This window comes from Streptacidiphilus anmyonensis, from assembly GCF_000787855.1.
Lineage (GTDB): Bacteria > Actinomycetota > Actinomycetes > Streptomycetales > Streptomycetaceae > Streptacidiphilus > Streptacidiphilus anmyonensis.
Map to the genome: position 1 here is coordinate 1 of NZ_BBPQ01000033.1, position 51,661 is coordinate 51,661.

47 protein-coding genes and 1 pseudogene are annotated in these 51,661 nt (G+C 73.1%); 27 read left to right on the forward strand and 21 right to left on the reverse strand.

Features of this window, described 5'->3' with window-relative positions; all coding sequences use genetic code 11:
- Positions 1 to 50 precede the first annotated feature (50 nt).
- On the reverse strand, positions 51 to 1,262 hold the full coding sequence (locus TR50_RS24855) for a helix-turn-helix domain-containing protein (RefSeq protein ID WP_042426114.1): 1,212 nt from the start codon (positions 1,260 to 1,262) through the stop codon (positions 51 to 53).
- 202 nt (positions 1,263 to 1,464) lie between these two features.
- Between TR50_RS24855 and TR50_RS24865 the strand changes: the two genes are divergently transcribed.
- A complete protein-coding gene (locus TR50_RS24865) occupies positions 1,465 to 2,028 on the forward strand; it encodes a DUF4232 domain-containing protein (protein ID WP_052441302.1) in 564 nt (187 codons plus the stop codon).
- Positions 2,029 to 2,117: 89 nt separating this feature from the next.
- Here the strand turns inward: TR50_RS24865 and TR50_RS24870 are convergent, their stop codons facing one another.
- Complete coding sequence (locus TR50_RS24870; RefSeq protein WP_042426120.1) at positions 2,118 to 2,420, reverse strand: hypothetical protein; 303 nt, start codon at positions 2,418 to 2,420, stop codon at positions 2,118 to 2,120.
- Between the two features lie 190 nt (positions 2,421 to 2,610).
- Here TR50_RS24870 and TR50_RS24875 point away from each other — a divergent pair, with 190 nt between their 5' ends.
- Together TR50_RS24875 and TR50_RS24880 are read left to right on the forward strand one after the other, a co-directional pair.
- Positions 2,611 to 3,417: an SAM-dependent methyltransferase gene (locus TR50_RS24875; RefSeq protein WP_042426122.1), complete on the forward strand. Its 807-nt coding sequence runs from the start codon at positions 2,611 to 2,613 to the stop codon at positions 3,415 to 3,417.
- 336 nt (positions 3,418 to 3,753) lie between these two features.
- Entirely contained in the window at positions 3,754 to 5,814 is a 2,061-nt protein-coding gene (locus tag TR50_RS24880; protein WP_052441303.1) for a SpoIIE family protein phosphatase, read from the forward strand.
- A 47-nt stretch (positions 5,815 to 5,861) separates the two neighbouring features.
- Here TR50_RS24880 and TR50_RS24885 read toward each other — a convergent pair whose 3' ends face one another.
- Both TR50_RS24885 and TR50_RS24890 read right to left on the reverse strand, forming a co-directional pair.
- The gene (locus tag TR50_RS24885) at positions 5,862 to 6,449 is read right to left on the reverse strand and encodes a hypothetical protein (RefSeq protein WP_042426127.1); all 588 of its coding nucleotides are present in this window, start codon (positions 6,447 to 6,449) and stop codon (positions 5,862 to 5,864) included.
- Positions 6,450 to 6,577: 128 nt separating this feature from the next.
- Positions 6,578 to 7,234, reverse strand: coding sequence for a DUF1707 SHOCT-like domain-containing protein (locus tag TR50_RS24890; protein WP_084700943.1), 657 nt, complete (start codon positions 7,232 to 7,234; stop codon positions 6,578 to 6,580).
- 437 nt (positions 7,235 to 7,671) lie between these two features.
- Between TR50_RS24890 and TR50_RS24895 the strand changes: the two genes are divergently transcribed.
- Together TR50_RS24895 and TR50_RS50420 are read left to right on the forward strand one after the other, a co-directional pair.
- The gene (locus TR50_RS24895; RefSeq protein ID WP_042426129.1) at positions 7,672 to 8,511 is read left to right on the forward strand and encodes an SDR family NAD(P)-dependent oxidoreductase; all 840 of its coding nucleotides are present in this window, start codon (positions 7,672 to 7,674) and stop codon (positions 8,509 to 8,511) included.
- A 56-nt stretch (positions 8,512 to 8,567) separates the two neighbouring features.
- Positions 8,568 to 8,642 (forward strand): 50S ribosomal protein bL37, encoded by a 75-nt coding sequence (locus tag TR50_RS50420; RefSeq protein ID WP_439654239.1) that lies wholly within the window; start codon positions 8,568 to 8,570, stop codon positions 8,640 to 8,642.
- Positions 8,643 to 8,739: 97 nt separating this feature from the next.
- Here TR50_RS50420 and TR50_RS24900 read toward each other — a convergent pair whose 3' ends face one another.
- Complete coding sequence (locus tag TR50_RS24900; RefSeq protein WP_042426285.1) at positions 8,740 to 9,249, reverse strand: phosphatase domain-containing protein; 510 nt, start codon at positions 9,247 to 9,249, stop codon at positions 8,740 to 8,742.
- Positions 9,250 to 9,290: 41 nt separating this feature from the next.
- Complete coding sequence (locus tag TR50_RS24905) at positions 9,291 to 9,761, reverse strand: nuclear transport factor 2 family protein (protein ID WP_042426132.1); 471 nt, start codon at positions 9,759 to 9,761, stop codon at positions 9,291 to 9,293.
- 99 nt (positions 9,762 to 9,860) lie between these two features.
- Between TR50_RS24905 and TR50_RS24910 the strand changes: the two genes are divergently transcribed.
- Entirely contained in the window at positions 9,861 to 10,457 is a 597-nt protein-coding gene (locus TR50_RS24910; protein WP_042426136.1) for a TetR/AcrR family transcriptional regulator, read from the forward strand.
- 125 nt (positions 10,458 to 10,582) lie between these two features.
- On the forward strand, positions 10,583 to 10,711 hold the full coding sequence (locus tag TR50_RS49820; protein WP_269084811.1) for a hypothetical protein: 129 nt from the start codon (positions 10,583 to 10,585) through the stop codon (positions 10,709 to 10,711).
- 64 nt (positions 10,712 to 10,775) lie between these two features.
- On the opposite strand, the gene TR50_RS45785 is transcribed toward TR50_RS49820, so the two are convergent.
- Together TR50_RS45785 and TR50_RS24920 are read right to left on the reverse strand one after the other, a co-directional pair.
- Positions 10,776 to 11,240, reverse strand: a complete 465-nt coding sequence (locus tag TR50_RS45785; protein ID WP_152648613.1) for a hypothetical protein — start codon at positions 11,238 to 11,240, stop codon at positions 10,776 to 10,778.
- 108 nt (positions 11,241 to 11,348) lie between these two features.
- Positions 11,349 to 11,618, reverse strand: a complete 270-nt coding sequence (locus TR50_RS24920) for a hypothetical protein (RefSeq protein WP_152648614.1) — start codon at positions 11,616 to 11,618, stop codon at positions 11,349 to 11,351.
- A 72-nt stretch (positions 11,619 to 11,690) separates the two neighbouring features.
- Between TR50_RS24920 and TR50_RS24925 the strand changes: the two genes are divergently transcribed.
- The 4 genes from TR50_RS24925 to TR50_RS24940 all read left to right on the forward strand — a co-directional run bounded on the left by TR50_RS24925 (position 11,691) and on the right by TR50_RS24940 (position 17,457).
- Positions 11,691 to 12,146, forward strand: coding sequence for a hypothetical protein (locus TR50_RS24925; protein ID WP_042426288.1), 456 nt, complete (start codon positions 11,691 to 11,693; stop codon positions 12,144 to 12,146).
- A gap of 281 nt (positions 12,147 to 12,427) precedes the next feature.
- A complete protein-coding gene (locus tag TR50_RS24930; RefSeq protein ID WP_052441304.1) occupies positions 12,428 to 14,992 on the forward strand; it encodes an RICIN domain-containing protein in 2,565 nt (854 codons plus the stop codon).
- A gap of 107 nt (positions 14,993 to 15,099) precedes the next feature.
- The gene (locus TR50_RS24935) at positions 15,100 to 16,257 is read left to right on the forward strand and encodes a LacI family DNA-binding transcriptional regulator (protein ID WP_042426143.1); all 1,158 of its coding nucleotides are present in this window, start codon (positions 15,100 to 15,102) and stop codon (positions 16,255 to 16,257) included.
- 117 nt (positions 16,258 to 16,374) lie between these two features.
- Positions 16,375 to 17,457: a LacI family DNA-binding transcriptional regulator gene (locus tag TR50_RS24940; RefSeq protein WP_042426145.1), complete on the forward strand. Its 1,083-nt coding sequence runs from the start codon at positions 16,375 to 16,377 to the stop codon at positions 17,455 to 17,457.
- A gap of 85 nt (positions 17,458 to 17,542) precedes the next feature.
- Here TR50_RS24940 and TR50_RS24945 read toward each other — a convergent pair whose 3' ends face one another.
- Positions 17,543 to 18,646, reverse strand: coding sequence for a LacI family DNA-binding transcriptional regulator (locus tag TR50_RS24945; protein ID WP_042426148.1), 1,104 nt, complete (start codon positions 18,644 to 18,646; stop codon positions 17,543 to 17,545).
- Between the two features lie 177 nt (positions 18,647 to 18,823).
- Between TR50_RS24945 and TR50_RS24950 the strand changes: the two genes are divergently transcribed.
- Complete coding sequence (locus tag TR50_RS24950; protein WP_176572858.1) at positions 18,824 to 21,754, forward strand: polysaccharide lyase family 8 super-sandwich domain-containing protein; 2,931 nt, start codon at positions 18,824 to 18,826, stop codon at positions 21,752 to 21,754.
- A 71-nt stretch (positions 21,755 to 21,825) separates the two neighbouring features.
- Here TR50_RS24950 and TR50_RS24955 read toward each other — a convergent pair whose 3' ends face one another.
- Together TR50_RS24955 and TR50_RS24960 are read right to left on the reverse strand one after the other, a co-directional pair.
- Entirely contained in the window at positions 21,826 to 22,626 is an 801-nt protein-coding gene (locus tag TR50_RS24955; RefSeq protein WP_042426151.1) for a sugar phosphate isomerase/epimerase family protein, read from the reverse strand.
- Positions 22,627 to 22,630: 4 nt separating this feature from the next.
- Positions 22,631 to 24,565 carry a DUF2264 domain-containing protein gene (locus TR50_RS24960; protein WP_042426154.1) on the reverse strand — a complete coding sequence of 645 codons (1,935 nt, stop codon included), beginning with the start codon at positions 24,563 to 24,565 and terminating at the stop codon, positions 22,631 to 22,633.
- A 299-nt stretch (positions 24,566 to 24,864) separates the two neighbouring features.
- Here TR50_RS24960 and TR50_RS24965 point away from each other — a divergent pair, with 299 nt between their 5' ends.
- From TR50_RS24965 to TR50_RS25005, 9 genes are all read left to right on the forward strand, one after another.
- Positions 24,865 to 26,217 (forward strand): ABC transporter substrate-binding protein, encoded by a 1,353-nt coding sequence (locus TR50_RS24965; protein WP_042426156.1) that lies wholly within the window; start codon positions 24,865 to 24,867, stop codon positions 26,215 to 26,217.
- A gap of 2 nt (positions 26,218 to 26,219) precedes the next feature.
- Positions 26,220 to 27,188 (forward strand): carbohydrate ABC transporter permease, encoded by a 969-nt coding sequence (locus TR50_RS24970; protein WP_084700953.1) that lies wholly within the window; start codon positions 26,220 to 26,222, stop codon positions 27,186 to 27,188.
- On the forward strand, positions 27,185 to 28,099 hold the full coding sequence (locus TR50_RS24975; RefSeq protein ID WP_042426158.1) for a carbohydrate ABC transporter permease: 915 nt from the start codon (positions 27,185 to 27,187) through the stop codon (positions 28,097 to 28,099). The genes TR50_RS24970 and TR50_RS24975 overlap by 4 nt, the downstream gene beginning before the upstream one ends.
- Positions 28,100 to 28,308: 209 nt before the next feature.
- On the forward strand, positions 28,309 to 29,289 hold the full coding sequence (locus TR50_RS24980; protein ID WP_042426300.1) for a hydroxyacid dehydrogenase: 981 nt from the start codon (positions 28,309 to 28,311) through the stop codon (positions 29,287 to 29,289).
- 109 nt (positions 29,290 to 29,398) lie between these two features.
- Positions 29,399 to 30,550 carry a Gfo/Idh/MocA family protein gene (locus TR50_RS24985; RefSeq protein WP_042426162.1) on the forward strand — a complete coding sequence of 384 codons (1,152 nt, stop codon included), beginning with the start codon at positions 29,399 to 29,401 and terminating at the stop codon, positions 30,548 to 30,550.
- The gene (locus TR50_RS24990) at positions 30,550 to 31,698 is read left to right on the forward strand and encodes a dihydrodipicolinate synthase family protein (protein WP_042426165.1); all 1,149 of its coding nucleotides are present in this window, start codon (positions 30,550 to 30,552) and stop codon (positions 31,696 to 31,698) included. The genes TR50_RS24985 and TR50_RS24990 overlap by 1 nt, the downstream gene beginning before the upstream one ends.
- Positions 31,695 to 32,546, forward strand: coding sequence for a sugar phosphate isomerase/epimerase family protein (locus TR50_RS24995; RefSeq protein ID WP_042426169.1), 852 nt, complete (start codon positions 31,695 to 31,697; stop codon positions 32,544 to 32,546). The genes TR50_RS24990 and TR50_RS24995 overlap by 4 nt, the downstream gene beginning before the upstream one ends.
- Positions 32,543 to 33,640, forward strand: coding sequence for a glycerate kinase (locus TR50_RS25000; protein WP_042426172.1), 1,098 nt, complete (start codon positions 32,543 to 32,545; stop codon positions 33,638 to 33,640). Before TR50_RS24995 ends, TR50_RS25000 begins: the two co-directional genes overlap by 4 nt.
- Positions 33,641 to 34,037: 397 nt before the next feature.
- A complete protein-coding gene (locus TR50_RS25005; RefSeq protein ID WP_042426302.1) occupies positions 34,038 to 34,547 on the forward strand; it encodes a nuclear transport factor 2 family protein in 510 nt (169 codons plus the stop codon).
- Between the two features lie 83 nt (positions 34,548 to 34,630).
- Here TR50_RS25005 and TR50_RS25010 read toward each other — a convergent pair whose 3' ends face one another.
- Positions 34,631 to 35,146 carry a universal stress protein gene (locus tag TR50_RS25010; protein WP_042426176.1) on the reverse strand — a complete coding sequence of 172 codons (516 nt, stop codon included), beginning with the start codon at positions 35,144 to 35,146 and terminating at the stop codon, positions 34,631 to 34,633.
- A gap of 385 nt (positions 35,147 to 35,531) precedes the next feature.
- Here TR50_RS25010 and TR50_RS25015 point away from each other — a divergent pair, with 385 nt between their 5' ends.
- Positions 35,532 to 36,887 carry a DUF2254 domain-containing protein gene (locus tag TR50_RS25015; RefSeq protein ID WP_042426181.1) on the forward strand — a complete coding sequence of 452 codons (1,356 nt, stop codon included), beginning with the start codon at positions 35,532 to 35,534 and terminating at the stop codon, positions 36,885 to 36,887.
- Positions 36,888 to 37,246: 359 nt separating this feature from the next.
- On the opposite strand, the gene TR50_RS25020 is transcribed toward TR50_RS25015, so the two are convergent.
- Positions 37,247 to 37,729, reverse strand: a complete 483-nt coding sequence (locus TR50_RS25020) for an SRPBCC family protein (protein WP_042426183.1) — start codon at positions 37,727 to 37,729, stop codon at positions 37,247 to 37,249.
- Positions 37,726 to 38,058, reverse strand: a complete 333-nt coding sequence (locus tag TR50_RS25025; protein WP_042426186.1) for an ArsR/SmtB family transcription factor — start codon at positions 38,056 to 38,058, stop codon at positions 37,726 to 37,728. The genes TR50_RS25020 and TR50_RS25025 overlap by 4 nt, the downstream gene beginning before the upstream one ends.
- A 127-nt stretch (positions 38,059 to 38,185) precedes the next feature.
- On the opposite strand from TR50_RS25025, the gene TR50_RS25030 reads away from it, so the two are divergent.
- Both TR50_RS25030 and TR50_RS25035 read left to right on the forward strand, forming a co-directional pair.
- On the forward strand, positions 38,186 to 38,698 hold the full coding sequence (locus TR50_RS25030) for a MarR family winged helix-turn-helix transcriptional regulator (RefSeq protein WP_084700947.1): 513 nt from the start codon (positions 38,186 to 38,188) through the stop codon (positions 38,696 to 38,698).
- Positions 38,699 to 38,778: 80 nt separating this feature from the next.
- Positions 38,779 to 40,464: an MFS transporter gene (locus tag TR50_RS25035; RefSeq protein ID WP_084700955.1), complete on the forward strand. Its 1,686-nt coding sequence runs from the start codon at positions 38,779 to 38,781 to the stop codon at positions 40,462 to 40,464.
- Between the two features lie 384 nt (positions 40,465 to 40,848).
- Here the strand turns inward: TR50_RS25035 and TR50_RS25040 are convergent, their stop codons facing one another.
- Positions 40,849 to 41,802, reverse strand: coding sequence for a helix-turn-helix domain-containing protein (locus TR50_RS25040; protein WP_236654582.1), 954 nt, complete (start codon positions 41,800 to 41,802; stop codon positions 40,849 to 40,851).
- A 253-nt stretch (positions 41,803 to 42,055) separates the two neighbouring features.
- On the opposite strand from TR50_RS25040, the gene TR50_RS25045 reads away from it, so the two are divergent.
- On the forward strand, positions 42,056 to 42,868 hold the full coding sequence (locus tag TR50_RS25045; RefSeq protein ID WP_042426188.1) for a G1 family glutamic endopeptidase: 813 nt from the start codon (positions 42,056 to 42,058) through the stop codon (positions 42,866 to 42,868).
- A gap of 14 nt (positions 42,869 to 42,882) precedes the next feature.
- On the opposite strand, the gene TR50_RS42920 is transcribed toward TR50_RS25045, so the two are convergent.
- The 3 genes from TR50_RS42920 to TR50_RS25055 form a co-directional block, all read right to left on the reverse strand.
- Positions 42,883 to 43,371, reverse strand: coding sequence for a hypothetical protein (locus tag TR50_RS42920; RefSeq protein WP_152648615.1), 489 nt, complete (start codon positions 43,369 to 43,371; stop codon positions 42,883 to 42,885).
- Positions 43,372 to 43,693: 322 nt separating this feature from the next.
- Entirely contained in the window at positions 43,694 to 44,710 is a 1,017-nt protein-coding gene (locus TR50_RS42925; RefSeq protein WP_052441306.1) for a hypothetical protein, read from the reverse strand.
- Between the two features lie 132 nt (positions 44,711 to 44,842).
- Positions 44,843 to 45,403 (reverse strand): dihydrofolate reductase family protein, encoded by a 561-nt coding sequence (locus tag TR50_RS25055; protein ID WP_042426191.1) that lies wholly within the window; start codon positions 45,401 to 45,403, stop codon positions 44,843 to 44,845.
- 210 nt (positions 45,404 to 45,613) lie between these two features.
- On the opposite strand from TR50_RS25055, the gene TR50_RS25060 reads away from it, so the two are divergent.
- Positions 45,614 to 46,531, forward strand: coding sequence for a DUF2797 domain-containing protein (locus TR50_RS25060; RefSeq protein WP_042426194.1), 918 nt, complete (start codon positions 45,614 to 45,616; stop codon positions 46,529 to 46,531).
- A gap of 276 nt (positions 46,532 to 46,807) precedes the next feature.
- Here TR50_RS25060 and TR50_RS25065 read toward each other — a convergent pair whose 3' ends face one another.
- From TR50_RS25065 to TR50_RS25075, 3 genes are all read right to left on the reverse strand, one after another.
- Complete coding sequence (locus TR50_RS25065; protein ID WP_042426316.1) at positions 46,808 to 47,980, reverse strand: MalY/PatB family protein; 1,173 nt, start codon at positions 47,978 to 47,980, stop codon at positions 46,808 to 46,810.
- A gap of 119 nt (positions 47,981 to 48,099) precedes the next feature.
- A complete protein-coding gene (locus TR50_RS25070) occupies positions 48,100 to 48,549 on the reverse strand; it encodes a pyridoxamine 5'-phosphate oxidase family protein (protein WP_042426197.1) in 450 nt (149 codons plus the stop codon).
- 61 nt (positions 48,550 to 48,610) lie between these two features.
- The gene (locus tag TR50_RS25075; RefSeq protein WP_042426200.1) at positions 48,611 to 49,534 is read right to left on the reverse strand and encodes an alpha/beta fold hydrolase; all 924 of its coding nucleotides are present in this window, start codon (positions 49,532 to 49,534) and stop codon (positions 48,611 to 48,613) included.
- Positions 49,535 to 49,905: 371 nt separating this feature from the next.
- On the opposite strand from TR50_RS25075, the pseudogene TR50_RS25080 reads away from it, so the two are divergent.
- Positions 49,906 to 51,487 (forward strand): annotated as a pseudogene (locus TR50_RS25080) (TROVE domain-containing protein).
- Positions 51,488 to 51,661 lie beyond the last annotated feature (174 nt).

A 51,661-nucleotide genomic window follows, 5' to 3' on the forward strand; every position in this document is an offset into this window, starting at 1 on the left:
GTGAGACATGAACAGAGCCACGGGAGTTCGCGCCGACAGGGATCGCCGACTTACCGGGGCAGGTCCTCGGCGTCTTGGGGGTGACGGTCAGGCGTCCAGGTGTTCGTGCCGCCCAGGTCGTAGACGTAGCGCGGTGCTCCGGTGGTGCCTGCGGTGCGGAACGGGTGGCCGTGGTCGTCGACGAGGAGGGTGCCCTGCCTGCTTCCCTGGCTCCACAGGAGTTCCAGGGTCCAGCTGACGTCGTGGTTCTTGGCGCCGGCGTCGATGTCGAGGACCTGCGGCTGGTTGTGGGACGCCTGCAGGGGGAACGCGAGGGCGGGGACCGTCGTGTCGCCCTGGATGCCCGGGGTCGGCCTGGCTGTGGGGGCCGTGGCGTCGAGGTCGATCGCGAAGGAGGCGGGGGTGACGCCCCCGCCGCAGCCTGTGCCCATGTTGAACGCGGACCAGTGCGGAGCAGGCCCCGCATGGCGGGCGTGGACGTAGAGGGCGTGCAGCACGACCGGCTCGTCGCCGGTGGCCTGAACGGTGAGTTCGAGTCGGAGGCGTCCGGCGGGCACGGCGCCGAGCCGAGCCGCCCAGGCCGCGGTCGCGTTCGGGTCCGGCGGCGCGGGCACGGAGCCGGGGGCGCGATCGGACAGGTACCAGCGGTCGCAGGGGTCGTCCCAGTTGTCGTCCAGCACGCTCACCTGAAGCGGGCTCGCGGCGGACGCATCCGGAGTCGGCGGCGCGGCGGAGCGCTGTGCGGCGGCGGCATGGCCGGAGACGGTGCGGGAGTTGGACGGTCCGGTGGGGACGGCAACCGCAGTCACGGCGACCACGGCGACCACGGCGGCGGTCGCGCCGATCACCGTCCAGGGCCGTCGCCACCACAGTGTGGTGCCGCTCGCTGCGGCGGGCTCCGCAGCGGCACGTCCGTCTGCTGCGGATGCGGTGGCTGTGCCGACCTCCTCACGGGTGGTCAGGTCCGACCCGGGCTCCGCGGGAACGGGAGCGGGAGCGGTGGGGGCCGGCTTCTGCTCACGGGCGGCATCAGCGACCAGCCACAGCCGGTGCAGCTCGACCAGCTCATCCGGTGTCGCCCCGCAGAGCCGGGCCAGGCGCTCGGCAAGAGCGAAGGACGGAGGCACGGTCGTGCCATGGCAATAGCGGTGCAGCGTGGAGTTGCTGACGCGCAGCCGCGTGGACAGCTGGCCGTAGCTCTTGCCCGAGCGGTCCTTCAGCGTCCGCAGCCGTGCGGCGAACTCCTGCGCTTCAACGGCCATTCCCGTCCCCCGATCCGCGAGCCGTTCCACGGCTCCAGCGTTTCCCCAGGTCAGAGTACCTGGAACGTTCCACTGTTCCACGACGGGGGGCGAACGGGGCTACGGCCGTGAAATCGACTGCAAGGTGGTGGCACCTCAGCCCACGGCGGACCGCCGGGCTGGGGACTGCACTTCGTTCCTTCGCTCTTCCTGGAGAACCACCATGCGCCCGTCCCACCTGCGAAGCCGCGGCGTCGTCCGTACGACCGCCATGACCGCCGCCGCCCTCGTGGCGTCCCTCGGCGCCGCGGTCGCCCTGGCCGTCCCGTCCGACGCCACCGCCGTCCACGCGGCCAAGTCGCCGACCGCACCGATCACGACCTGCACCGGCGGCGACATGAAGGTCACCGCCAAGACCGAGCCGGGACAGCGCCTGCTGCTCACGGCCACCAACACCGGCAAGCACACCTGCTACGCGTACGGCTATCCGTACCTGCGGTTCGGCGACGCCCAGGCCGCGCCGGGCGTCATCGCCGGCAGCATCCCGCAGGCGGTCGTCACCCTGACCGCGGGCGAGTCGGCCTACGCGCTGGTCCACACCGCGAGCCGCGGAGCCGGGCACAACCACGCCGTGCACACCTTGGAGGTGTACTTCGCAGGGCGCGACCAGCGCGGCTCGGTCGGCCCGGCGGCCCACGTCGCCCTCCCCAAGGCCGGCGTCCGGGTGGACGACTCGGTCCGCACCACCTACTGGCAGTCCACCGCGCGGCTCGCGCTGCGCTGGTAGCAGCGAAGCCGCCCGACTGCCCCGGCTGGGCCAGGAGACTGGTCCGGCCGGGGCAGGCGTCCGTCTCCCGCCGGACGGGGGTGGCGGGTTCAGTCCTGGAAGGTCCGCTCGTCCAGCAGATCCAGGTTGCGGAACACCGGGGGGCCGTCGCACAGCGCCGCGAGCTGTGTCGCGAACTCCGCCGTCTCCGGGCGGCCGGAGTTCTCCATCGCCTTCTCGTAGGAGGGGAACTCGACGATGTTCAGGTACACGTTCTCCTGGTCGCGGTCCCGGGCCTGAAAGGCCCGGGTCGCCAGGCGGTGGCCTGCGTTCTTCTCCACCCAGCCGTCGAGCAGGGCGTTGAACTCGTCGATGCGACTGGTCTTGTACTCGATGATCTGAACGAACCTCATGGCGGGACTCCTCGACTCGGAGGCGCGACGTACGCGCCTCCTCCAGCCTCCGCCCCGCCACGTTCACTGACGGGCAGCCTCGCCGCGTCCGTGCTCCCGCCCCACACATTCGGTGCATCCCCTGGACGGCGGCCGCACGGGCCGGGCTACGCTCGGGTCCCCAGGGGGAAGTCGACGGGCGGAGGACGACGTGCCGGAACCGGAGCCGCTGGACCGCGACCTGATCGACCCGACCGTGGCCACGCCGGCGCGCATCTACGCGTACCTGCTGGGCGGCGAGGATCACTTCCCGGTCGATCGCGCGGCCGCCGAGAAGGCCCTGGAGGCCATGCCGGTCCGGGATTTCGCCCGAGTCAACCGCGCGTTCCTGACCCGCGCCGTACGGCATCTGGCCGAGACCGGCCTGGACCAGTTCCTGGATCTCGGCATCGGCCTGCCCGCTCCCGGCAGCACGGCCGAGACCGCGCTGTCGGTGCGGCCAAGCGCACGGATCGTCGGGGTGGACAACGATCCGATCGTCCTGGCGCACGCCCTCGCCCGCCGCGGGGAGCCCGCGCCGTCCGGCGCGACGATCGTCGCCGGGGACGTCCGCCGTCCGGCGGAGATCCTGCAGCACCCCGAGGTGCGCGGCCGCCTGGACTTCGACCGGCCCGTCGCGGTGCTGCTGGTCGCCGTCATGCACTTCGTCACCGACGCGGACGACCCGTACGGCGCGGTGCGCACCCTGATGGACGCCGTCGCCCCGGGCAGCGTGCTGGTGCTGTCGCAGGTGACCTCCGACCTGGACCCGGAAGGCATGCGCGCGACCGCGAAGGCCTACGCCCGGTCGTCGGTGAAGACCGCCGTGCGGAGCAGCAAGGAGATCGCCGCGTTCTTCGACGGCCTGGAGCCGGTCGACCCCGGTCTGGTGATGCTGTCGCAGTGGCGGCCGGACGAGCACGTCCTCGCCGGGGACGACCGGATCGGGATGTACGGCGGCGTGGCGCTCAAGCGCTGACGCGCCGTGATGGCCTCGACGTGGTGATCCAGGGCTCCGCCGCCCAGGCCGGCACGGCTGCGTGACCTGCGGCAGCCTCCGCCGGAGGCGAGACCTCCGCCGGAAGCGGGACCTCCGCCCGGAGCGGGGAACGGAAGCCGAACCGTGAGCCGCACCGGAAGCCGAACCGGGAGCCCGCTCGGTGATCGTCCGTCGGCTCCGACTGTCACACGGATACCGCACTGCGGTGGCGTGGCCGGTCCCCACACGCGACGTTGGAGGGGTCTCGCTGCTCCATGAGGACTCGTCGATGGGCATCGTATGGGAACCGGTGGGCGTCGCGGGGAGGCAGGCCCCTTGGGCGAGGGCCTGGGGGACGCGCTCCTGGGCGCCCTGTTCACCCAGTCGCCCCTGGGGTTGCAGCTGTACGACCCGGAGTTGCGGCTGGTCCGGGTGAACTCGGCCGCACGGCTGGTGCGGGAGGTCCCCGACGACCGGATACTGGGGCGGTCGCTGCGCGAGATCCTGCAGTTGTTCGAGGTCACCGACTCCGACGTCGCCGAGCGGACGGCCCACCACGTGCTGGAGAGCGGACAGCCGGTCCTCGGCCTGCCGCTGCGGTTCCGGAGCCCCGAGGATCCCTCCGTCCAGATCGTCATCTCCGTGGGCTTGTTCCGTCTTGACCGTGCCGACGGGTCCGTGCTGGGACTCGCCTGCTCGCTCAGCGACGTGACGGCCCGTGTCCGAGCGGAGGCCGGTCTGCGCCTGCTGGCGGACGCCGCCGCGCGAGTGGGCACGACGCTCGACGTGTTCCGCACGGCGGAGGAGTTCTGCGAGGTGACCTGCCCCGCCCTGGCGGACACCGTCACGGTGGACGTCTTCGACGTCGTCCTGAGGGGTCAGGCGCCGTCCTCCGACTCGCCGGCCGGGAACATGACGATGAGACGCGCGGGATTCCGCTCGGTCGCCGGAGCGGAGACGCAGGGCGTCCCGTTGGTCGGCGAGGTGGACCTCTATCCGCCCGACACCCCCTACCGGACGGCGCTGGACACCCTGACGCCGACTCTGATCAGCCCACTGCGCGTGGACGACGGCTGGCTGGACCCCGGGCGTCGACGGGACGCGCGCATCATCGCCGCCGGCACGCACTCGATGATCACGATGCCCATCCGCGCCCGGGGACTCGTCCTGGGCCTGGCCTGCTTCTACCGCTGGCGCGATCCGATCCCGTTCGACCGTGCGGCCCTGGAGCTGGCGGAGCAGGTCACCGCGCACGCCGGCCAGTGCCTGGACAACGCCCGGCTGTACGGCAGGGAGCGTTCGGTGGCCCGGATCACGGCGGGCGGCCCCTCCCATCCGCGGACGTCGGTCGAGGCGGCGGCCGATCTGGCGCAGGCCTACCTGCCGACCGGCACCGGCGGGGGGTGGTTCGACGCGGTTCCCCTGTCAGGAGACCGGGTCGCCCTCGTCGCCGGTGACACGACCACCGGCTCCGCCGACCCCGCCGCCATGGGCGAGCTCCGCGCCGCGATCGAGGCCCTCTCCGACCTGGACCTGCCCCCGGACGAGATCCTGGAACGGCTGCACGGGCTCGCCAGCCGCCCCACGCAGGACATCGACGCCGAAGCGGCCGGCGACGCCCCGGACGCCGGGCAGCCGACCTGCCTCTACCTCGCCTACGACCCGGTCACCCGGCTGTGCACCACGGCCAGCGCGGGACATCCGCCACCTGTCCTGGTCCTGCCCGGCGGCGAGGTCGACGTCCTGAACGTCGACGCCGGACCGGCCCTGGGCCGAGGCCTGCCGCAGTACCGGGTCACCGAGCGGGTCCTGCCGGAAGGCTCGACGCTGCTCATCTACAACACCGCCCTCGTCGATGCCTCCACCGACGCCGCCGCCCCGCTGCCCGACCGCGTGGCCGAGGTCGTCGCCGTCCCCCGCGCCTCGCTCCAGGCCACCTGTGACGCCCTGGCCGCAGCCCTCGCGCCGGATCGACCGCAGCGCGACGCGTACCTGCTGCTGGCGCGCACCCGCGCGCTCGGTCCGGACCGGACGGGCGCCTGGACGCTGCCGAACTCCCCCGAGTCCGTCGGCGTGGCGCGGCGGCGTTCCGCCGAGCTGCTGAGGCGGTGGGGCATGGAGGGCGAGATCGTGGACAGCACGGCACTGATCGTCAGTGAACTGGTGACCAACGCCATCCGCTACGCCAAGGGACCCGTCGAGCTGCGGCTGATCCGCGGAGAGACGCTGGTGTGCGAGGTCTCCGACGGGAGCAACACCGCACCGCAGCTGCGTCGCGCACTGGACACCGACGAGAACGGCCGCGGCCTGTTCATCACGGCCCAGCTCACGCAACGCTGGGGCGTCCGGCCCTCCGACCGGGGCAAGACGCTCTGGGCGGAGCAGGCCCTCCCCTGACCGCGCTGGGTCTGCGAGCGAGCGTGCTCAGTCGTGCCGAGTGGGGCTCAGTGGTGCTCGGTCGGCTCGGTGTCCCGCTGCGCGGGCAGGCGCTCGACCAGGACCGTCACCGCCTTGACCAGCTCGACGAGCAGCTCGCGGTCGGAGAGGGTGTCGGCCGCATCGGCGGGGGCGTGCGGGCCGACCGCCGCCCGGTGCTCGGCGAGGACCTTGAGGCTGCTGACGATCCGGTCCGGGAGTTCCCGGTCCGAGGGCGTCCGCAGGAAGCTCCAGGCCTTGACCACCCGTGCCCGGGTCGACGGGAGGACCGCGAAGACGGCCAGCAGGAACACGTTCGCCGCGGCGACCACGGCGACGCCGAGGCTGCAGACGTCGACCCAGCCCGCTGTCGGTGTGAAGAACGGATGGGCCGTGCCCAGGGCCCACAGCAGAAGCAGCGGCGCCGCCACCGCGCTCAGGTCGACCGCGCTGAGCGCGAAGACGATCGCCTTGGTCCGCGCGCCCGTCGGCAGGTCCCCGCCCAGCACGATCCCCAGCCCGGCGAAGCCGATGGTGAAGCAGACGGCCAGCGTGCCGGCGAGCGTGCTGAGGAACAGCGACGGGTCGGCCGACGGGCCGACGGCGACAAGCGACATGGACTCCCCCTCCGTCCCTTCCAGCGTGCCAGGCCCCAGCGACATCGGGCAGACCCTCGCGCACCGATCTCCGGAAACCGGACCCGCCCGCGCAGCCGATCCTCCTCCGTCGCGCGCAGGCGGGTGCGTCATTCGCCAGCGGGAAGGGCGCCGGGCCTTCTCAGTAGCCGCCGGCCGGCCGTCCGCCGCGGGTGCCGGACGACGACGCGGCCGAAGCTCTTCTTGCCCGTCAGCTCGATCCGCAGCGCGATCGGCGCGCCAGGGGCTGGAACCTGACGGTTCCTGACCTTGCTGAACTCCAGGCTCAGACCGTAGGGATCGACCACGATGCCGGGCCCGACGACCAGCGTCAGGTTCTTGCCGCGCATGTCCATGTCGATCTGCAAGGTGTCGTGCGTGATCACCGCCTGCGTGAAATCGAGGGTCACGTCGCACCACTCCACGCAGAGCTCCAACCGTCGCGGCACCACCCACGGGCCCACCCGCTTGACCGCGCTGAACCTGTGCTCGATGCGCAGGAGGTCCCTGGCCTCCACGGCCCCGCCGGCGAAGACCGACACGGGCGGCAGGTCGGCGGTGAGCTCGGCCAGCTCGACGACCGTCCGCGCGGACAAGGCGGCTTCCAGGCGCTCGTCCAACTCGTCGGAGGTCAGTCGGCCGTCCCCGGCCGCGACACGCAGCAGGTCGACCGTCCGGTCCCGGTCGGCATGGGAGGCCCGCAGCTCCGGCAGCGGGCCGCGGGCGGGGCCGGGGCCGTTCCCGGCGGGCGAGGTCTCTCCCGGCATACGTCCCGTCCTGAGCTCGACGACTGTCTTCGCGCGCAAGCTGACGGCGCGGACGGGAACTAACGCTATATCGCGATACGGGTTACCGCCAGGCCTCTCGGAGGGACGCTCAGGGGCGGCCCAACGCTCGGGGGCGGCAAGGGCGCTAAAGCCGGGTCAAGAAAGGCGTCCGGGACATTTCGGCTGCGTCAGGATTCCGGCTCCCGCTTGCGGTCGCAGGTTCCGGCTCGCTGTGATGGTCCGCATGGACCTCCTTCGCAGCCTCGTCCGCGCGGTCACCGCGCCGGGCTGCTCCGCCGTGGCCACGGCCCGGCTCGAGGACCGTCCGCCTCATCGCGCGCGCTGACGCTGCGTGCAGCACTCCCGTGCGCGCCCACCTCTCCACCACGGCTCGCTCCGCGTGGAGTCACCTCATCTCACCCTTCGAATGGATCGACGTGTCCACTGACACCTTCGCCTTCGCCGACCGCACCGCCCTGGTCACCGGCGCCACCAACGGACTGGGACTGCAGACCGCCCTGCGACTCGCCCTCGGCGGCGCCCGCGTGATCGTCCACGGGCAGACCCCGCAGAACACCGAGACCGCCGTCGCCGCACTCGCCGAACTCGGCGCACCGACCGGACGCCTGGAGCAGGCCGCCGCCGACTTCCGCCACCTGGACCAGGTACGCGCGCTGGCCGCCCACCTGGCCGAGCACCACGAGCGGCTCGACCTGCTGGTGCTCAACGCCGGCATCGCCGCCCCCGAGCGGCGCACCCTCACCGAGGAGGGCAACGAGCTCAGCTTCCAGGTCAACTACCTGGCCCCCTATCTGCTCACCCGGCTGCTGGAACGCCCGCTCGCCCGCGGCGCCGACACCCGCATCGTGGCGCTGGGCTCCTCCCTGCACCGCACCGCCAACATCGACTGGACCGACCTCACCCGCGCCAAGCGCTACTCGCGGATCGCCGCCTACGGCCAGTCCAAGCTGGCGCTCACCACCTTCGTCACCGCCCTCGCGCACTGGCTCCCGGCCGGACACACCGCCGTGACCGTGCACCCCGGCGTCGCCGAGACCGCCACCCGCCCGCTCTACGGCACCGTCGGCCGCCCGTCCGGCGAGGTCGCCGAGACCGTCGTCGCCCTGAGCGACCCGGGCTTCGCCGTCGTCAACGGCGCCTACTACGAGGGGCTGGAAGTCGGCCGCACGGGCCAGCAGGTCAGCGAGAAACGCTCGGTGGACCGCCTGCTCAAGCTGAGCGAGAAGCTCACCGCCGCACTCGAACCCGCCGTCTGAAGGTGCACCACACCACCTTCCACCGACCGCCGCACACCCCGAGGAACCCCGAAGAGATGTCCAAGCGCGCCCGCAAGAAGCACGACCGCCGCAAGAAGGCCGGCAACCACGGCAAACGCGCGAGCTCCTGACAGAGCCCCGCCGCGCACCCCGACCGGCCCGGGACGCGCCCCTGACGGGCGCGTTCCGGGCCGGCGTCGTCCGCCGGTCCCGCCCGGGGAGGGTCCGTCAGGTCCTGCCCTCGCGCTCCTGTGCGATCCGCAGGACCGTGGAGCCCGGCTGGGACGTACTGGCCCATCGGGCCCGGACGACGCGAAAGCCGGCCCGCTCGACCGCGTCGCACACCAACTCGTCGTCGTCCACGACCATGCGGACCTCCCCGCGCCGGTCGAGGCCGCGCACGGCCTCCAGTTTGATCGTGCGGGCCGGACGCCGGTCGCTGTCCGCGCGCATGCACAGGCGTCCTTCCGGCAGGCCGTGACGGGCCAGCCAGGCCAGCGTGTCGCGGCGGCAGCGCTCGGGCCGGCCGGTGAGGTACACGACCTCGCAGTCCGCGGCGGCCTCCAGGACCAGCCGCACGCCCTGCGCGAGTGGTGGGTCCCTGTGCAACGCCGCGAAGAAGCCCTTCCAGTCCCGGGGCTGCCGTTCCAGGAAGTGCTGCCGGTGCCCCGTCTCGGCGAGGGTGCCGTCCAGGTCGAAGACGGCCAGGGGCCTGGCGGTGCTCGTCGTCTGCGTCACGCCGAACACGATAGAGCCACTCGAACGATCAATCGCATCCCCTACAGCCCGAGCTCGGAGAGCCCGGGGTGGCCGTCGGGCCGGCGGCCCGAGGGCCAGTGGAACATGCGCTCCCCCTCGGCGATGGGCAGGTCGTTGATGCTCGCATGGCGTGCTCGCATGAGGCCGGCGTCGTCGAACTCCCAGTTCTCGTTCCCGTAGGCCCGGTACCACTGGCCGGAGTCGTCGTGGCACTCGTAGGCGAACCGCACGGCGATGCGATGTCCGTCGAACGCCCACAGCTCCTTGATCAGGCGGTAGTCCAGCTCCCGCTCCCACTTCCTGGTCAGGAACTTCACGATCTCGTCCCGACCGGTGAGGAACTCCGCGCGGTTGCGCCAGCGCGAGTCGGGCGTGTACGCGAGGGCGACCTTCTCGGGGTCGCGACTGTTCCAGCCGTCCTCGGCCTGGCGGACCTTGGCGATGGCCGTCTCCCGGCTGAAGGGCGGGAGCGGGGGGCGCTGCTCGGACATGTGGCACTCCTCTGGCTCGGTTCGGTGAGAACGATCGTTCTCAGCGGCATGCCCCTACACTAGGAGAACGATGGTTCTCACAGCAAGGGACGGAAACTCTTGGACACCGATCCGACGCGCGAGCGGATCCTGGACGCCGCCGAGGAGCTCTTCTACGCCCGAGGGATCCAGGGCGTCGGCATGGACGTGATCCGTGACGCCTCAGGCGTCACGCTGCGGCGCCTCTACCAGTTCTTCCCCTCCAAGGGCGATCTCGTCGAGGCGTACCTCGCGCGCAGGGACGCCCGTTGGCTCGACAGCCTCGTGGCGCATGTCGAGACGAGCGCGGACACCCCGGAGGAGCGGATCCCCGCCGTCTTCGACTGGCTGGAGAGCTGGTTCGCGCGACCCGACTACCGGGGCTGCGCTTTCGTCAACTCCTTCGGCGAGCTGGGCGGCACGTCCCCCCAGGTCGCGGCCGCGGCCCGGCGTCACAAGGAGGCGTTTCACGCCTACCTGCGAGGGCTCGCCACATCGGCCGGGGCGACCGAAGACGTCGGCGCCCAGATCGCCCTGCTGGCGGAAGGCGCCATGACCACCGCGGCCATCTCGGGCACGCCCTCGGCGTCCCGTCAGGCGAAGCAGGCGGCGCGGCTTCTCCTGACGCTCGACACGCACCGCACCCGCACGCCCACCGGCGCCCGCACCGCGGGCTGACTGCCGCTCCGGGCGCGCGGACGGGCACACGCTGCGTGATCCACCCGGTCGGGCCGTTCGACGGGCGCTTCCGGCCCGATGTTGCTGAGCTGGGCCCACCCGAGAACCGATCCGAGGAGTGCGCCATGCCGCAGAACGAGATGATCCCGCGCGACCGGGGCGACGACCCCGTCGTCTTCCAGGCTCCCGAGGAGTCGGACAGCTCGGACGACGACTTCCTCGACGACCTGAACATCGTGCTGGCGGAGGACTGACCGCGGATCGCTCCCCCGGGCCTGACCCGCGCACCCGGCGTGATCCCGACGCCGAGGGCGCGGGTCAGGCCCGCTTCATCGTCCCGGCCGTGATGACGCCGCCCTCGACCCGGTAGACGGCGTCGAACCGTGTCGCGGTGTCGTCGCTGTGGACGGCGACGATCCTGAAGCTGACCTGCTCCCCGTCGACGGATCCGATCGCGCACGACATGTTCGTGGTGTCCGCGTACCCCGTGCTGAACGTCGTCCACGACGGAACCATGTTCCTGCCCCCGAGATCCGCCCAGGCGTGCCGCAGCTCGTGCGCGCTGACGGCCTGGCAGAACGCCTGGACCACCGCGGCCGGCGCGGAGTCGGCGACGGGCGTCGGACTGCCCGACGGCGACGCCTGAGGCGCTGGTGCAGTCGCCCCCGCGGCGGTGTGCGACGAGCCGAAGACCTGCCCCAGTAGCCAGGTCGTCCCGCCGAAGCCGAGCGCGGCGAAACCCGCGACACCCAGGACCAGGCCGGTCCGTCTCGCCGCAGGCATGTTCGATATCCCCATGAATCAACCCCCCGCGCGGATGCTAGCGCGGTTCCTGCGCCCAGCCCCAATCAGCCACCAGCGCGACCCCCACCGTCGCAACCCCTGGGGCGATCACAGGTTCGGCGCCGACTGCACGACCTCATCCATCAACTGGCGGAGGCTCGCGCGCGTCGCGTCGTCGAGCCCGGACAGCGTGATCGAGTAGTCGGACCCGCCCCGCACCGAGATCGTGACGGCGGCGTCGCCGTGCGCGATGCGCGTGATCAAGGCGATGTGGATGCGGTTCCCCTGCCGGGCAGCGTGGCCGAAGAGCTCCAGCACCCGCCCGTCGAAGGAGATCACGCTGTTACCAGCGACGATGTCACGCGGAACGGATTCCATGACCAGCGATCATAGACGGCTGCTCGGCGGCGCGGGCGGCTGCCGAGGGCGCGGGTGTCGTACGGTTCGGGCGTGACCGCAGACCGTGTTCCCTCCGTGCCCGACGACTTCGTCGTACCGCGCGCCCTGATCACGGCGGACTTCCGTCTGGAGCCGCTCGGGCCGCAGCACAACGCGTCAGACTTCGCCGCGTGGACCTCCTCGGTCGACCACATCCGCGCCACGCCCGGCTTCGAGGGGACGGGCTGGCCCCCGGCCGGGGGTATGAGCCCCGCGGAGAACCTGGCCGACCTGGAACGCCACGCAGCCGACTTCGAGGAGCGCTTCGGCTTCACCTACACGGTCCTGGACCCGGAGGGGCACGTCGTGGGCTGCGTGTACATCTACCCGTCCCGATCCGACCCCTCGCTCATGAGGGTCAGGTCCTGGGTGACGGCACGCCGCGCCGACCTGGACGCCCCGCTCCGCGACGCGCTGTCCGCCTGGCTTGCCGACCACTGGCCCTTCAGCCGGGTCTCGTACCGCTAGTCGGCGACACCTGGCTGATCACCGCCACCCGCGCCGCCCGCGCCGTCCGCGCCCGAGTCCGTCCCGGTCCATCCGGCAGGGCCGGGAGGAGCGCTCGAAGGCCGTGAAAACATGGGCAATTCATGTGCTCCGAGCGCGGTTGACCAGGGCTTCTGTCGAACCTACGTTTTTGCGCACCACGGGAGCCGACGCAGTCGGCTCCCGTTGCGGGGCCTGTCGAGACAACGCGCCATCATCACCTCCACCGGACAGGCTTCTCGGACCCTGACCAGAGGACGCCCATGCCATCTCGCACCCCGCGGCGGTGCCGGACCGCGCTCGCGGCCCTGCTGCCGACCGCCCTGGCGCTCACCGTCTTCGGCGCCGGTGCCGCGCCGCCCGCTCACGCGACGACCCCCACGTACACCATCACCACCGGGGCGACGGGCAGTTACGCCTTCGCCGACGACACGCCCGCCTACCCCTACATCGACAGCGACGGCACGTTCTACTTCCAGTCCTCGCACTCCCTGTACGGGGGAAGCCAGGGCCGCTCCTGGCAGTTCTGGACCGGCACGGACATGGACACGAAGGTCTCCAAGGCCGCGATCTCCTCCGCCGCCGACAACGCCGACACCACCGTGCGCTGCAACAACAGCCCGACGGGCCTGGAGGCCACCAACGACCCCGCGGGATCGCAGACCTCGGGCTACGCCGAGCGGAACTACTGCGACCTGATCGGCGTCTGGGTCGACCCGGACAGCGGCACCTGGTACGGCGCGGTGCACGACGAGTTCACCCCCTCGCCGTTCCACGACGGGCTGCACTACGACTCGATCGACTACGAGCAGTCCTCCGACCACGGCGCCACCTGGACGATCACGAGCCACATCATCACCTCGCCGTTCAGCACGGTGCGCGAGAACGACCAGCTGTGGACCCCGGCCTCCGACGGCAGCGTGCGCATCGGCGCCGGCAGGTGTCTGGACGTCACCGGGGCTGGCACGACCGCCGGGACCGCCGTCGGCACCTACGGCTGCAACGGCCACGCCAACCAGACGTGGACCGTCACCGGCGGCACGCTGGTCAACCCCGCGTCGGGCCTGTGCCTGACCGCCTCGGGCACAGCGGCCGGCTCCACCTTCACCCTCGAACCCTGCGGGACCGCCGCCACCCAGGACCTCACCACGCCCTCGTCCGGGACCGACGGGCAGATCCACCTGGCCGCGGACTCCGGCCTCTGCCTGGACGGCTCGAACGCGCTGCAGCTGGCCGCCTGCAACGACCCGACCGTCGACGGGCGCACGCAGTTCCCCGGCCAGACGTACTACTACGGCGACGGCGACCCGAAGCTCTTCGTCGACAACGCCTCCGGCTACTTCTACCTCTACTACGACACCCAGATCCTGAACCAGGCGGGCGGCGGCCGGGTCGACCTCGGTCACGTCGCACGGGCCCCGATCTCGGGCAAGATGGCACCGTCCTCGTGGCACAAGTGGTACGACGGCGCCTGGACCCAGCCCGGCGTCGGCGGCAAGGAGGCGGACCTGATCCCCTCCGACGGGACCTCCGCCGGATACCTGGACGACGCCTACGACCCGGCGAACACCGGCACCACCGCCCAGCAGCTCGCCGCCGGCCAACTGCCCAGCGCCCCGCCGCTGGCCTGGATGGACGTCGCCTACGACGCCTACCTCGGTCAGTACATCAGCATGGCCCGGCCGGAGAACCCCACCACCTCCAGCCCGCTGCACATCTACGCCACCTCCGACCTGTCCACCCAGAAGTGGGTCGACATCGGCACGGTGACCAACCCCAGCGGCGGCGCCTGGTACCGGTCGATGCTGGACGGCGTCAGCAAGACCGCCAACTACCTGGTCGGCAAGACGTTCCGCGACTACTGCATGTACAGCTGCACCCCCACCAGCGGCACCGAGTGGGTCTCCACGACGATCGACACCGCGTCAACCAACCTGCCCGCCCAGCCGGTCGACCCGGGTACCGGCTACCAGATCGCCGCCGGGGACGGGCAGTACCTGGCCGAGGCCGGCGGCAGCCTGACGACCACCACCGCCACCGGCACCGCCCCGGCGGCGCAGAGCTGGACCTTCACCCCGACCGGCGACGGGTTCTTCACCATCGCCAACGCCGCCTCGGGGCAGGACATCGGGGTCGACGACACGGCCGACTCCGGCCGCGCGTGGGGCGCTCCGCTCACCCTCGGCAGCAACGCCAGCACCAGCGTCGGCTACCAGTGGTTCGTCCAGACGGTCACCGACACGGGCCTGCCCTCCGGCAGCTACCGGCTGGTCAACCGCTACAGCGGCCAGGCGCTCAGCCTGACGTCCGGCGCCGGCGGCGTCGTCACGGCGCCCCAGCGCGACTGGGCCAACGCCGGGAGCGCCGGGGACACCCACCCGGTGGACGCCCAGACGCTGACCTTCCCGGCCGGCTCGACCAACCTGATCCCAGGCGGGGACTTCGAGTCCGGCAACCTGCCGGGCTGGAACGCCGTCGACGCCGCCGTGGTCACCGACGCCGCCGCGCACAGCCCGACCCACGACCTGCGGCTGCAGTCCGGGGCCGGCCAGTACGCGACGATGGAGTACACCGTCAGGGGGCTGTCGCCGAACACCACCTACACCTATTCCGGCTGGGTGCGCGCCGACTCCGGCGCCTCCACCAGCTTCGGTGTGAAGAAATTCGGTGGCGCCCAGGTGAGCGCACACACCTCGGCCACCGGCTGGACCCGAGAGTCCGACACCTTCACCACCGGCGCCGCCGACACCTCCGCCACGGTCTTCTGCTACCTGCCCTCCGCGTCGTCCACCTCCACCTGTGACGACCTGAGCCTGACCGTCGGGTAGGAGTCGTGCGCCCGAAGGGGCGTTGACCGGCGGTGGATCATGGGAAATCCTGGCGGAGCGGAGCCCACGCGGCACCGCTCCGCCAGGTGCACGACCAGGGAGTACGCATGACCGGCCCGGCTCACGGACCCGCCGGGGCCTCGGCCCCGCAGGTCAGGGGGCTGAAGTTCCGCACCCTGGCGGACCGCCTGCGGCGGGAGATCGCGGAGGGGGTCTGGCCGGCGGGCAGCCGGCTGCCGACGGAGCAGGACCTGGCCCGCGCCCACGGGACGTCCGTGAGCACGGTCCGCCGGGCGGTCGCCGACCTGGTCGACGAGGCGCTGGTCGTCCGCCGCCAGGGCTCGGGCACCTACGTGCTCCCCCCGAAGGCGGCCGCCCGACGCGCCGCCCTGATCGGCGTCATCGTCCCCCACGCCGCCTTCTACTACCCGAGAGTCCTGCGCGGCGTCGAGGAGGAGCTGACGGCGGCGGGCGCCTCGTCGCTCACGGCCTGCTCGAACTACGAGCAGGCCCAGGAGAACGGCGCCCTCGCGGACATGCTGGAGGCGGGCGTCGACGGTCTGCTGCTCGCCCCGACGCTGACCGGGCCGGAGCCTCCCGGCGCGTACCTGGCCCGGCTGGCCGAACTGCCGGTTCCGACCGTGCTGATGGAGCGACGGGCGAGCAGCCTCGGCGACACCAACGACAGCGTCTGCACGCACCACGAGGCGGGCGGCTACGACGCCGTCCGGCACCTGGCCGGGCTCGGTCACCGGACCGTCGGCCTGGTGCTGCGCCTGCACAGCCCGACGACCGAGCCGGTCCGCCTGGGCTTCCACGCGGCCGTCCGCGAAATCGGCATCACCGGCACCGAGTTCTGGGCCGCGCGCGAGGAGTGGAGCCCGGTCGCGGCCGACCGCTGCCTGGCCGAACTGCGCCGTGTCCGCGCGACCGCCGCGGTCTGCTTCGGCGATCTGCAGGGGGCCCTCCTGGAGGCCGCCGCCGCACGGGTCGGACTGCGCGTCCCGGAGGACCTGTCGCTCGTCGCGTACGACGACGAGACCGCCGACACGGCCAGGGTCCCGCTGACCGCCATGGCCCCGCCCAAGCACCTGCTGGGTCGCACGGCCGCCGCCCTGCTCCTGAACCGGCTCGAGCACCCGGACGATCCGCCGCGCCAGATCCTGCTCCGGCCGACGATCACCGTCCGCGGCTCCTGCGGAGCCGCCGAACCGGACGCCGACGCCCTGTGCTCGGGACCGGTCGCCGCAGTCGAGCCCGTCTGATCACCGCTCGCGCGGGATTTCCGGATGCCTCGATCGTCTCCAGATCGAGTGATACTAATTGCTCTGGACAGTGCACCGTCCGCCCGCGGTCCGGGCGGAGGGAGGATGCGAGGAGTCATGACCATCACGGCCGAACAGCGGCGCGCCCAGATCCTCGACGCGGTCCGGGAGCTGGGCACGGTCCGCGTGGTGGACCTGGCCGAGCGGATCGGCATGGCCCCGGTCACGGTGCGCAGGGACGTCGCCTTCATGGCCGACAGCGGGCTGCTGCGACGCTCGCACGGCGCCGTCTCGCTGCCGCGCGACGAACGGTCCTCCGCCGCTGCACCCGGTCGCGAGCTGGTGGTCGGCATGCTCGTGCCCACGGTCGGCTCCTACTTCGACGAGGTGATCGACGGTGCGCGCCGGGCGGCCGCCGCCGCGGGGGCCAGGCTGGTGCTGGGCATCGCCTCCTACGAGTCGGGCGAGGACATCGCCCAGGTCGAGCAGCTGCTCGACGCCGGCCTGAACGGGATGCTGCTCACTCCCAACTGGCGCCCGGACACCGACGACGCCGACGGCGCGGACGCCGCCTGGTTGCGCGAGCTGCCGGTGCCCGCCGTGCTGACCGAACGGATCGCGCCGCCGCAGAGCGCCGCGGCCGCGCTGGACTCCGTCGGCTCGGACCACCATCACGGGGTGCTGCTGGCGCTGCGTCACCTGCGGTCGCTCGGTCACGAGTCCGTCGCGCTGGTCGCCCGCCAGGACAGCTGGACGTCCCACCAGGTCCGGGTCGGCTACGCCGAGGGCGTCCGGCTGCTGGGCCTGGAGCCGTACCCGGTGATCGACGTCAAGCGTCCCAGCCTCGACTCCGACGCCGTCGCGGCGCGGGTCGCGGAGGCCGTGGCGGGAGGCGTGCGCGCGGTGCTGGTGCACAACGACCAGGAGGCCATCCAGCTGACGCCGCTGCTGCGGGCCCGCGGCCTGCGCGCCCCCGACGACGTGGCGCTGATCTCCTACGACGACGTCTTCGCCGCGCTGGCCGCTCCCCCGCTGACCGCCGTCTCCCCGCCCAAGCGCGCGGTGGGCGCCGCCGCGCTGGACCTGCTGATCCGCCGGCTCGGCGAGGGCGACAACCTGCCGGTTCACCATGTCCGGCTGCTGCCCGAGCTGAAGATCCGCACCTCCTGCGGCGGCGGAACCGGCGCCGAGAGCCGCTGACCCCACAGCCGCGTCCCCGTGAGGGCCCCGACTGCGGGGTCAGCCCTCAGCACAGCGGCACGCAGCCTCAGCGGCTTCAGCGGCTTCAGCAGAGGGCGCCGCAGGAGCCGCGGACGTTGAGCGCGGGCAGCAGGTCGACGCGGCGCGCGGGCACCGTCGCGCCGCCCTCCAGGCGGCGCAGCAGCAGCTCCATCGCGGTGGCGCCGACGGCGCGCCGGGGCGGTGCCACTGCCGTCAAGGGCGGGGCGGCGAGGGCGGCGAACACGTCGTCGTAGGAGATCAGCGCCACGTCGTCGGGCACCCGCAGGCCGCGGGCGCGCAGCAGCATCGGGAGCTGGACGGCTTCGTGGTCGTTGTGCACCAGCACGGCGTGCACTCCCTCTCCGGCCAGGTGCGCGATCCGGTCGGCCAACCGCACGACCTCGGCCTGCCCGGCCTCCGGGCTTTGCGGATCGCGGACATCGAGGACCGGAAGCGGCGTCATCCCCAGGTGCCGGACGCCCTCCGCGTAGCCGGCCCGCACCTGGTGGGCGGTCCAGCTGTCGTCGCGGGCGGCGAGCAGCACGGAATCGTGGCCGAGCGAGGCCAGGTGTCGCAGGGCGAGGAGGACGCCGTGGCGGTGGTCCGAGGCGACCGAGTCGAGGTCGGCCGCCCGCCGGCCCGGCTCGGCCCGGCGCTCGACCAGCACCGCCGGGACCGGCAGCTCGGCCAGCCAGTCGAGGCCGCCGCGAGCCTCGGGCGACCAGTTCGGGCTGAGCAGCAGCCCGTCCACGGACTCCTCGAGGAGGTGGGCCACCTGGGCCTGGTCGTCGCGTGCCCCGTAGGCGGCGATCCCGAGGACGAGCCGGGCCCCTCCGGCCGCGGCGCGGGCCCCGCCGATGATCTCGTCGAAGTACGAGCCGACCGTGGGGACCAGCATGCCGACCGACGGCACAGGGCGGGCCGACGCCGCTTCGGACGCTTCGGGCGCCGCGGGTACTTCGGGTGCTGCGAGCGCTGCGGACGCACCGACGGTGACGGCGCCGTGCGACCGGTGCAGCTGCCCGGCGACGGCCAGCGCGGTGAGATCCCGGCGCAGGGTCACGGCCGACATCTCCAGGCGGTCGGCGAGCTCGACCACCCGCACCGTGCCGAACTGGCGCACCGCACTGAGGATCTGAGCCCGCCGCTCCGACGCCGGAAGGGTCACGGGACACCTCTCCTCCGTGCGGACGGACCATGGACGATCAAACGCTACCATTCGATCCGCCTGCGATCACATAGTCCCAGTCGAGACCATTCGCGTCACGATGCATTGACGCTCGCGTGGAAAGCGCTTACCTTTCCACCCACCATCGGCACGGAGGGTTCGATCAAGGAGGACCTCATGGCAAGGATGATGAGCCGTCGTCAGCTGCTGCAGTTCGGCGGTACGGCCGCCGCCGCAGCCGCCGTCACCCCGTTCCTACGCCCCTCCTTCGCCTTCGCCGCCGACACCTACGACGCGATGCGGACGACGTGGGTGGGCCTGCTCACCGGCAGCGGGTTCGACGCCACCGCGGCGCCGTTCTCCACCGCGCTCGCCACCCTCGGCTCCCAAGCGGGCTCGGACCAGTCCTCGATGGCTCCGGCCACCGGCTCGCTCTGGCCCGACCTGCCGATCGGCTCCGTCTCCGCCAACGTCACCAGCAGCTACTCCCGACTGAAGACCATGGCCCTGGCCTACGTCCAACCGGGCACCGGCCTCACCGGCAGCGCCTCGCTCGCCTCCGCGGTCACCACCGGGCTCGACTGGCTGTACAGCCATGCCTACACGCCGACCACGACCAGCTACGACAACTGGTGGGACTGGCAGATCGGCGCCCCGCAGGCCCTGTTGGACACCGCCCTGCTGCTGTACCCCTCCCTCTCCTCGACGCAGCTCGCGAACTACTGCGCGGCGGTCGACCACTCCGTCCCCGCCTCGACCGTCGCCACGTACAGCGGCACCAGCACCGGCGCGAACCGGGTGGACCTGTGCCGCGTGCTGATGCTGCGCGGCGTGCTCGGCAAGAGCTCCGCCCCGCTGACCACCGCCCAGACCGCGCTGTCGCCGGTCTTCCCCTACGTGCTGAGCGGCGACGGCTTCTACGCGGACGGCAGTTTCGTCCAGCACACCTACATCCCCTACACCGGCACCTACGGGGACGTGCTGCTCGGCGACATCAGCAAGCTGCTCACGCTGACCGCAGGGACCACCTGGGCGATCACGGACCCGGACGTGCAGAACATCTTCACCGCCGTCACCGCCTCCTACGCGCGCTTCCTCTACAACGGCCTGATCATGGACGGCGTCTGCGGACGCGCGGTCAGTCGCGGCGTCCAGCTCAGCGATCCGCTGCGGATCCAGCAGGACGACAACACCCGCGGCCACGGCGTCGTCTCGGACATCCTGCGGCTCGCCGAGTCCGGCGCGGCCCCCGCCGCGCAGTCCGCGGCCTGGAAGTCGATGGTCAAGGGCTGGCTGCAACGCCAGTACTACGAGCCGATCCTGAAGGACGCCGGTGTGCAGATCCCCGAACTCGCCCGCGCCCAGGCCCTGCTGAACGACTCCACCGTCACCGCCACGGCGGAGCCCGTGAACAGCGTGGTGCTCGGCATGGACCGCGCGGTCCACCGGCGCGCGGGCTGGGCGGCGCAGCTGAGCATCTGCTCGTCCCGCACCACGTTCTACGAGACCGGCAACGGCGAGAACCTCAAGGGCTGGCACCAGAACAGCGGGATGCTCTACTGGTACGGCGACACCTACGGCGACGGCCAGTACGCGGACGCCTTCTGGCCGACCGTCGACCCGTACCTGCTGCCCGGCACCACCGTCTCCACCCTCGCCCTCGCCGACGCGGCCGGCGGGGCCTGGGGAGCGTCCCACCCGGACACGGCCTGGGCCGGCGGTGTCACCGACGGCACCTACTCCGTCGTCGGCCAGGACGTGCGGGGGCTTCAGTCCACCCTCACCGGCAGGAAGTCCTGGTTCCTGCTGGACGACTCGATCTACTGCCTGGGCGCGGGGATCACCTGCGCCGACGGGACGGACGTCCGGACGACCGTCGACAACCGCAACCTGGGGACGGGCAACAGTCAGGTCTTCACCGTCGACGGCGCCACGCAGCCGACCACCCTCGGCTGGACCCAGACCTTCACCGACCCCGGCTCCATGGCGATCGGCGGCATGGGCGCCTGGGTCTTCCCCGAGGGCGGCACGGTCCACGTCCAGCGCACGGCCCGCAGCGGCGCCTGGTCCGACGTCAACACCGGCTCGTCCACCGCCCCGCTCACCCGCAACTACCTCTCCCTGTGGTTCGACCACGGCACCGACCCCAGCGGCGCGGGCTACTGCTACCAGCTGATGCCGGGCGCGACCGCCGCGCAGGCCGCCGCCCGCGCGGCGAGTCCGAACGTCAGCGTCCTGGCCAACACCTCCACCGCCCAGGCCATCAGCTGCTCCTCGCTCGGCCTCACCATGGCCGACTTCTTCGCCGCCGGCAGCGCTGGACCGATCACGGTCGACGGTCCGTGCTCGGTGCTGATGCGCGAACAGGGCGGCAGCATGACGGTGGTGGTGTCCGACCCCACCCGTGCCTCCACCACCGTCAAGGTGACGATCGCCCGCAGCACCTACGCGTCCGCCACCTCCACCAGCGGGGTGACCGTGCTGTCGACCTCCGGCCAGGTCGTGCTGCTCGCCGAGACCGGCGGCACCCACGGCGCGGGCCGCACCGCCACGCTCAGCTCCTCCGGCACCGCGCCCGCGAACGCGACCGCCGCCCGGCTGGGCGCCGTCGCGACCGCCTACGTCCGCGACGGCTCCTACGCCGCCACCAACTACGGCGACGCCACCACCATGGTGGTGAAGAACGCCAACGCCTCAGACAACGGCTACAACCGCAGGTCGCTGCTGAAATTCGACGTCTCCGGCGTCAGCGGCGCCGTCTCCCGCGCCGTGCTGTGGGTCTACGGCAACGTGCAGGACTCCGGCGGGACGACGACCACCCTCCAGGCGTTCGGCACCTCCTCCGACACCTGGACGGAGTCGACGGTCACCTGGGACTCCGCGCCCGCCGTCACCACCGCGTTGGGAACCGGGATGATCTCGACCGGAGCCGACTGGGTCGCCCTGGACGTCACCGCCGCCGTCGCGGCGGCACAGACCGGCGCGGGCGGCGACGGCACGGCCTCGCTGGCCGTCTTCGAGCCTCTCGGCGCCGCCGGCCTGGCGACGGTGCTGAACACCAGGCTGAGCACCGCCAACCCGCCCCGACTGGAGGTGGTCGGCAGCTGACCGACCGCCGGAACAGATGCCGCCCGCTGCTTCGACGAGCAGCGGGCGGCGCCGGTTTCGCGGTGCGGTCCTCAGCCTCCGAGACCGGCTCCCAGCCGGGCCAGACAAGCGGCGCCCGACGCGAGCAGCGGGGCCAGCGGAGCGGCGTCCGGGTACCAGGGGGCCTCGTACTCCCAGGAGACCCAGCAGTCCGAGGGCAGCAGGCGGAGGCAGTCGGCGACCGGCAGCGTGCCCGCGCCGAGCGGGAGCGGGGTGAGGTCGCCCGGCCCGAGGACGTCCTTGACCTGGACGTAGCCGAGGTGGGACCGCAGCGCCTCCCAGCTCTGGGACGGCGTCTCCCCGGCCAGTCGGGTGTGCAGCAGGTCCCACAGCGCGCCCACGGCCGGGGCGTCGACGAGGTCGAGCACACGGGCGACGTCGCGCCCGGCGCGGTGCGAGTCGTGGGTCTCCAGCAGCACCCGCACGCCCAGCGCCCGCGCCTGCTCGGCCACCGCCGTGAGGCGGCGGGCGGCGCGCCCGTCTGCTTCGTCGGCCCCGGCGGCCGACCCCTCCCCGCCCTGCGGGAACACCCGGACGTAGGACGCGTCCAGATCGGCCGCGAGGCGGAGGTGGTCGAGCAGCCCGGCGACCAACGGGGCGTCCTCGCCGGGCGCGGCGATCCCGAGGTAGCTCGCGACGGCCAGCGGGGTGGTCCCCGCCGTCGCGAACTGCCGCCGGATGCGCCGGCGTTCGGCGTTCGTCAGCTCCGGGTGGACCGGTTCGCCCGGCGCGCAGCGCAGCTCCAGACCGGCCCAGCCGTGGTCGGCGGCGAGGCGGAGGACCTGGTCGAGCGGTGTCCCGGGCAGCCCGAGGGTGGAGAAGGCGAGCCGCATCCGTTCAGCCCTTCTCCCTCGTGCGGTGGACGTCGACGTGGTCCGGGTGGACCACCGCCTCGTCCTCGGTGCCGTCCGGCCAGACGACGCGGACCGACGATCCGTCAGCGTGCACCTGAAGGTCCGCGAAGGGGGCCGACGGCAGGCGGGACAGGCGGGCGAGGGAGACGAACAGCGAACGCTCCCCGCTCGTGCGGCCGGTCAGCACGGGGAGCCCGCCGACCTCGCCGAAGGCGGTGCCGGTGGGCAGGCCGACCGCCTCGGCCGTGTCGTAGCCGACGAGGCCGCGGAGCGCCGAGGTCGGTCCGCCGCGCTCCGGGTCGGCGGCGGCCACGGCGAGCAGACCGTCCGTCCGTGCCTCGGCCGTCCCTCCGGCGACGGCCCAGCCGCTGTGCCGGACCTCGGTCCCGGGGGCGGCGCCGGTGACCAGATGGACGTGGACCTCGTCCGGGCCGTGGGCCAGGACCAGCGACAGGACGCCGACGCCGGGCAGTTCGGCCCCGCCGACGCGCGGCGCGTGCGCGGAGGCGGCCCAGCCCCGCCCGGCGCCGACCGGTCGGATCCGGCCGCGCTCGCTCGGCTCGCCGTCGACGACCAGGCCGAAGTGGTTGTCGGCCGGGCCCTGGTGGGCGGGAGCCGTGGCGGTGGAGTAGCCGAGCCTGGCGTAGAGCGGGTCGTCGGCGAGCACCTGGTCGGCGGGCTGGTTGTCGCTGCCGTGGTTGTGCAGTCGCACCAGGCCGTCGGCGGCGGTGGACTGGAGCAGCCAGCCGGGGGCGGGCAGCGCGACGACGGCGTCGGCGGCCTCCACCGGGGCGTCCTGCTCGGGGTCGGTCCACACGGGATGGTCCGGCGGCAGCAGCAGGCCGAGGAAGCCCTTGCTGGCCCAGTAGGGCGAGGCGGGCCCGGAGTACTCCTGGACCATCGGCGGATACGGGCCGAACCAGCCGAGCGAGAGCAGCCCGTCCGGTTCGAGAGCGCCGCGGTCGAGGAAGTAGCGCAGCGCTGCGGAGGCCAGCCGGCGGGTGGCTCCCGGTGCGAGCGGGGTACGGCCGGCGAGCGCTCCGGCCCACAGCGGAGCGGCGGCGGCGAAGCGGTAGGTGAGCGAGCGGCCCTGGTGCATCGGTGCGCCGTCGGCGCCGAACATCCGGGCGTAGCCGCCGAGATGGGCGGCGAGGCGGCCGCCGTAGGTGTCGAGCAGTGCGCGGTCGCCGCCGAGGTGGGCGTGCAGGACCGGGTAGAGGTGCAGGGCCCAGCCGTTGTAGTGGTCGAAGGCGCGGGGGCGGCCGTCGGTGTACCAGCCGTCGCCGAGGTACCACTGCTCGATCATCGCGAGCCCCCGTGCGACGGCGGACTGCGCCGCTCCGTCCTCGTCCGCGCCCGCCTCGACGAGGAAGCCTCCGACGGTGAACGGGAAGAGCCACCAGTTGTTGTCCACGGGCGTGTGGTGCAGCGCCCCGGCGAGGTAGGCCCTGGTGCGCTCGCGCACGTCGTCGTCGAGGCGGTCCCAGAGCCAGGGGCGGGTGAGCCGCAGGGACAGGGCGATCGAGGCGGCCTCGACCATGGCCTGGTTGCGGTCGCCGACGGCGAGCCAGGAGACGGGGTCCTTGTCGCTCAGCTCCCGGTCGGTGGTCGGGGTGCGGGTTCCCTCGGCCAGCCCCTCGGCGTACCAGGGCAGGAGTCGGTCGGGGTCCGCGCCACCCGCTCCGGCGACGCGGAAGGCGGCCAGCAGGAAGGTCCGGGCGAAACCCTCCAGCCCGTCGGAGCGGGTGCCGGAGACGCTCGGGCGGGGTCCTGGCAGGTTGACGAGCGCGTGGCCGGGTCCGGCGTGCGGCCGTACGGCGGCCAGCAGGCTGTCGGCAACCGCTTCCCAGTGCGACCTGGTCCAGCCGGTGTGCGGGCTGAGCTGCCGGTCCTCGGGCGGGAGGTGGATCGGACTCATGACGGATTCCTTGATCGTGCGACGGCGGAGGCAGCTGAGCGGCGGATCAATACGGCATCACATGTGAGCGAATGATCTGATGGTGGCGGCCAGTCGCACCTGAATCAGCGGCTACGCCTGGATCGTTACCAGAAAGTGGCGTGCAGTCATCGTATCGAGTGAGATCATTTGATCCTCCGCTCTTGACTCCGATCCCAACCGGTCGCAAGATTGCCGCACCTGAACCGCCGGTGGTCCTGTCCGCTCCGGCGACCAGCACCCCACTCGGGCATTCCATCCCCCTCACCAGGAGCCGTGCCATGTCCACTCACCGCACCGCCCGCCGCAGAGTCCTCCGTCTCGCCGCCGTGCTCACCACCTCGGCGCTGTCGATCAGCCTGCTCGCGGCCTGCGGCAGCAGCGGTGGCGGCTCGGCTTCGTCCTCGGCGAGCAGCCACGGACCCGTCACCATCACCTTCTGGGCCTGGGCCAAGGGCACCCAGCAGGTCGTCGACGCCTTCAACGCCTCGCACAAGGACGTCCACGTCGACTTCGAGCAGATCCCCTCCGGTGTGGCCGGCGGCTACGCAAAGATCTCGGACGCGGTCAAGGCGGGCAACGCCCCCGACCTCTTCAACGTCGAGTACGCGGCCCTGCCGGACTTCGTCAGCCAGGGCGCCGTACAAGACATCACCTCGCTGGTCCCGGCGGGCCTGAAGGCGAAGTACCTCCCGCAGTCGGTGGAGCAGACCACGCTCGGCGGATCCACCTGGGCGCTGCCGCTGGACGCCGCGCCGCAGGCGCTCTTCTACCGCAAGGACCTCTTCGCCAAGGCCGGCATCACCACCCCGCCGACCACCTGGGCCGACTACCAGGCCGACGCGGTCAAGCTCAAGGCGGCCGAGCCGAACACCCGCATCGGCACCTTCTTCCCGGACGACCCGAGCACCCTGGAGGCGTTCGCCTGGCAGAACGGCGCGCACTGGTTCTCCAGCAGCGGCGACACCTGGAAGATCGCCGTGGACTCCCCCGCGACGAAGAAGGTCGCCGACTACTGGGACGGCCTCGTCTCGAAGGACCTGGTCCGCGTCCAGACGTCGTTCAGCCAGCAGTGGACCGCCTCGCTCCAGAAGGGCGAGACCGCCGCGTACCTGGGCGCGGCCTGGGGCGGCGGCGTGCTCCAGGGCACCGTCGCGGGCGCCCCCGGCAACGCGGGCAACTGGGCGGTCGCCCCGGTCCCGACCTGGGACGGACAGCCGGCCAGCGGCATGCTCGGCGGCTCGACCTTCGCCGTCTCCAAGGACAGCCAGAAGGCCCAGGCCGCCGTGGAGTTCGCCACCTGGGCCACCACGACGCCCCAGGGCATCCAGGCGCGCATCGCCTCCGGCACCTCCTCGATGTTCCCGGCCGACCCGGAGCTGCTGCCGGCCGCCAAGGCCGCCTTCAACACCAGCTTCTACGGCGGGCAGGACATCTACGCGGTCTTCACCGCCGCCTCGAAGACCATCGTGCAGGGCTGGCAGTGGGGCCCGGGTCTGAGCGTCACCAACAGCACCCTGAAGGACGCCTTCGCCAAGCTCGGCCAGGGCGGCACCATCGACGGCGCCCTCGGCTCCGCGCAGTCGGCCACCGTCTCCGACCTCGGCACCCTCGGACTCAAGGTCGCCCAGTGAGTCTGCGCACCGCCGACACCGCCCGCACCGCCGGCACCGCCCGCACCGCCGGCACCGCCCGCGCCGTCGCCCCACGGCGGCGCGGGCGGTACGGGGCCCCCGCCGTCCTGCTGGCCCCGTTCCTGACCCTGTTCACTGCGGCGACGCTCGTCCCGATCGGCTACGCCGTCTATCTGAGCCTGTTCACCGAGCACCGCTCGGGGCTGGGCTTCGGCCCTGTCCAGACGGTCTTCACCGGCCTCGGCAACTACACCCGGGCCCTCGGCGATCCGGTCTTCCGCGGCGGCTTCACCACGATCGCGGAGTACTGCCTGCTCTACATCCCCGTCATGGTCGGGCTGTCGCTGACGGTGGCCCTGCTGCTGGACTCGGCCCTCGCGCGGGCCAAGCGCTTCTTCCAGCTGGCCCTGTTCCTGCCGCACGCCGTCCCCGGCATCATCGCCGCACTGATCTGGGCGTATCTCTACACGCCCGGCATCAGCCCGGTGGTGGGCGCGCTGGGTTCGGCCGGCGTGCATGTCGACCTGCTCGGCCACCCGCTGCCGGCCGTGGTCAACATGGCCGTGTGGGAGTGGACCGGCTACAACATGGTCATCTTCTTCGCCGGGCTCCAGGCCCTGCCGCGCGAGGTCCTCGAAGCCGCCCTGGTTGACGGCGCCGGGCCGCTGCGCACCGCGCTGAGCATCAAACTCCCGCTGATCAAGGCGTCCATCACCATGGTCTGCCTGTTCACGCTGATCGGCTCGCTCCAGCTGTTCACCGAGCCGATGATCCTCCAGGGGGCGTCGTCCCAGGTCACCACCAACTGGACGCCCAACATGTTCGCGTACTCCGCGGCGTTCGGCCGCAACGACTACGGCCTGGCGGCCGCCTCCTCGGTGATGCTCGCCCTCGCCGCGGCCGCCCTCTCCTTCATCGTCACCCGGGTCACCCGCACCCGCTCCGAGCGCCGGACGGAGGCCGCCCGATGAGCGCCGTCGCCACGAAGGAAACGGACACCGCGCAGGAGACCGGCGCCGTGAGGTCCGCGACCGCCGGCCGGTCCCGGCCGTGGTCGCTGTCGAAGACGGCCGTCAACGGGGCCCTGGTGCTGGTCACCGTCTACACCCTGCTGCCGCTCGGCTGGCTGCTCACCGCCGCCGCCAAGAACACGCCCGACCTGCTCGGCGGCAACGGGCTGACGCCGTCCAACGTCCACCTGGTCCAGAACCTCCACGACCTGGCCACCCAGGACGGCGGCATCTACTTCCGCTGGTACCTCAACTCCCTGCTCTACGCCGGGCTCGGCGCCCTGCTCTGCGCGCTGGTCTGCGTCTGCGCGGGCTACGCCTTCGAGGTCTACCGGTTCCGGGGGAAGGAGAAGCTGTTCGGCCTGGTGCTGCTCGGCGTGCTGGTCCCCACCACCGCGCTCGCGCTGCCGATGTACCTGCTCGCGTCCGAGATCGGCGTCGTCGACACCTTCTGGGCCGTCTTCATCCCCAGCCTGGTCTTCCCCTTCGGCGTCTACCTCTCCCGGGTCTTCTGCGCCGGCTACATCCCCGGCGAGGTCCTGGAGGCGGCCCGCATGGACGGCGCCAAGGAGCTGCGTATCTTCTGGTCCATCGGCCTGCGGATGGTGATGCCGGGGTTCGTCACGGTGTTCCTGTTCCAGTTCACCGCGATCTGGAACAACTTCTTCCTGCCGCTGGTGATGCTGTCGAACACCAAGCTGTTCCCGGTCAGCCTCGGCCTGTACGTGTGGAACTCGCAGACCCACGGCAACCCCGAGTTCTACCCGCTGGTGGTCACCGGCTCGCTGCTGGCCGTCGTCCCGCTCGTCGTCGCCTTCGTCGCCCTCCAGCGCCACTGGAAGGCCGGCCTGACCGCAGGAAGCGTCAAGTGACACCCGTCGCCCCGAGTTCGTCCGGCGTCCCCGGGAACCCAGATCCGTCCGAGCGCGCACACCCGTCCGGGAGCGCAGACCCGTCCCAGAGCGCAGACCCGCCGGAGAACCGAGTGCCCCACCAGTCCATCGCAGCCACCGCAGCCACCGGGCCGCTCCCCGCGGACGACGGCCCGCGCCGTACGCGCCGTCCGCGCGCCGTGCTGGCGATGCACCGGCCGCTCGCCGCGCGGCTCTTCGACGCGCCTACACTGGCCCGGATCGCCGGCCTGGCCGACCTCGACCCCGGCCTGGTCCTCGACGACTTCACCACCCCCGAGGCCCTGGCCGCCCTCGCCGACGCCGAGGTGCTGATCACCAGCTGGGGCTGCCCACCGCTGGACGGACGCGTCCTGGACGCCGCCCCGGGGCTGCGGGCCGTCCTGCACGCGGCGGGCACCGTCAAGGGGCACATCACCGAGGCGTGCTGGGAGCGCGGCATCCAGGTCACCTCCGCGGCCTGGGCCAACGCCCTGCCGGTCGCCGAGTACACCGTGGCCGCGATCCTCTTCGCCAACAAGAAGGTGCTGCGGCTCGCCGCCGACTACCGCGAGCGCCGGGCTCCGCACGACTGGCAGAACGCGTACCCGGGGATCGGCAACTACCGGCGCACCGTCGGCATCGTCGGCGCCTCCCGGATCGGCCGGAGGGTGCTCGACCTGCTCCGGCCGTACGACCTGGACCTGCTGCTGCACGACCCCTACGTCGCCCCGGAGGAGGCCGCCGCGCTCGGCGCGGGCCTGGTGGACCTCGACGAGCTGTGCTCGCTCAGCGACGTGGTCAGCGTCCACGCGCCCCAACTGCCGTCCACCCGCCACCTGATCGACGGCCGTCGGCTGGCGCTGATCCCGGACGGCGGCACGGTGGTCAACACCTCGCGCGGCTCGCTGATCGACCAGGACGCGTTGGTCGCGGAACTGGTGAGCGGTCGGCTGAGCGCCGTCCTCGACGTCACCGACCCCGACGTGCCGGCCGCCGACTCCCCGCTGTACGACCTGCCCAACGTACTGCTCACCCCGCACATCGCCGGTTCCCTCGGCGGCGAGCTGCACCGCATGGCCGCCGCCGCGGCCGACGAACTGGCCAACTACGCGGCCGGGCTGCCCTTCGCGCACCCGGTCCTGGCCGAGCACATCCACCGCACCGCCTGACGGCCCGGGGGCTGCCCTCGCCCCCGGGCCTGCCCTATGCTGACCGGGAAAGCGCTTTCCACTCACTCTCCCGCCAGCAGCCCCGCCTCGCACGCTAGGAGAACGACCCATGTCCCGCACAGTGATCGGCATCGTCATGAACGGTGTCACCGGCCGGATGGGCTACCGCCAGCACCTGGTCCGCTCGATCCTGGCCATCCGCGAGCAGGGCGGGCTCGCCCTGGACGACGGCGAGGTGCTGTGGCCCGAGCCGATCCTCGTCGGCCGCAGCGCCCCCAAGCTCAAGGAGATCGCCGACCGGCACGGCCTGGAGCACTGGACCACCGATCTGGACGAGGCGCTGTCCCATCCCCTCGCCCAGATCTACTTCGACGCCCAGCTGACCCAGGTCCGCGAGCCGGCGATCCGCAAGGCCATCGCGGCCGGAAAGCACGTCTACACCGAGAAGCCCACCGCCGAATCCCTGGACGCGGCCCTGGAGTTGGCCCGCCTGGCGCGCGCCGCCGGGGTCTGCAACGGGGCCGTGCAGGACAAGCTGTTCCTGCCCGGCCTGCTCAAGCTCAAGCGTCTGGTCGACGGCGGCTTCTTCGGCCGGATCCTGTCCGTGCGCGGCGAGTTCGGCTACTGGGTCTTCGAGGGCGACTGGCAGACCGCCCAGCGGCCCTCGTGGAACTACCGCGCCCAGGACGGCGGCGGCATGATCCTCGACATGTTCCCGCACTGGCGCTACGTGCTGGACAACATCTTCTCCCCGGTCCGCTCCGTCTACGCCCACACCGCCACCCACATCGACGAGCGCTGGGACGAGCAGGGCGCGGTCTACCAGGCCACCGCCGACGACGCCGCCTACGGCGTCTTCGAGCTGGACGGCGGGATCGTCGCCCAGATCAACTCCTCCTGGGCGGTCCGCGTCGACCGCGACGAGCTGGTCGAGTTCCAGGTCGACGGCACCGAGGGCAGCGCGGTCGCGGGCCTGCGCAACTGCCGTATCCAGCACCGTGCCGCGACCCCCAAGCCGGTCTGGAACCCGGACCTGCCCGCCACCGAGCCCTTCCGTTCGCAGTGGCAGCAGGTGCCGGACAACGAGGAGTTCGACAACGGCTTCAAGGTCCAGTGGGAGCTGTTCCTCACGCACGTGGTCACCGGCGCGCCCTACCGCTGGGATCTCCTGGAGGGCGCCAAGGGCGTCCAGCTCGCCGAACTCGGCCTGCGTTCCGCCGCCGAGGGCCGCCGCCTCGACGTCCCCGACCTGGAGATCTGATGACCGAGCTGAACCTCCCCGGCCTCGGCGCCTACCGGCTGCGCGAGCCCCTGCCGCTCGCCGCGTCCGTCACTCCCGCCCTCTCGCGGACCGTCTTCGCCGCCGCCCACGTCGTCGCCGACCCGAACGGGGAGAACGCCCCCGGCGCGCCCGCCGTCGTGGACTGGGAGTCCACCCTCGCCTTCCGCCACCACCTGTGGTCGCTCGGCCTCGGCGTCGCCGACGCCATGGACACCGCGCAGCGCGGCATGGGCCTGGACTGGGCCGCCACCCGGGAGCTGATCACCCGCTCCGGCGCAGCGGCCCGGGCCGTCGGAGGCACGCTCGCCTGCGGCGTCGGCACCGACCAACTGGCCGGGCCGACCGCCTCGTTGGCCGACATCACCGCCGCCTACGAGGAGCAGCTGGAGGTCGTCGAGGCCGCGGCCGCTCAGCCGATCCTGATGGCCAGTCGCGCCCTGTGCGCCGCCGCCGCAGGCCCGGACGACTACCTGCGCCTCTACGACCGCCTCGTCAGCCAGGCCCGGCAACCCGTCATCCTGCACTGGGTGGGCGAGATGTTCGATCCGGCGCTGCGCGGCTACTGGGGTTCCACCGACCTCGACGAGGCCACCGAGACGGTGCTCACGCTCGTCAAGCAGCACCCGGACGGCGTCGACGGCATCAAGGTGTCGCTGCTGGACGCCGACCGCGAGATCGCCCTGCGGCGCGCCCTGCCGGCCGGGGTCCGCCTCTACACCGGCGACGACTTCAACTACCCGCAGCTGATCCGCGGCGACGAACTCGGCTTCAGCCACGCGCTGCTGGGCGTCTTCGACCCGATCGCCGCCACGGCCTCCGCCGCCCTGCAGGCACTGGACGCCGGCGACCTGGACCGGTACGACGCCCTGATGGCGCCGACGCTGCCGCTGGCCCGGCACCTGTTCGCCGCGCCGACGTACCACTACAAGACCGGAATCGTCTTCCTCGCCTGGCTCTGCGGCCACCAGGACCACTTCACCATGGTCGCCGGCGCGCAGAGCGGACGCTCGGTCCCGCACCTGGTCGAGCTGTTCCGGCTCGCGGACCAGGCCGGGATCCTGCGCGACCCGGACCAGGCCGCCCACCGGATGCGGCAGTTCCTCGCCGTCGCGGGGGTGGCGGCATGACCCGGCTCTCCCTCAACCAGATCACCACGAAGGGCTGGAGCCTGGCCCAGGCCGTCCGGGGCTGCGTGGACGCCGGGATCCCGGCGATCGGCCTGTGGCGGGACAAGGTCGCCGAGACCGGCGTCGCCGAGGCGGCCAAGCTGGTCCGCGACGCGGGACTGGCCGTCAGCACGCTGTGCCGGGGCGGCTTCCTGACCGCGCCCGACCCGGACGGTCTGCGCGCCGCCCTGGCCGAGAACCTGCGCGCACTGGAAGAGGCGGCCGAACTCGGCACCGACACGCTCGTCATGGTGGTCGGCGGCCTGCCGGAGGGCAGCCGGGACCTGGTCGGCGCGCGCGAGCGGGTCGCCGAACTGCTCGGCGAACTCGCGCCGCACGCGGGCGACTTCGGTGTGCGCATGGCCATCGAACCGCTGCACCCGATGTTCTGCGCGGACCGCGCCGTGGTCTCCACCCTCGGTCAGGCGCTCGACCTCGCCGAGCGCTTCCCCGCCTCGCAGGTCGGCGTCGTCGTGGACAGCTACCACGTCTGGTGGGACCCGTACCTGTCCGCGCAGATCGACCGCGCGGGCGACCGGATCGCCTCCTACCAGGTCTGCGACTGGACCCTGCCGCTGCCCGCCGACGCGCTGCTCGGCCGCGGCCACGTCGGCGACGGCTGCATCGACTTCCGGGCGATGACCGACCAGGTCACCGCCGCCGGCCACACCGGCTGGATCGAGGTCGAGATCTTCAACCAGGAGATCTGGGACACCCCCGGGGAGGAGACCCTGCGGACCGTGCTGGAACGCCACGGCGCCCACGTGGAACCGGCAGATGCGGGACCGGCACGCGGGGAACCGGCATGAGGGTCGTCATCGCGCCCGACTCCTTCAAGGGCACCGCCACCGCCGCCGAGGCGGCCGCGGCGCTCGCCGACGGCTGGCGCTCCCTCAGACCGGACGATCACCTGGAGATCCGTCCGATGGCCGACGGCGGCGAGGGGACTCTGGACGCCGTCGTGGCCGCCCATCCGGGAACTGCCCTGCACCGGGTGGGCGGCTGCACCGGTCCCGACGGCCGCCCCGTCGACGGGGAGTTCGCGCTGCTCGCCGACGGCACGGCGGTCGTCGAGCTCGCCACCGTCAGCGGTCTGCCGCTGATGGCGGGCCTGGCACCGCTGACCGCCACCACCCGGGGAACCGGCGAGCTCGTCGCCGCCGCGCTGGACCAGGGCGCGACCGGTGTGCTGATCGGGCTCGGCGGCTCCGCCTCCAGCGACGGCGGAGCCGGGCTGCTGACCGCGCTCGGCCTGCGGCTGCTCGACGCCGACGGCCTGCCGCTCCCGCACGGCGGCGGCGCGCTGACCCGGCTGCGGCGGATCGACCGCGACTGCCTGCGTCCCGCTCCGCCGGGCGGCGTGCGGCTGCTCACCGACGTCACCAACCCCCTGCTCGGGCCGGACGGGGCGGCCGCCGTGTACGGGCCGCAGAAGGGCGCCGGGCCCGAGCAGATCGCCCGGCTCGAACGGGGCCTGACGCGCCTTTGCGAGCTGCTCGGCGGCGCGCCGGAGCAGCCGGGCGCGGGCGCGGCAGGCGGCGCCGCGTACGGCCTCGCGGCCGTCTGGGACGCCGGGATCACGCCCGGCGCGGCCGCCGTCGCCGACCTGCTGTGGCTGGACGACGCCCTGGCCTCGGCCGACCTGGTGATCACCGGCGAGGGCCGTTTCGACGCGACCAGCCTGCGCGGCAAGGCCGTCGGCGAGGTGCTGGCGCGAGCGGCACAGGCCGGCGTTCCGGCGCGGGTGGTGGCGGGCGGCTCGCCGGACGACTCGGTGCTCACGCTGTCCGGACTCGCCGGCTCCGCCGGGGCCGCCTGCGCCGAGGCCGCCCACTGGCTCCGCCGGGCGGGCGCGCTGCTGGCGCGCGCGGCCGAGGAACCCCGGGTCGCGGCCCGGCGGTAGGGCACCGGTCCGTGCGGTCGGCCCGCTCGCCCGCCCTGGCCTGATGGGCGGGACGCGGGCGAGCGGGCCGACTCCCCTCAAACCGGCCTCAGCGGCCTACGCCGCGCGCACGACGCCCGGTCGGGGCGCGGCGCGGGTGGCGCTTCGCCTTGTCGGCGAAGTCATGGGGTGATCGGGTCGGAGGGTGATCGGGTCGGAGGCCGATCGCACATTGCTGATTCTTGCACAAATGACGAGACATATGAGCAAGCTTGAGCATATCTTGCCGCTCTCCACCGTGGACACCTGCGGACAGCAGTGGACAAGGCCTGCCTCCGTCGGGCCTGGAAGGTGGACACCGTCCGGGACGAGTCTGTGCCCCATGAACACCGCACACCCCATCCGATGGAGCGTCACCATGACATCCCGCCCGCGTCTTGCCCTGACCGTGCTGAGCGCCGCCGCGGTCCTCTGCGCCTCCGCCGCCACCTCCACGGCCACCGCGCAGGCCGCCGAACCGCGCCCGCCGAGGATCGTCGCCGACTGGGCCCGGGCCTGGAACGGCACCGACCCCGCGGCGCTCGGCGCCCTGTTCACCGCTGACGGCACCTACACCGACGAGGGCGTGGGCATCACCTTCCACGGCCGCCAGGAGATCTCCGGCTGGAAGGCCCGCGCCGACGCGGTCATCGACGAGGTCCATGTCACCGTGCGCGCCGTGCGCCGCCACGGCGACCGCATCACCGTCGAGGCCGTGTACGCGGGTCACCTCAAGGGCGCTCCCAAGCCCTTCGCCGTGCCGATGACCACCCTGCTCGACCTCGACCGGAACCACTGCCTGATCGTCTCCGACCAGGACCACTACAGCCTGGCCACGGTCCTCTCCCAGTCCGGCCTGCCCGCAGGCTGGACTCCGCCCACCGACTGACCGGCCGTCAGGCGGTAACGGCGGTGGACCGGCGACGTCCCGCGCAGCCTCAGACGGCTGCGCGGGACGTCGATGTCCAGGGGTCAGGCGGCGGTCGTCAGGGTGGCGCGGCGCGACGGCTCATCGGTGCGGACGGCGCGCACGGCGTCCGGCGTGCCGCTCGGCGCCACGCCGAGGACCGCGCCTCGGGCGTGGGCCAGGCAGTAGCGGCTGACGGAGCCGTGGAACAGCCGGGCCAGGCGGCCCCGCCGGCCCGTGCCGACCACCAGCAGGTCGCCGGGCTGGTCGGCGATCCCCACCAGGGCGGGGCCGGGCCGCTCGGCGCGGACGACCAGGGGCTCGACCCTCAGGTCGGCCGGGCATCCGCCGAAGGCGGTGTCGAACGCGGCGTCGAGACGGTCGCAGGCGTTCTGCTCCCACAGCTTCAGCAGCGGCGGACACGGGTGGCTGCGGTAGGCCATCTCGCCGCCGACCGGGTGCCAGACCAGCACCGGCACCAGCACGGCGCCCCTGCGACGTGCCTCCTCGGCCGCGCGGCGCAGCGCGGCGAGGCTGCTCTCGGATCCGTTGACACCCACGACGACGCGGTTCTCGGCCATGGCGCTTCGCTTCTTTCGGTGACACTGCCCGACCCGCAGGAGTCGGAGTGGATTTCCTTGGCGAGGCTTCTCCGCGACTCTCGAACTTTCCGGTCGCAGTGGTGATGCCTCTTGGATTCATTGGACACCGTCGGCGATTGCCTTCAAAACCCCTTGACGCTTCCCTGACGGCCGGGAGCCCGGCCTTGACGCCCTGTTGACCGCGCAGGGTGTCCGCCGACAGCGGTCCCGTTCCTCCCCGGGCCGGTCCGGCGAGGCCGGGGCCGCCTGCCGCGCCGGGCGGGACACGCAGGGTTAACCTGAGCTCAGGGCGCGCCGGGAAGGCTGGTCGGCAGCTACCCGTGAGCGCCCGGAGGCGCCGCCGCCGATCCCGCCGGAGATCCCGATGCCGCGCACCGCCCGCTCCCGCAGCAGGGCCCGCGCGGCCGACTGGCGGCGGGAGGCCCTCCGCACCAATCTCTGGGTGGTGCCCGCTCTGGAGGCGCTGGCCGCCGCCGGTCTGTTCGCGATCACCCTCGGGCTCGACCGCGCCGCCTACAACGGCAAGCTGGACCTGCCCAGCTGGGTGCTGAGCGGCAGCGCGGACGGCGCCAGACAGGTGCTGACCACCATCGCCGCCGCCGTCATCACCGTCGTCGGCCTGGTCTTCTCGATCACCATCGTGGCGCTCACCCTCGCCTCGACCCAGTTCGGGCCGCGGATGCTGCGCAACTTCATCCGGGACCGCGGCACCCAGCTCACCCTCGGCACCTTCGTCGCCACCTTCCTGTACGCGGTGCTGGTGCTGGTCGCCATCAGTCCGGGCCCGCACGGCGACTTCGTGCCGCACCTGTCCATCACCACCACCCTTGCGCTGACCCTGGTGGATCTGGCGACGCTGATCTACTTCATCAACCACATCGCCCGCTCGATCCAGCTGCCCCAGGTCGTCGCCTCGATCGCGCACGACCTCGCGGGCGCCATCGACGACCAGAGCGCCCTGGGCGCCGACGCGCCGGACCGGACCGAACGGGGGCTGTCGCCCTCCGAGCTGCTCGCCCGCCTGCGGACCGAGGGCGCGGTCATCACCACCTCCGCCAGCGGATACCTCCAGTACCTGCGCCACGACCGGCTGGTCCGCATCGCCCGCGACGCCGACGCGGTGATCCACATCCCCTACCGGCCGGGCCACTTCCTGGTGCAGGGCCACCCCCTCGCCTACGTGTGGCCCCCGCAGGCCGCCGCCCACGTCACGGCGGACCTGCGCCGCGGCCACGTCACCGGCCCCTACCGCACGCTCACCCAGGACGTCTCCTTCGGCTTCGACCAGCTCGTCGAGATCGCGCTGCGCGCGCTGTCGGCAGCTGTCAACGACACCTTCACCGCGATCACCTGCATCGACTGGCTGGGCGACTGCCTGTGCCGGATCACCACCACCTGGCAGCCGCAGCACGTCCACCGCGATCGCCACGGCTACGTCCGCGTGATCGCCCACCAGCCCGACTACGACCGGCTCGTGCGGCGGTCGTTCGAGAAGATCCGCCAGTGCTCCGTCGGCATGCCCGCCGTGATGATCAGGCTGCTCGACGCACTCGACAAGGTCATGCGCCAGACCCACGACCCCGGGCGCCGGAAGCTGTTGATGGAACAGGCCGACCTCGTCCTCCACACCTGCGACGCGACCGTTCCCGAAGCCTCGGACCGCGCCGACGTCGAGCGCAGCCACCGGGCGGTCCGAGCGGCCTACGAGCAGACCGACTGAGCCCGGCCGGGACGGGCTGGGACCGGCCGGGAGCAGGCGGGCGCGGCGCTCGACAAGATCACATCAAGACCCGGGCGGTCGACGTCAGGTTCCCGTCAGAGCAGGTGGTCAGCGGCCGACGGCCAGGATGGAATACCTGACGGCGGGCCTGCCGCGGCTTCGTGCTCACACCGCGGCCGGCCCCGCCCCTGGACCCCTGCGGGCCCCCAGCCCGACGGCCTTCCTCGGGCCCGCAGCGGAGAGCCGGCCGGCCGGCGGCCGTGGGAGCGCTGCGCCCTCCCCGGCCCCCGGCCGGACCGCCTCCACCATGCCGTCCCCAGGGCGGGACTCGAGACGCCCCTCGACGTCGACCGCGGCGGTCAGCCCTCCGTCGCGAACAGGGCGGCATAGCGGTCGAGGTACAGCGGCCACCCCTGGTCGCCGCCGACGCCCTCGCCGACGGACTGCCACCCGGGGCCGTGCCGGTCGAGGTTGCGGTGTTCCAGTTCGACGCGGGTCCGGTTCGGGCCCTCGGCGACGAACCGGACCTCGACCTCGCTGGTCAGCTCGGGATCGGACTCGACCTGCCAGGTCGGGCCGATGTCCCAGCTGAACACCACCCGGTGGGGCGGCTCGTAGGCGAGGACGCGCGCCCAGCGGCACACGCTGCCGTCGGTCGCCCGGTCGTAGATGTGTCCGCCGACGCGCGGCTCGAAGACGGTCTCGGCGATCGGGGCCCCGAGCAGGTTGTGCTCCGGGGGTTTGAAGTCGCCGAACCGGCTGGTGAACACGGCGAAGGCGTCGGAGATCCCCGCGGTGACCACGACCTGCCTCCGGACGGCCGTGGCTTCGATCTCGGTCATGGGCTTTCCTCCGGTGCGCGTGGTGCTTCTTCGGCGACCTCCGCGTAGCTGGCCAGCGCCCGCCGCCAGAAGGTGTCGAGCTGGTCCCGCAACGCGGCCACCGCCGTCGGGTTGAGCCGGTAGATCCGCCTGGTGCCGACGGCCTGCTCGCTGACCAGGCCGGCGTCCTTGAGGATCTTCAGATGCTGGGAGACCGCGGATCTGCTGACCGGCAGGCGCGCCGCGAGCTGCCCCACCGCCAGCGGTCCCTCCGCGAGGCGGTCGACGATGGCGCGCCGCGTGCCGTCCGCCAGCGCGCTCCAGCCTTCTCCCGATCGGTCAGTATCCACTAACGGTTAGTATCCGCTAACGCTTTCCGGGATTCAAGGGCACCGCCTCCGCGTCCCACGTCCGGCTTCGAGGCGGCTTCGAGAGGAGGGGGTAGTTACATCAGACTGATTAATCTAATGTAAGTACGTGACCACCACCGACACCCCCGACCAGGCCGGGCGACCGGAAGCCGGGCGACCTGACACCCGGCGACCTGAATACGGGGAGCCGCTCGAACACGCCTCGGAACTCGCCGCCGCGCTGCGCCTGAGCGTGGGGCGGATCGCGCGGGCGCTGCGCCAGGCGCACGCCGTCGGCGACCAGACGCTGTCGGAGGTGTCCGTCCTGGCCCGGCTGGACCGGGACGGGTCGATGTCGCCGAGCGCGCTGGCCGCGTGCGAGCGGGTCCGCCCGCAGGCGATGGCGACGACGCTGTCCGGCCTGGAGGACCGCGGACTGGTGAGCCGCCGTCAGGACGCGACGGACGGTCGGCGGCAGGTCATCTCGCTCACCACGGACGGCGCGGGCATCCTCGCCGACCGGCGCTCGGCCTCCGTGCGACGGCTGACCGGCGCGGTCAGCACCTCGCTCACCCCCGCCGAGCAGCAGCGACTTCTCGACATCATGCCCTTGCTGGAACGAATCGCGGAGCAGCTGTGATATCCGAGCAGAACCCCGCCGCCGGCGCGACCGCCGTCAGAAGCGACCGCTACAAGTGGGTCGCGCTGTCCAACACGACCATGGGCGTGCTGATCGCGACGGTGGACGCCTCCATCGTGATCATCTCGCTGCCCGCGATCTTCCGCGGCATCGGCCTGGACCCGCTGGCCCCCAGCAACATCGGCTACCTGCTGTGGATGATCCTCGGCTACACCCTCGTCACCGCCGTCCTGGTGGTGGCGCTCGGACGACTCGGCGACATGTTCGGCCGGGTCAAGATGTACAACCTCGGCTTCCTCGTCTTCTCCGCCGCCTCCCTCGCGCTCTCGCTCGATCCCATGCACGGCGCGGCCGGAGCGCTCTGGCTGATCGGGTTCCGCCTCGTCCAGGCGGTCGGCGGCTCGATGCTGACGGCGAACTCCGCGGCGATCCTCACCGACGCGTTCCCCGCGCGGCAGCGGGGCATGGCGCTGGGCATCAACCAGATCACCGCCCTGGCGGGCATGTTCCTCGGCCTGCTGGCCGGCGGCGTGCTCGCGGCGATCGACTGGCGCGCGGTGTTCTGGGTCAGCGTCCCGATCGGCATCGTCGGCACCATCTGGTCCTACCGGAGCCTGCGCGAGGTCGGCACCCGCAAGCCCGGCCGGATCGACTGGATCGGCAACATCACCTTCACGGCGGGCGCGGCCTGCCTTCTCGCGGGCGTCACCTACGGCATCCAGCCCTACGGCGGCCACTCCACGGGCTGGACCAACCCCTGGGTGATCGCGGGTCTCACGGGCGGCGTCGCCCTGCTGGCGACGTTCTGCTTCGCGGAGACGCGCGTCTCCGACCCGATGTTCCAGCTGAGCCTCTTCCGTATCCGGGCTTTCGCGGCCGGGAACATCGCCGCGCTGCTCATCGCCATCGCGCGCGGCGGCATGCAGTTCATGCTCATCGTCTGGCTCCAGGGCATCTGGCTGCCGCTGCACGGCTACAGCTTCGAGCGCACGCCGCTGTGGGCGGGCATCTTCATGCTGCCGCTGACCGTCGGCTTCCTGATCGGCGGACCCGCCTCCGGCTGGCTCTCCGACCGCTACGGCCCCCGCTTCTTCGCGACCACGGGTCTGCTGCTGGTGGCCGGGTCCTTCCTCGGCCTGGTGGCGCTGCCCGTCGACTTCTCCTACAGCGCCTTCGCGGCGCTGCTGTTCGTCAGCGGCCTCGGGCAGGGCATGTTCTCCGCGCCCAACACCTCGTCCATCATGGGCAGCGTGCCGCCCGGCCAGCGCGGGGTCGCCTCCGGCATGCGGTCGACCTTCCAGAACTCCGGCACGGCCCTGTCCATCGGCCTGTTCTTCTCGCTGATGGTCGTCGGCCTGTCCGGCTCGCTCCCCCACACCCTCAGCAGCGGCCTCCAGGCGCAGGGCGTCCCGGCCGGAACGGCCGAGCAGGTCGCCGGGCTGCCGCCGGTCAGCACGCTGTTCGCCACCTTCCTCGGCAACAACCCGATCGGGCACCTGCTCGCGCCCAGCGGCGTGCTGCACACGCTGCCCGCGCAGAGCGTGCACACGCTGACCGGCAACCGTTTCTTCCCCGAGTTGGTCTCCACTCCGTTCCACCACGGCCTGGTCACCGTCTTCGGGGCGGCGGCCGTCATGGCACTGGTCGCGGCCCTCGCCTCCCTGCTGCGCGGCAAGACCGCCGCGTCGGCCGGCGGCAGCGCCGCGGGCTCGTCGACGGTCCCCACCCCGGCGGACGAGGGCGACTCGGCGGCCTCCCGTCACTGACGGCCCATCCGGGCCGGGAGGGCGGACTGGCTGACAAGTCGGCTGGTCCGTGCGGGCGATGTCGGCAGCGCCGAGCTAGACCCGCTTTCCCGCGCTGTGATCGGCCGCCACTCCCGCGCGGCGGCGGCCGATCACAGCGGACCTCGGTCTGCGGACCTCAGCCGCACGGCCGGGCGGGCCGGGCCCGGCCGCCTGGCCGGACCACCGGCCGGGCCGTCAGCGGCCCTGAACCAGCCCCCTTCCCGCACCGCGATCGGCCGTCACCGCCGTTCGGCGGCGGCCGATCACAGCAGCCCTCGGTCTGCGGACCTCAGCCAGGCGGCCGGGCAGGGCCGCGTCGGGGGCGTCAGCGGTCGCGGGTCGGCGGCGCCTGACGGCGGCCCCTCACTCCCACTCCCACCGGATGCCGAAACGGCCCGGCCCCGCGCCGAGGGCGACGGCGTGGACGGTGCCGGCGGTGTCCGGCCGCAGCAGCCGCTCCTGCGGGCGGCCCTCCGGTGTGGCCGAACGGAAGACGTGACAGCGGCGCGGTCGCGCGGCCGGGTCGAACCGCACCTCGAGCACGCGCTCGCGGATCCTTCGGTTCAGGCGCGTACCGAGTCGGGAGACCGGTGGACCACTCGGCGCCCAGCGGACGGTGTACTCGACGATGACCGACTCGCCCCGCACGAGCGGCCGGTCGAAGATCACCTCGGTCGCCAGCAGTCCGTTGTCCGCCGCGTGGACGGCGGCGCCGGTCCGGCAGGGGCCGGCCACCTCCACCTCCGGGACGGGCGCGGCCGGGTCGGCCCGCACGACGGCAATCCACCGGTCCGCTCCGTCGGCCTCGGCCCGCAGCACCCGTCGGTTCCACAGCTCGCGTTCACGGCGCTCAGCGTCCACCGTCAGGCGGCTGTGGCAGCTCAGCCGACTCAACGTCAGATCCCACCGGGTGTCCAGCCCACGCCACAGGCCCGGGGCCTGACCCTCGCCTGACCAGATCTCGGCCAGCGGCGTGCCCGAGGCGGCCGCCCCGGCGGGACGGCCTCGCGGGCGCGGCGGACCGAGCAGCGCGGACAGCGCACCGGGCGCCTGACCCAGCACCTCCTCGATGGCCGCGAGCGCGACGAGGGACCTGGTCCGCTCCGGCCGGCAACGACCGTTCTGCCAGAAGCTCAGCGTGGCCACCGACAACCTGATGCCACGGGCCCGCAGCCGGTCCGCGATGCGCTCCAGGGTCAGGCCCCGTGCGGCAATGGCCTCGCGCAGCGCCGCGTCGAACCCGTCCGGCGGCGCGTGCTTCGCCGGGCGTGCGTCCGATCCTTCGGGTGCTGCCGGGGCTTGCGGGGTGACCAGCACAGCTCTCCTGCTCCTGGGGCAGCGGACTCGTCGGCACGACAGCCCGCGGATGTCGACCAGACGTTACCCAGGTCGACGCGTCGCAACCTGTGAATTCGCGGCGTGGACGCCCGGTGCGACACGGCGTCACCTCTCTCAAAACTGAACGTCCGGTGAAGTCTTGTCAGGGCCATGGGCAGCCCCTGACGCTGGGTCCGCCGCGGAGATCAACCCCCACCCGCGGCCCACTCCACTCCTCACCCAAGGAGCTTCCATGCCCAGGCGTTCAGCCCGGCTGCTCGTCGTCGCCGTCGGTGTCGGCGCGGCCGCACTGTCCACCCCGGCGTTCGCGGCCGCCCCCACCGCCGCACACGCCGCGCAGGCCACCCCCGCCCAGCTCACCCAGGCGGTCGCCGGTCACGAGAGCCACGCCCTGCACGGGGCGCGGCGGTCCACGACCAACACCGCCGTCGAGTCCACCAACTGGTCCGGCTACGCCGCGACCGGTTCGACGGGGGCGTTCACGTCCGTGTCCGCCTCCTGGGTCCAACCCTCCGTCAGCTGCGGCTCCGCCACGACGTACTCCTCCTTCTGGGTCGGGCTCGACGGCTACAGCAACTCGGCGCTGGAGCAGACCGGCACCGAGGCCGACTGCATCGGCGGCCGGGCCACGTACGGGGCGTGGTGGGAGGTGCTGCCCGCGTCCGAGAGCGCGTACTCCGGTGTCACGGTCGCGGGCGGTGACTCGCTCACGGCGACGGTCACCGACAACGGCAACGGCACCTTCACGATGACGCTCACCGACAGCACGGAGGGTTGGAGCAAGTCCACCACGCACGCGGGCAGCTCGGGCTACCAGGACAGCTCGGCCGAGGTCATCGCCGAGGCTCCCGAGGTCAACGGCGGCATCGCCAAGCTCGCGAACTTCGGCACCGTCGACTTCACCGGGTCCACGGCGGGCGGCCAGGCCCTCGGCAACACCTCGCCCAACGAGATCACCATGATCAACAGCGCCGGAACCAAGGTCCGCGCCCAGCCGGGAACCATATCGGGCGGCTCCTTCGCCGACGTGTGGAAGTCCAGCTGACCTGAGGGTCCGCCTCAGCGGGCGCGGCGGCGCAGCCCCGTCCGCTCGCTGAGTTCGGCGAGCCGGGCCTCGACGACGGGCAGCCGCACGCTCGCGGCCGGCACCGCCCGGCACAGCGTCAGCAGGGCGGGGCCGTGCCGCAACGCCGCGTCGCGCGGCAGTCGGCCCCAGATCGCCACGGCGTTGTCGACGGCGGTGAGCAGTTCGGGCGCCTGCGGCGGGAGTTGCCGCAGGCGCAGCCGGGCCGCTTCGATCAGGCGCTCGGTCGCCCCGCCCAGGTCCTCGGTGGCGAGCGCGAGCTGCGCCTGCGCCTCCGCGACATCCGCGAGCTGCGGCGCTCTGGGGCCCTGATGGCGCAGCAGCATCCGCTCCCAGTCGGCGATCACGTAGGCGGCACGCGGGAGATCGCCCGCGTGCAGCGCCGCTGCGATGGTGGGACGCGGATCCGTCCCGTCCGGGACGGTGGGGACCGCGGGACCGGCTGGGGCGTTCCCACTCGGCACCAGCGCCCCGTGATGCGGCGCGTGCGACGTCACGGGGAGGGGGACCGCCGCGCGCACGGACGCGGGCAGGGCCGCCAACGGTGCGGCCTGGACGGGAATCGCCCCAGCGCCTTCCGCAGGGCCGGGCCCCGCCGAGGACGGGAGGGCGGCGCCTTGCGAGGGCCCGGAGGCGAGAGTCCCCGCCGCCTCGGCTCGCGCGGCCGAGGCCACCAGGTCGGTCGCCACCGGAACCGCCGGGACTCGGGGATGCGCGGCGGGCGCGGCGGTCGAAGGTGCGGTCTCAGTCGGCAGGATCGGAACCGGTTGCGCCGCCCCGAGGGCGTCAGCGGCGCTCGGGGCGGCCAGGGGCGGGACGGCTGGCGACGGGACGGCCAGAGGCGGGACGGCCGGGGACGGGAACATGGCGGGCGGCACGGCAGCGGGCGGGGACGGGACCGCCGGCGACGGGACGGCCAGGGGCGGGACAGCCGGGGCCGAGACAGCCGGCGACGGGACCGCCGGGGACGGGACAGCCGGGGCCGAGACAGCCGGCGACGGGACCGCCGGGGACGGGACAGCCGGGGCCGAGACAGCCGGCGACGGGACGGCCAGGGGCGGGGCGGCCGGGGACGGGAACGTGGCGGGCGGCACGGCAGCGGCCGGCATAGGGGCAGGTCCCGGGGGCGCGGTCACCGCAGGTATCGCGCTGGTGAGCAGCAGCGCCCCCGCCGGGAGGCCCGAGTGGCCGGCCACGTGGTGGATCTCGGCGGGGCGGGGTTCCCGGTTCGGCGCGGCGGAGCTGGTCGACGAGCGCGCGGGTGTACGGCGGGGCGTAGCCGTCGCCGACGGTGCCGGGCGGGCTGACCTGGCCGAACAGCGGCAGACCCGCCGTCAGGGCCTCGGGCCCGTACTGCTGGAGGACGCCCCAGGCGTCCGGGTCGGCGACCAGGTCGGCCAGGACCGTGGTCGTGCCGGCAGGCCGCTGCCGCAACTGGTCGGCGAGCCAGGCCCACGGCAGCGCGGTGTAGCGGGTGTTGTCGCGGGCCGTCTGGGCGAGCGCGAGGTGGAGCTCCTTGCGGCGCCGGTCCGCCGTCAGCTGGCCGACGAGCGCGACGAGGACGGGGCCGGGGGTGCGCGCCGCGGTCTGCAGGTGCGCGAGCAGCAGCTGCGGATCGGCCGGATCGGCCAACTGCAGCACGCTGGCGGGTATCGGGCTGCCGAGCAGCGCCTCCGGCGGCAACGTCGCGAGCAGGCCGAGCGCGGCCTCAGGACGGACGGGCTGGCGGCGCTTGCCGCCCGGCGCGCCACCGATCAGCAGCACCAGTCCGCGCGCTGCCCCGCCCCCGTGGTTGATCTCCATCCCCGCACCGTACCCGGCCGAGGCCCGCCGACGCGCGGACGCCCGACGCGCCTGCGCCGCGCGCGCGGTCGTGTCCTGGCACGTCAGGGCAGGTCAGAGCCGGTCAGGGACGACGGCTGGCGGCGCCCGCGGCTACGGACGCACCGCGTAGCGGAGGTGGAACACGCCGCCATGGAACGGCCGCTCGGCCAGGAGCTCCAAGCGCAGGCGCACGCCTCTCGGCAGGGCGGGCTTGCCGCCGCCGACCGAGACCGGGTGCAGGAAGAGCTGGACCTCGTCGACCAGTCCGGCGGCCAGCGCCCGGCCCGCGAGTTCGGCGCCGCCGATGGTGAGGTCGTGGGGCGACTCCTCTTTCATTCGGCGGACCGCGGCGGGGTCGAAGTCGCGCTCGATGCGCGTGCGGGCGGTGGCGACCGTCCCGAGAGTCCGCGAGTAGACGACCTTCTCGGCAGCACGCCAGAGCTCCGCGAACTCCCGCGCCACCGCGGGGTCGTCCGCGCCGAGGCCCGCCGTCTCCCAGGAGGCCATCGTCTCGTACATGCGCCGACCGTAGAGGTAGGTGCCGATCGGGCGCTCGAGGTCGTTGACCGCCGCGTGCACCTCCTCGTCGGGCGCGGCCCAGCCGAACTCGCCCTTCTCGTCCTCGACGTAACCGTCGAGCGATGCGATCGCCGAGTAGATCAGCCTGGCCATGATCGACCTCCACCTCCGTGAGCACGCCTCGCCCCATGCTCCACCCCGGCCGGCGGTCAGCGGTGCGCCGCAGCGCCGACGGGTGGTTCGTGTCGGACCGGAAAACACCGTTGTCACACCCGCCTGGCAGGCTGGATCCCGACGGGACGTGGACGGACCAGCCACGGACCAGCCAGGAACCAGTGGCGGACCAGCGACGGGAGCGGGCGGATGAGCGACGCGGCTGGGGCCGGGTGGCGGGCGGCCGGGCTGCTGTGGCGCGGTGGCGAGCCGGAGCTGGAGTGGTGGGCGCCGGGCGCGGAGCCGTGGCGGGCGGGTGCGCTGCCGCTCGGTGCGGAGCCCGCGTTCGCGGTCGGTGCGGACCGGCGCTGCGTGGGGCTGTGGCGGGCCGGACGCCGGATCGCCTGCGGGGCCGCGCGGGCTCTGGAGCCCGGCTCGCGCAGCTCGCAGTGCGGCGAGTGCGCGCGGCTCGACCGGCGGAACTCCGTCGCCGCCGACACGCTGCTGGACGACCCGCGCCCGTACGCGGTCTACCTGGCGCATCACGGATCGGCCGGGGTGAAGGTGGGCATCACCGCGGCGGAGCGCGGTCTGGCGCGGCTGCTCGAACAGGGTGCGCTGGCGTCGGTGTTCCTCTCGCAGGGCACGCTGCCGTCCGCCCGGCGCGTCGAGCACCTGCTCGGGGTCGTGCTCGGGCTGCCGGACCGGGTCTCCACGGTCCGCAAGCGCGTCGCCCGCGCGGCCCCCGGCACCCCCGCCGAACGCGCGGCGACGCTGCTCGCCCAGGCGGCCCGCACGCGCGAACTGGACTGGCCCGAGGGCCAGACGCGCCGTCCCGGCACGGACGTCGTCGACCACTGCGCGCGCTACGGTCTGCCGGAGGCGGGCCTGTATCCGGACGCCGCGGTCGAGCCTCTGCGCCCAGGCGACGTCGTCACGGGCCGGGTCGTCTGCCGGATCGCCTCCGACCTGTACCTGACCGTCCCGGCGGCGGGCCTCGTCCTCCTCGACACCCGCCTGCTGGCAGGCTGGGCGGTCTCCCGCGCGGACCCGGACGCGCCGTTCACCGCACGGCTCGCGCCCGTCCCGCGCATGACGGAACCCCAGGAGCAGCCGGGGCTGTTCTGACGTGTCGGCAGGGTCGGACCTGCCGCCCGGTCCCGTCGCCGGGGACCGCTCCCGGCCATCGCGGAGCCACCGCGAGCGCGCGACCGTCGGCCCCGGCGAGGGGCGAGCACGAGGAGGCCCGCACGGCGGTCGCCGCCTGCTCACGACGCCCGGCCGCGTCCGCCGGCTGGAGCACGAGGACGCTTTCAGGCGGGCCCGCGTGCCCCGATGGTCGTCGACGCCGGCGCCGCGAGGGGCCTCGTCCAGGAGGCAGTGCCTCGTCAGCTCGGGACCGCGTCAGAGCGCCGTGGCCATCCTCCGGACCGCCTCGGTGATCAGCTCTGGGCTCGTGGCCAGGTTGAAGCGGGCGTGGCCGGCGCCGCCCGTGCCGAACGGGAGGCCGCCGGTCAGCGCCACCCGGCCGCGGTCAAGGAGGACCGCCGCCGGGTCGGCCCCCAGGCCGGCGTCGCGGAAGTCGAGCCAGGCGAGGTAGGTGCCCGCGCCCGGTCGGTAGCGGACGGAGGGCAGGTGTTCCGCGACCAGGCCGTCGAACAGGGCGCGGTTCTCCGCCAGCGCGACCAGCAGGCCGTCGAGCCAGGCGGCGCCGTGCCGGAGCGCGGCGGTGTGTGCGATCACGCCGAAGTGGCTGACGCCGTCGGCCACTTCCGATGGGACGCGGGCGAGGTCCGCGGCCGCGGCCTCGCCGGCGAGGGCGAGCGCCGCCGGGAGGCCGGCGAGGTTCCACGCCTTGGACGCGGACATGAGCGAGAAGCCGCTCTCCGCTCCGCGCACGCTCAGGTAGGGCACGAACTCCGCGCCACCGGACACGAGCGGCGCATGTATCTCGTCCACCACGACGCGGACCCCGAACGCCTCGGCCAGGCTCGCGACAGCCTCCAGTTCGTCGCGACGGTGGACCGTCCCGGTCGGGTTGTGCGGGTTGCACAGCAGGTAGGCGGCCCGGCCGCCGTCGGCGGTCGCGCGGCGGAACGCCTCCTTCAGCTCGGCGAGGTCGATCCGTCCGTCCGCGCCGAGCGGGGCCTCGACCACGGCGCGGCCGCTGCTCCTGACGAAGTGGTAGAACGGCGGATACACCGGGCAGTTGACGACGACCTGGTCGCCCGGGTCGGTGACGAGCCGCAGCATCTCGACGGCGCCGCGCATCACGTCCGGCACCCTCACGGCGCGCTCGGCCGTGACCCCCTCCCAGCCCCAGCGGGCGCGGGCGAAGCCCGCGAGCGCCTCGACGTAGCCGGCGCCCGCCGGATAGCCGGTGTCGCCGAGGGCGACGGCCTGCGCGAGGGCCTGCGCGACCGGCGGGGCGAGGGCGCAGTCCATCTCGGCGACCCAGACCGGCAGCACGTCGGAGGGATGCGTCCGCCACTTCTTGCTGGTGCGGCGGCGCAGCAGCTCCAGTCGCTCCCAACGGAAACCCTCGGACCGCGACCGGTCCGGCGACACCTCGTCCATGAGCACCACGCCCACCAAGGTAAGGCACGAACCCGCTTGCCGCACCCTACTTGCCGTACCCCGCTTGCGCGGCCTGCCCGCGCGGCCTGACGGTGCGCCCGCTCAGGCGAGCCGGGCGCTCAGCCGAGCCAGGCCCCGTCCTTCATCACATCGCGGCCGCGCAGCTCGTCGGCCTCGCGCCAGGCCTGGATCCGGCGCGGCGTGACGCGGTACCAGGCGTACTCCTCGGACTCCCGGCGCGGATCCCAGTCGGTGTGGGCCGCGTAGGCGTCCGCGACCGCGTCGACCTCGCCGGCGGGGACGAGCTCGGCGACGCCGTCCACCACCACGACGTCCCTGGTGGGCCCGAACGCCAGCCGGACCCTGCCGTTCTCGGCCATGTTCCGCGCCGTCACCGAGCGCGGCAGGGTGCTGATGACGAAGGTCTTGCCGTCCCAGTCGAACGAGAGCGGCACCAGGGCGGGGCCGCCCGCGCCCGCCGTGGCGACCCAGGCGTCCATGTCGGCGTCGAACCGGGCACGCGTGTCCGCGATCCGCTGCTCCAGCGGGCGGGGCGAGGAAATGGTCACGGGCTGACTCCGTTCACTGCGCCTCCCGGGTCCGGGAGCGTCCTGCCGAACACCCGTCAATCTAGTCGTCGGCACCGACATCCGACGGCTGGTGCGCCGGCGCCTGCCCCTGGGACTGGGGCACCTCGAGCGCGTCGAGGAACTCCAGGAGCAGCCGGTTGAACTCCTCCGGTCGCTCCAGCGGCGGAACATGGCCGGTCGCGGGCATCTCGACGCGCAGCGCGCCGGGGATGTCCGCCGCGAGCTGCTCCGAGACGGCCACGACCTCCGGGACGTCCTCGGCCCCGTAGACGACGAACGTCGGGGCGGCCACCTCCGCCAGCCGCTTGGCCGCGCCCGGTTCCAGGTCCTGCGGGCTCCCGGCGCGGGCCGCGCCCGCCCAGGCGCGCTCCGCGGTGCGGCGGTACATCCCCACGGCGTGCGCCCAGACGTCCGGCTCGATGTCCTGCCTGGTCCGGGCCGGTCCGGCGAGCAGCAGCTCGACCATGGAGTCCACGTAGAGGGCGAGATCGGCGGGGTCGACGGGCCCGCCGTGGCCCTCGTCGTAGGCGCGCAGCCGCTCGACTCCGACGCGCTCGTGGACGCGCTCCCGGTACAGGCGCGTGAAGCTCTCCGGCCAGGCGTGGCCCGACAGGCCCGAGCCCACCAGCACCAGACCGGCGACGCGCTCGGGCGCGGTCAGCGCCGCGTCGAGCGACAGCTTGCCGCCGTCCGAACTGCCCACCAGCACGGCGTGATCGACGCCCAGCCGGTCGAGCAGCGCGAGCAGCTGCTCGTGCCGGGCGTGATCGGCCACGACGTCGCCGGAGTCGCCGCAGGCGAGCCAGTCGTAGCTGATCACCCGGAACCGGTCGCGCAGCACCGGGATCTGACGCCCCCACATGCGCCGGTCGGTGGTTCCCCCGTGGATCAGGACGACGGCCGGCCCGTCGAACCCGTCGTCGTCGTAGGCGATCTGTGCACCGTCGATCTCGACCTTCTCCATCCCGACATCGTAGGCAGAACCGCCGCCGAACCCCCGGTGCCTCGGCGGCGAAAAACCCGAAGGCGGATGGTGTGATCGTCGGATACGGTTTCACCTCGTCACCTCCCGGTGCGAAGACCAGCGGCTACTTCTTCGAACCAAGTCCGCCGCAGGTCGTCACTGATCTCGGGAGGACATGCGCCGGGGCGCCCGGTGCGCAGGCAACGGATCCTTCATCCGGAACTGTGGGTTGCGGGTTCGAGTCCCGCCGTCGGCTCAGGTCGGCGTAGCTCAATCGGACAGAGCAACAGTCAGCAAGCCCGTCGCCGACCCCTGATCTCGGGCGCCCCGCCGCATCTCCTCCCCCTGACGCCCTCAGGGGGTTCCTCTCCATGTCCCGCTTCAACACCAGGGCCGCGCGCACGGCCGCCACCTCCCCCGTCACCACCACCGGCCGCCGGGCCGTCACCTCCGAAGGCGGCGCGGGTTTCCTGCGCGACGCGAAGAGCGAGCTCTTCCTGCTCGCCGTCGCGAACACCGTCGGTCAGAACACCTTCTACGAGCGCGGCGGCGACCGCGACGACCGGTACACCGGGCTCGTGCGGCAGCTCGCCGTCGCCGACCCCGAGTGGACCGCCGGCCTGCTCGGCTGGCTGCGGCGCGACGGGAACATGCGTACCGCCTCCCTCGTCGGCGCGGCCGAGTTCACCAAGGCGCGCCTGGACGCGAACCTCGACGGGCTCTCCCGTCAGGTCGTCGACGCCGTCCTCCAGCGGCCCGACGAGCCCGGCGAGCTGCTCGGCTACTGGACCTCCCGCTACGGCCGCAGCCTGCCCAAGCCGGTCAAGCGCGGCGTCGCCGACGCCGTGCGGCGGCTCTACAGCGGCAAGGCGCTGCTCAAGTACGACACCGCGTCCAAGGGTTACCGGTTCGGCGACGTGCTCAACCTGGTGCACGCCTCCCCCGCGGCCGACAAGCCGTGGCAGGGCGAACTGTTCCGCTACGCGCTCGACCGCCGGCACCACCCGGACGAGGCCGCGCCCCCGGCGTCCGACCGGACGCTGAGCGCGCACCGCGCGCTGATGGCCGTGCCGGTGGAGCAGCGCCGCGCGGTCGTCACGGCCGCGGACGGCGCGGCGCGGCTGGCCGAGGCGGGCGTCACCTGGGGGGATGCTCGCGGGCTGGCTCCAGGGCCCGCTGGACGCGGCGGCCTGGGAGGCCGTCATCCCGTCCATGGGCTTCATGGCGCTGCTGCGGAACCTGCGGAACTTCGACGAGGCGGGAGTCGGTGACGAGACCGCGCAGGCGGTCGCGGCGCGGCTCGCGGACGGCGAGCAGGTCGCGCGGTCGCGGCAGTTCCCGTTCCGGTTCCTGGCGGCGTTCCAGCACGCGCCGTCGCTGCGGTGGTCCTGGGCGCTGGAGCAGGCGCTCGGGCACTCCCTCGCGAACGTGCCCGCGCTGCCGGGCCGCACCTTGGTGCTGGTGGACCGCTCCGGCAGCATGTTCGACGGGATCAGCGAGCAGACGAAGCTGAACCGCGCGGACAGCGCCGCGATCTTCGGCACCGCCGTCGCGCTGCGCGCGGACCACGCGGACCTGGTCCAGTTCGGCAGCACGCACAGCCCGGTCGCCGTCGGCCAGGGCGAGTCCGTGCTGCGGATCCTGGGGCGCTTCGGCGACCTCGGCGGCACCGACACCACCGCGGCGGTCCGGGCGCACTACCGCGGCCACAACCGGGTCCTGATCGTCACGGACGAGCAGTACGCGCCGAGCCGCCACGGCGACCCGACCAGCCAGGTTCCGTCCCATGTGCCGGTGTACACGTGGAACCTGGCGGGCTACCGGGCCGGCCACGGCCCTTCGGGCGGCGCGAACCGACACACCTTCGGCGGCCTGACGGACCATGCGTTCCGTCTGGTCCCGTTGCTGGAGGCCGGTGCGAGCGCGGCCTTGCCGTGGGAACAGCGGTCCTGACGCGCCTTCTTGACACTCTTTCATGAGCACGACAACTTGGAGTGGACCCGACCACCACTCCGAGAGGTGTCCCATGAACCGACAGCTGCTCAGCGCCGCCACCGCCCTGCTGCTCGCCGGCGCGGGCGCGCTCGCCACGAGCGCGCCCGCGCAAGCGGCCGCCCACCCGAGTGC

What these genes read in the sequence shown, in the direction of transcription:
- TR50_RS24975 (WP_042426158.1), top strand. Translation starts at nt 27,185, where the DNA reads ATGAGCGCCGTCGCCACGAAGGAAACGGACACCGCGCAGGAGACCGGC.
- TR50_RS25005 (WP_042426302.1), top strand. Translation starts at nt 34,038, where the DNA reads ATGACATCCCGCCCGCGTCTTGCCCTGACCGTGCTGAGCGCCGCCGCG.
- TR50_RS24870 (WP_042426120.1), bottom strand. Translation starts at nt 2,420, where the DNA reads ATGAGGTTCGTTCAGATCATCGAGTACAAGACCAGTCGCATCGACGAG.
- TR50_RS25035 (WP_084700955.1), top strand. Translation starts at nt 38,779, where the DNA reads ATGGGCGTGCTGATCGCGACGGTGGACGCCTCCATCGTGATCATCTCG.
- TR50_RS25075 (WP_042426200.1), bottom strand. Translation starts at nt 49,534, where the DNA reads ATGGAGAAGGTCGAGATCGACGGTGCACAGATCGCCTACGACGACGAC.
- TR50_RS24865 (WP_052441302.1), top strand. Translation starts at nt 1,465, where the DNA reads ATGCGCCCGTCCCACCTGCGAAGCCGCGGCGTCGTCCGTACGACCGCC.
- TR50_RS25055 (WP_042426191.1), bottom strand. Translation starts at nt 45,403, where the DNA reads ATGGCCAGGCTGATCTACTCGGCGATCGCATCGCTCGACGGTTACGTC.
- TR50_RS24990 (WP_042426165.1), top strand. Translation starts at nt 30,550, where the DNA reads ATGACCGAGCTGAACCTCCCCGGCCTCGGCGCCTACCGGCTGCGCGAG.
- TR50_RS24955 (WP_042426151.1), bottom strand. Translation starts at nt 22,626, where the DNA reads ATGCGGCTCGCCTTCTCCACCCTCGGGCTGCCCGGGACACCGCTCGAC.
- TR50_RS25000 (WP_042426172.1), top strand. Translation starts at nt 32,543, where the DNA reads ATGAGGGTCGTCATCGCGCCCGACTCCTTCAAGGGCACCGCCACCGCC.
- TR50_RS24930 (WP_052441304.1), top strand. Translation starts at nt 12,428, where the DNA reads ATGCCATCTCGCACCCCGCGGCGGTGCCGGACCGCGCTCGCGGCCCTG.
- TR50_RS24965 (WP_042426156.1), top strand. Translation starts at nt 24,865, where the DNA reads ATGTCCACTCACCGCACCGCCCGCCGCAGAGTCCTCCGTCTCGCCGCC.
- TR50_RS24885 (WP_042426127.1), bottom strand. Translation starts at nt 6,449, where the DNA reads ATGTCGCTTGTCGCCGTCGGCCCGTCGGCCGACCCGTCGCTGTTCCTC.
- TR50_RS25020 (WP_042426183.1), bottom strand. Translation starts at nt 37,729, where the DNA reads ATGACCGAGATCGAAGCCACGGCCGTCCGGAGGCAGGTCGTGGTCACC.
- TR50_RS24985 (WP_042426162.1), top strand. Translation starts at nt 29,399, where the DNA reads ATGTCCCGCACAGTGATCGGCATCGTCATGAACGGTGTCACCGGCCGG.
- TR50_RS24920 (WP_152648614.1), bottom strand. Translation starts at nt 11,618, where the DNA reads ATGGAATCCGTTCCGCGTGACATCGTCGCTGGTAACAGCGTGATCTCC.
- TR50_RS25065 (WP_042426316.1), bottom strand. Translation starts at nt 47,980, where the DNA reads ATGGACGAGGTGTCGCCGGACCGGTCGCGGTCCGAGGGTTTCCGTTGG.
- TR50_RS24995 (WP_042426169.1), top strand. Translation starts at nt 31,695, where the DNA reads ATGACCCGGCTCTCCCTCAACCAGATCACCACGAAGGGCTGGAGCCTG.
- TR50_RS24935 (WP_042426143.1), top strand. Translation starts at nt 15,100, where the DNA reads ATGACCGGCCCGGCTCACGGACCCGCCGGGGCCTCGGCCCCGCAGGTC.
- TR50_RS24950 (WP_176572858.1), top strand. Translation starts at nt 18,824, where the DNA reads ATGGCAAGGATGATGAGCCGTCGTCAGCTGCTGCAGTTCGGCGGTACG.
- TR50_RS25045 (WP_042426188.1), top strand. Translation starts at nt 42,056, where the DNA reads ATGCCCAGGCGTTCAGCCCGGCTGCTCGTCGTCGCCGTCGGTGTCGGC.
- TR50_RS24905 (WP_042426132.1), bottom strand. Translation starts at nt 9,761, where the DNA reads ATGTCCGAGCAGCGCCCCCCGCTCCCGCCCTTCAGCCGGGAGACGGCC.
- TR50_RS25015 (WP_042426181.1), top strand. Translation starts at nt 35,532, where the DNA reads ATGCCGCGCACCGCCCGCTCCCGCAGCAGGGCCCGCGCGGCCGACTGG.
- TR50_RS25010 (WP_042426176.1), bottom strand. Translation starts at nt 35,146, where the DNA reads ATGGCCGAGAACCGCGTCGTCGTGGGTGTCAACGGATCCGAGAGCAGC.
- TR50_RS42925 (WP_052441306.1), bottom strand. Translation starts at nt 44,710, where the DNA reads ATGGAGATCAACCACGGGGGCGGGGCAGCGCGCGGACTGGTGCTGCTG.
- TR50_RS24940 (WP_042426145.1), top strand. Translation starts at nt 16,375, where the DNA reads ATGACCATCACGGCCGAACAGCGGCGCGCCCAGATCCTCGACGCGGTC.
- TR50_RS24980 (WP_042426300.1), top strand. Translation starts at nt 28,309, where the DNA reads ATGCACCGGCCGCTCGCCGCGCGGCTCTTCGACGCGCCTACACTGGCC.
- TR50_RS25060 (WP_042426194.1), top strand. Translation starts at nt 45,614, where the DNA reads ATGAGCGACGCGGCTGGGGCCGGGTGGCGGGCGGCCGGGCTGCTGTGG.
- TR50_RS24855 (WP_042426114.1), bottom strand. Translation starts at nt 1,262, where the DNA reads ATGGCCGTTGAAGCGCAGGAGTTCGCCGCACGGCTGCGGACGCTGAAG.
- TR50_RS24960 (WP_042426154.1), bottom strand. Translation starts at nt 24,565, where the DNA reads ATGAGTCCGATCCACCTCCCGCCCGAGGACCGGCAGCTCAGCCCGCAC.
- TR50_RS24890 (WP_084700943.1), bottom strand. Translation starts at nt 7,234, where the DNA reads ATGCCGGGAGAGACCTCGCCCGCCGGGAACGGCCCCGGCCCCGCCCGC.
- TR50_RS45785 (WP_152648613.1), bottom strand. Translation starts at nt 11,240, where the DNA reads ATGCCTGCGGCGAGACGGACCGGCCTGGTCCTGGGTGTCGCGGGTTTC.
- TR50_RS49820 (WP_269084811.1), top strand. Translation starts at nt 10,583, where the DNA reads ATGCCGCAGAACGAGATGATCCCGCGCGACCGGGGCGACGACCCCGTC.